At 32.0% G+C, this 57,671-nt stretch carries 54 protein-coding genes (1 of these 54 running past the window's edge); 16 read left to right on the top strand and 38 right to left on the bottom strand.

The genetic code is table 11. From position 1 onward, the window contains the following. Positions 1-559, bottom strand: the 5' portion of a protein-coding gene (locus BM072_RS12680) for a siderophore-interacting protein (RefSeq protein WP_092909067.1). The gene continues 284 nt to the left of window position 1, outside the view; 559 of the gene's 843 nt are visible here — the first part of the coding sequence; the start codon lies at positions 557-559; the stop codon falls past the left edge of the window. A gap of 167 nt (positions 560-726) precedes the next feature. Here BM072_RS12680 and BM072_RS12675 point away from each other — a divergent pair, with 167 nt between their 5' ends. Beyond that, a complete protein-coding gene (locus BM072_RS12675; RefSeq protein WP_092909065.1) occupies positions 727-1,482 on the top strand; it encodes a tyrosine-protein phosphatase in 756 nt (251 codons plus the stop codon). A 33-nt stretch (positions 1,483-1,515) separates the two neighbouring features. Here the strand turns inward: BM072_RS12675 and BM072_RS12670 are convergent, their stop codons facing one another. The 3 genes from BM072_RS12670 to BM072_RS12660 all read right to left on the bottom strand — a co-directional run bounded on the left by BM072_RS12670 (position 1,516) and on the right by BM072_RS12660 (position 6,809). Then, on the bottom strand, positions 1,516-3,450 hold the full coding sequence (locus BM072_RS12670) for a heavy metal translocating P-type ATPase (protein ID WP_092909063.1): 1,935 nt from the start codon (positions 3,448-3,450) through the stop codon (positions 1,516-1,518). Between the two features lie 63 nt (positions 3,451-3,513). Continuing rightward, positions 3,514-3,930: a Fur family transcriptional regulator gene (locus tag BM072_RS12665; protein WP_092909061.1), complete on the bottom strand. Its 417-nt coding sequence runs from the start codon at positions 3,928-3,930 to the stop codon at positions 3,514-3,516. An 83-nt stretch (positions 3,931-4,013) separates the two neighbouring features. Further along, positions 4,014-6,809 carry a GH92 family glycosyl hydrolase gene (locus tag BM072_RS12660; RefSeq protein WP_092909058.1) on the bottom strand — a complete coding sequence of 932 codons (2,796 nt, stop codon included), beginning with the start codon at positions 6,807-6,809 and terminating at the stop codon, positions 4,014-4,016. A gap of 90 nt (positions 6,810-6,899) precedes the next feature. Between BM072_RS12660 and BM072_RS12655 the strand changes: the two genes are divergently transcribed. From BM072_RS12655 to BM072_RS12645, 3 genes are read left to right on the top strand one after another with little or no spacing between them, the layout of a single operon-like run. After that, entirely contained in the window at positions 6,900-7,895 is a 996-nt protein-coding gene (locus BM072_RS12655; protein ID WP_092909055.1) for an isoaspartyl peptidase/L-asparaginase family protein, read from the top strand. Next, positions 7,892-8,566 carry a copper homeostasis protein CutC gene (locus BM072_RS12650; RefSeq protein ID WP_092909051.1) on the top strand — a complete coding sequence of 225 codons (675 nt, stop codon included), beginning with the start codon at positions 7,892-7,894 and terminating at the stop codon, positions 8,564-8,566. Before BM072_RS12655 ends, BM072_RS12650 begins: the two co-directional genes overlap by 4 nt. Before the next feature lie 21 nt (positions 8,567-8,587). After that, positions 8,588-9,712, top strand: coding sequence for a DNA polymerase III subunit (locus tag BM072_RS12645; RefSeq protein WP_092909048.1), 1,125 nt, complete (start codon positions 8,588-8,590; stop codon positions 9,710-9,712). 51 nt (positions 9,713-9,763) lie between these two features. On the opposite strand, the gene BM072_RS12640 is transcribed toward BM072_RS12645, so the two are convergent. After that, positions 9,764-10,000 carry a hypothetical protein gene (locus BM072_RS12640; protein ID WP_092909045.1) on the bottom strand — a complete coding sequence of 79 codons (237 nt, stop codon included), beginning with the start codon at positions 9,998-10,000 and terminating at the stop codon, positions 9,764-9,766. A gap of 331 nt (positions 10,001-10,331) precedes the next feature. On the opposite strand from BM072_RS12640, the gene serS reads away from it, so the two are divergent. Further along, a complete protein-coding gene (serS, locus tag BM072_RS12635; RefSeq protein WP_092909043.1) occupies positions 10,332-11,600 on the top strand; it encodes a serine--tRNA ligase in 1,269 nt (422 codons plus the stop codon). A 70-nt stretch (positions 11,601-11,670) separates the two neighbouring features. Here the strand turns inward: serS and rfbD are convergent, their stop codons facing one another. The 8 genes from rfbD to BM072_RS12595 form a co-directional block, all read right to left on the bottom strand. Next, positions 11,671-12,525: a dTDP-4-dehydrorhamnose reductase gene (rfbD, locus tag BM072_RS12630; protein WP_092909042.1), complete on the bottom strand. Its 855-nt coding sequence runs from the start codon at positions 12,523-12,525 to the stop codon at positions 11,671-11,673. Positions 12,526-12,581: 56 nt separating this feature from the next. Continuing rightward, complete coding sequence (locus tag BM072_RS12625) at positions 12,582-13,097, bottom strand: OmpH/Skp family outer membrane protein (RefSeq protein ID WP_092909040.1); 516 nt, start codon at positions 13,095-13,097, stop codon at positions 12,582-12,584. A 35-nt stretch (positions 13,098-13,132) separates the two neighbouring features. Beyond that, the gene (locus BM072_RS12620) at positions 13,133-13,711 is read right to left on the bottom strand and encodes an OmpH/Skp family outer membrane protein (protein WP_092909039.1); all 579 of its coding nucleotides are present in this window, start codon (positions 13,709-13,711) and stop codon (positions 13,133-13,135) included. 58 nt (positions 13,712-13,769) lie between these two features. Continuing rightward, positions 13,770-16,292 carry an outer membrane protein assembly factor BamA gene (bamA, locus tag BM072_RS12615; protein WP_245752176.1) on the bottom strand — a complete coding sequence of 841 codons (2,523 nt, stop codon included), beginning with the start codon at positions 16,290-16,292 and terminating at the stop codon, positions 13,770-13,772. Positions 16,293-16,312: 20 nt separating this feature from the next. Continuing rightward, complete coding sequence (locus BM072_RS12610; protein ID WP_092909168.1) at positions 16,313-17,056, bottom strand: isoprenyl transferase; 744 nt, start codon at positions 17,054-17,056, stop codon at positions 16,313-16,315. 11 nt (positions 17,057-17,067) lie between these two features. Next, positions 17,068-17,841: a type IX secretion system protein PorG gene (porG, locus tag BM072_RS12605; RefSeq protein ID WP_125113454.1), complete on the bottom strand. Its 774-nt coding sequence runs from the start codon at positions 17,839-17,841 to the stop codon at positions 17,068-17,070. A 117-nt stretch (positions 17,842-17,958) separates the two neighbouring features. Further along, positions 17,959-18,843, bottom strand: coding sequence for an NAD kinase (locus BM072_RS12600; RefSeq protein ID WP_177190317.1), 885 nt, complete (start codon positions 18,841-18,843; stop codon positions 17,959-17,961). Further along, positions 18,843-19,499: a CBS domain-containing protein gene (locus tag BM072_RS12595; protein ID WP_092909036.1), complete on the bottom strand. Its 657-nt coding sequence runs from the start codon at positions 19,497-19,499 to the stop codon at positions 18,843-18,845. The genes BM072_RS12600 and BM072_RS12595 overlap by 1 nt, the downstream gene beginning before the upstream one ends. Positions 19,500-19,763: 264 nt before the next feature. On the opposite strand from BM072_RS12595, the gene BM072_RS12590 reads away from it, so the two are divergent. From BM072_RS12590 to BM072_RS12580, 3 genes are read left to right on the top strand one after another with little or no spacing between them, the layout of a single operon-like run. After that, positions 19,764-20,681: a mevalonate kinase family protein gene (locus tag BM072_RS12590; RefSeq protein ID WP_092909035.1), complete on the top strand. Its 918-nt coding sequence runs from the start codon at positions 19,764-19,766 to the stop codon at positions 20,679-20,681. 25 nt (positions 20,682-20,706) lie between these two features. After that, positions 20,707-21,630 (top strand): UbiA family prenyltransferase, encoded by a 924-nt coding sequence (locus tag BM072_RS12585; RefSeq protein ID WP_092909034.1) that lies wholly within the window; start codon positions 20,707-20,709, stop codon positions 21,628-21,630. A 10-nt stretch (positions 21,631-21,640) separates the two neighbouring features. Continuing rightward, positions 21,641-22,720 carry a pseudouridine synthase gene (locus tag BM072_RS12580; protein ID WP_092909033.1) on the top strand — a complete coding sequence of 360 codons (1,080 nt, stop codon included), beginning with the start codon at positions 21,641-21,643 and terminating at the stop codon, positions 22,718-22,720. 67 nt (positions 22,721-22,787) lie between these two features. Here the strand turns inward: BM072_RS12580 and BM072_RS12575 are convergent, their stop codons facing one another. From BM072_RS12575 to rluF, 3 genes are all read right to left on the bottom strand, one after another. Beyond that, positions 22,788-25,232 carry an alpha/beta hydrolase family protein gene (locus tag BM072_RS12575; RefSeq protein WP_092909032.1) on the bottom strand — a complete coding sequence of 815 codons (2,445 nt, stop codon included), beginning with the start codon at positions 25,230-25,232 and terminating at the stop codon, positions 22,788-22,790. A 136-nt stretch (positions 25,233-25,368) separates the two neighbouring features. After that, positions 25,369-25,959 (bottom strand): ester cyclase, encoded by a 591-nt coding sequence (locus BM072_RS12570; protein WP_092909031.1) that lies wholly within the window; start codon positions 25,957-25,959, stop codon positions 25,369-25,371. Between the two features lie 169 nt (positions 25,960-26,128). Next, positions 26,129-27,040, bottom strand: a complete 912-nt coding sequence (gene rluF, locus BM072_RS12565; RefSeq protein WP_092909030.1) for a 23S rRNA pseudouridine(2604) synthase RluF — start codon at positions 27,038-27,040, stop codon at positions 26,129-26,131. 111 nt (positions 27,041-27,151) lie between these two features. On the opposite strand from rluF, the gene BM072_RS12560 reads away from it, so the two are divergent. Next, positions 27,152-27,499 (top strand): arsenate reductase family protein, encoded by a 348-nt coding sequence (locus tag BM072_RS12560; RefSeq protein WP_092909029.1) that lies wholly within the window; start codon positions 27,152-27,154, stop codon positions 27,497-27,499. A 9-nt stretch (positions 27,500-27,508) separates the two neighbouring features. Beyond that, a complete protein-coding gene (locus tag BM072_RS12555; protein ID WP_092909028.1) occupies positions 27,509-29,647 on the top strand; it encodes a S9 family peptidase in 2,139 nt (712 codons plus the stop codon). A 55-nt stretch (positions 29,648-29,702) separates the two neighbouring features. Here BM072_RS12555 and BM072_RS12550 read toward each other — a convergent pair whose 3' ends face one another. The 8 genes from BM072_RS12550 to BM072_RS12515 form a co-directional block, all read right to left on the bottom strand. Then, positions 29,703-31,901, bottom strand: coding sequence for a M1 family metallopeptidase (locus tag BM072_RS12550; protein ID WP_092909027.1), 2,199 nt, complete (start codon positions 31,899-31,901; stop codon positions 29,703-29,705). 141 nt (positions 31,902-32,042) lie between these two features. Then, entirely contained in the window at positions 32,043-32,654 is a 612-nt protein-coding gene (locus BM072_RS12545) for a DUF4254 domain-containing protein (protein ID WP_092909026.1), read from the bottom strand. 83 nt (positions 32,655-32,737) lie between these two features. Beyond that, positions 32,738-32,920, bottom strand: a complete 183-nt coding sequence (gene tatA / locus BM072_RS12540) for a twin-arginine translocase TatA/TatE family subunit (RefSeq protein WP_092909025.1) — start codon at positions 32,918-32,920, stop codon at positions 32,738-32,740. A gap of 37 nt (positions 32,921-32,957) precedes the next feature. After that, positions 32,958-34,625, bottom strand: a complete 1,668-nt coding sequence (locus BM072_RS12535; RefSeq protein ID WP_092909024.1) for a murein hydrolase activator EnvC family protein — start codon at positions 34,623-34,625, stop codon at positions 32,958-32,960. Further along, positions 34,625-35,425, bottom strand: coding sequence for a lipoprotein insertase outer membrane protein LolB1 (gene lolB1 / locus BM072_RS12530; RefSeq protein ID WP_092909023.1), 801 nt, complete (start codon positions 35,423-35,425; stop codon positions 34,625-34,627). The genes BM072_RS12535 and lolB1 overlap by 1 nt, the downstream gene beginning before the upstream one ends. A 4-nt stretch (positions 35,426-35,429) precedes the next feature. Then, on the bottom strand, positions 35,430-36,452 hold the full coding sequence (locus tag BM072_RS12525; protein ID WP_092909022.1) for a sugar phosphate nucleotidyltransferase: 1,023 nt from the start codon (positions 36,450-36,452) through the stop codon (positions 35,430-35,432). A gap of 74 nt (positions 36,453-36,526) precedes the next feature. Then, positions 36,527-36,958, bottom strand: coding sequence for a dUTP diphosphatase (gene dut / locus BM072_RS12520; RefSeq protein WP_092909021.1), 432 nt, complete (start codon positions 36,956-36,958; stop codon positions 36,527-36,529). A gap of 3 nt (positions 36,959-36,961) precedes the next feature. Beyond that, entirely contained in the window at positions 36,962-38,380 is a 1,419-nt protein-coding gene (locus BM072_RS12515) for a lipopolysaccharide biosynthesis protein (protein ID WP_092909020.1), read from the bottom strand. Between the two features lie 94 nt (positions 38,381-38,474). Here BM072_RS12515 and BM072_RS12510 point away from each other — a divergent pair, with 94 nt between their 5' ends. Continuing rightward, complete coding sequence (locus BM072_RS12510; RefSeq protein ID WP_092909019.1) at positions 38,475-39,476, top strand: NAD(P)H-dependent glycerol-3-phosphate dehydrogenase; 1,002 nt, start codon at positions 38,475-38,477, stop codon at positions 39,474-39,476. Position 39,477: 1 nt separating this feature from the next. Further along, positions 39,478-39,894 carry a hypothetical protein gene (locus BM072_RS12505; RefSeq protein WP_092909018.1) on the top strand — a complete coding sequence of 139 codons (417 nt, stop codon included), beginning with the start codon at positions 39,478-39,480 and terminating at the stop codon, positions 39,892-39,894. 75 nt (positions 39,895-39,969) lie between these two features. Here BM072_RS12505 and BM072_RS12500 read toward each other — a convergent pair whose 3' ends face one another. The 5 genes from BM072_RS12500 to BM072_RS12480 all read right to left on the bottom strand — a co-directional run bounded on the left by BM072_RS12500 (position 39,970) and on the right by BM072_RS12480 (position 44,901). Continuing rightward, positions 39,970-40,872 carry a hypothetical protein gene (locus BM072_RS12500; RefSeq protein ID WP_092909017.1) on the bottom strand — a complete coding sequence of 301 codons (903 nt, stop codon included), beginning with the start codon at positions 40,870-40,872 and terminating at the stop codon, positions 39,970-39,972. A 34-nt stretch (positions 40,873-40,906) separates the two neighbouring features. Continuing rightward, positions 40,907-41,380, bottom strand: coding sequence for a ribonuclease HI (gene rnhA / locus BM072_RS12495; protein ID WP_092909016.1), 474 nt, complete (start codon positions 41,378-41,380; stop codon positions 40,907-40,909). Between the two features lie 2 nt (positions 41,381-41,382). Beyond that, on the bottom strand, positions 41,383-43,233 hold the full coding sequence (locus tag BM072_RS12490) for a M1 family metallopeptidase (protein ID WP_092909015.1): 1,851 nt from the start codon (positions 43,231-43,233) through the stop codon (positions 41,383-41,385). Next, positions 43,221-43,976 carry a lysophospholipid acyltransferase family protein gene (locus tag BM072_RS12485; RefSeq protein ID WP_245752172.1) on the bottom strand — a complete coding sequence of 252 codons (756 nt, stop codon included), beginning with the start codon at positions 43,974-43,976 and terminating at the stop codon, positions 43,221-43,223. The genes BM072_RS12490 and BM072_RS12485 overlap by 13 nt, the downstream gene beginning before the upstream one ends. A gap of 64 nt (positions 43,977-44,040) precedes the next feature. After that, entirely contained in the window at positions 44,041-44,901 is an 861-nt protein-coding gene (locus BM072_RS12480) for a carboxypeptidase-like regulatory domain-containing protein (protein ID WP_092909014.1), read from the bottom strand. A gap of 162 nt (positions 44,902-45,063) precedes the next feature. Here BM072_RS12480 and pgi point away from each other — a divergent pair, with 162 nt between their 5' ends. Further along, on the top strand, positions 45,064-46,716 hold the full coding sequence (gene pgi, locus BM072_RS12475) for a glucose-6-phosphate isomerase (RefSeq protein WP_092909013.1): 1,653 nt from the start codon (positions 45,064-45,066) through the stop codon (positions 46,714-46,716). Between the two features lie 33 nt (positions 46,717-46,749). Here pgi and BM072_RS12470 read toward each other — a convergent pair whose 3' ends face one another. The 6 genes from BM072_RS12470 to BM072_RS12445 form a co-directional block, all read right to left on the bottom strand. Next, positions 46,750-47,991 (bottom strand): MFS transporter, encoded by a 1,242-nt coding sequence (locus tag BM072_RS12470; RefSeq protein ID WP_092909012.1) that lies wholly within the window; start codon positions 47,989-47,991, stop codon positions 46,750-46,752. After that, complete coding sequence (locus BM072_RS12465) at positions 47,991-49,724, bottom strand: thiamine pyrophosphate-dependent enzyme (protein WP_092909011.1); 1,734 nt, start codon at positions 49,722-49,724, stop codon at positions 47,991-47,993. Before BM072_RS12465 ends, BM072_RS12470 begins: the two co-directional genes overlap by 1 nt. Before the next feature lie 464 nt (positions 49,725-50,188). After that, positions 50,189-50,707, bottom strand: a complete 519-nt coding sequence (locus tag BM072_RS12460) for a plastocyanin/azurin family copper-binding protein (RefSeq protein WP_092909010.1) — start codon at positions 50,705-50,707, stop codon at positions 50,189-50,191. Between the two features lie 90 nt (positions 50,708-50,797). Next, positions 50,798-51,445 carry a 7-carboxy-7-deazaguanine synthase QueE gene (locus BM072_RS12455; protein ID WP_092909009.1) on the bottom strand — a complete coding sequence of 216 codons (648 nt, stop codon included), beginning with the start codon at positions 51,443-51,445 and terminating at the stop codon, positions 50,798-50,800. 4 nt (positions 51,446-51,449) lie between these two features. Further along, a complete protein-coding gene (locus tag BM072_RS12450; RefSeq protein WP_092909008.1) occupies positions 51,450-52,325 on the bottom strand; it encodes a bifunctional 5,10-methylenetetrahydrofolate dehydrogenase/5,10-methenyltetrahydrofolate cyclohydrolase in 876 nt (291 codons plus the stop codon). Between the two features lie 55 nt (positions 52,326-52,380). Beyond that, positions 52,381-52,860: a hypothetical protein gene (locus BM072_RS12445; protein WP_092909007.1), complete on the bottom strand. Its 480-nt coding sequence runs from the start codon at positions 52,858-52,860 to the stop codon at positions 52,381-52,383. Between the two features lie 475 nt (positions 52,861-53,335). Between BM072_RS12445 and BM072_RS12440 the strand changes: the two genes are divergently transcribed. Beyond that, positions 53,336-53,893 carry a 5-formyltetrahydrofolate cyclo-ligase gene (locus BM072_RS12440; protein ID WP_092909006.1) on the top strand — a complete coding sequence of 186 codons (558 nt, stop codon included), beginning with the start codon at positions 53,336-53,338 and terminating at the stop codon, positions 53,891-53,893. On the opposite strand, the gene BM072_RS12435 is transcribed toward BM072_RS12440, so the two are convergent. Both BM072_RS12435 and BM072_RS12430 read right to left on the bottom strand, forming a co-directional pair. Continuing rightward, the gene (locus tag BM072_RS12435; protein ID WP_125113450.1) at positions 53,833-54,462 is read right to left on the bottom strand and encodes a hypothetical protein; all 630 of its coding nucleotides are present in this window, start codon (positions 54,460-54,462) and stop codon (positions 53,833-53,835) included. The genes BM072_RS12440 and BM072_RS12435 overlap by 61 nt on opposite strands. Next, complete coding sequence (locus BM072_RS12430) at positions 54,446-55,528, bottom strand: hypothetical protein (protein ID WP_092909004.1); 1,083 nt, start codon at positions 55,526-55,528, stop codon at positions 54,446-54,448. The genes BM072_RS12435 and BM072_RS12430 overlap by 17 nt, the downstream gene beginning before the upstream one ends. Positions 55,529-55,832: 304 nt before the next feature. On the opposite strand from BM072_RS12430, the gene BM072_RS12425 reads away from it, so the two are divergent. Together BM072_RS12425 and BM072_RS12420 are read left to right on the top strand one after the other, a co-directional pair. Beyond that, positions 55,833-56,084, top strand: coding sequence for a hypothetical protein (locus BM072_RS12425; RefSeq protein ID WP_092909003.1), 252 nt, complete (start codon positions 55,833-55,835; stop codon positions 56,082-56,084). Between the two features lie 20 nt (positions 56,085-56,104). Continuing rightward, positions 56,105-56,326, top strand: coding sequence for a hypothetical protein (locus BM072_RS12420; protein WP_092909002.1), 222 nt, complete (start codon positions 56,105-56,107; stop codon positions 56,324-56,326). 74 nt (positions 56,327-56,400) lie between these two features. Here the strand turns inward: BM072_RS12420 and BM072_RS12415 are convergent, their stop codons facing one another. Continuing rightward, positions 56,401-57,450 carry an NAD(P)-dependent alcohol dehydrogenase gene (locus tag BM072_RS12415; protein WP_092909001.1) on the bottom strand — a complete coding sequence of 350 codons (1,050 nt, stop codon included), beginning with the start codon at positions 57,448-57,450 and terminating at the stop codon, positions 56,401-56,403. Between the last annotated feature and the right edge of the window lie 221 nt (positions 57,451-57,671).

The following is a 57,671-nucleotide window of genomic DNA, read 5'->3' as shown; positions in this document are numbered from 1 at the left end:
CTAAATCAGCTTTTGTTTCGATGGTATGGATATCGTTTTCTGTCGGAACTTCTACACAAACTATTCCTTTTGTATTGGCAGATAAAGATTCAATAATTGTAGAAATTACGGGTAAACCTGTTAAATCTGCTGCTAAAAGAATAAAATCTGCTTTAGGTGCCAATTCTTTTTTCTTCGATTTCATCGAAACTCCAATCATATCACCAACTTTTGCTTCATTTGCCCAACGAGAACCTGGTCCTTTTAACCCATGATTTGCAATATCTATAACAACTTGATTGTTTTCTGTATCAATATCTCGCAACGTATAAGTGCGCGAAACTGGTTTGAATTTATCTGATGGCGAAATCCATTTTTTATTCTCTGCATCATACTCAGCATAGTGAATATCACGAATTCCAAGTGGTGGAAACAACAATTTACATGTTCCTCCTAATGTTGTATCCTCAAAAAAAGAAACATCATTATTTTCTAGATAAACGCGAATAAGATGTGGTGTAACAAATTCTTTCTTTCTTAAGATGAATTTTTCTTTCGCAATTTTAACTTTATCTCCCATCAGATTATTTAGATTTATTCTAATTCTATGCGAAGATAAATTAAATTTAGATTGAATTAAAATAATGTTGTGTTAAAGTAAAAACTTATACTTTTTTTAACACCACTATACCGAATATAACTTGTAACTTTTAGGTGTTGAAATTGTCAACCTAAAAACGAAGAACAATGGAAAATACTTTAAACGCAATCGCTCTAAATGAAAGAACTCTTTCTCTTGAAGGCGGATTTAATTTTAGAGATTTAGGCGGAATAATTAACAAAGACGAACAAGTTTTAAGAAAAGGATTGTTAATCAGATCTGATGATTTAGCAAATTTAACAGATAATGATTTAGAAGTATTGAATGATTTTCCGATAAGAACAATCATTGATTTACGAACAATTTACGAACGATCAAAAAACCCAGATCACATTCCGAATAGTTGTAATCACGAGGTTCATTTGGATATTTCTTCTGGTCATTTTGAAAATTTAGTGAAACAATTTAGAGAAGGAATCTCTAATCCAAAAGAGTTTATGTGCACTATTTACCAAGATTTTGTTTTGGATAAAACGTGTCAATCACAGTACAAGAAATTCTTTGATATTGTACAACACAAAAATAGAACACCAATTTTGTTTCATTGTACAGCCGGAAAAGACAGAACTGGTTTTGCTACGGCAATGATTTTAGCTGCTTTAAAAGTTGATTTTGATACGATTATGGAGGATTATATGGATTCTAATATTTGTTTGGAACAAAAGTATGCACATATGCTTAAAATTAATCCTGATTATAAATACTTAATCGAGGTTTATCCTGTGTATTTAGAAACTGCTTTTCAGACAATTAAGAAAGAATTTGGAACTATAGAATATTATTTAACAAATATATTAGGCGTTGATCTCCAGTTAATGGAAGATCTGTATTTAAAAAAATAAGCGACATATAGTCGCTTATTTTTTTTATTTAAATTATTTAAATTTCATTCGCTGAATACGAACTGCATTCAGAATTGCGAGCATTGCTACACCAACATCTGCAAAAACAGCTTCCCACATGTTGGCAATACCATCGGCACCAAGAAATAAAACAATTGCTTTTACGGACATTGCTAAAACAATATTCTGAATTACAATTTTTCTTGTTTCGCGACCAATACTAATCGCCGTTGCAATTTTTGATGGTTGATCGGTCTGAATGACAATATCAGCTGTTTCTATCGCAGCATCACTTCCCAAACCGCCCATTGCTATACCAACATCACTCAATGCCAAAACGGGCGCATCATTTATACCATCACCAACAAAAGCAATTACTTGATTAGAATTTTGTTTCAAAGCCTCAACTTTTTCTACTTTTCCTTCTGGTAATAATTCTCCAAAAGCTTCATCTACTCCAACTTCTTTCGCAACATTTTGTGTAATTGTATTTTTATCACCACTTAACATAATTGTTTTCGAAACTCCTAATGCTTTCATACGCGCAATAGCCTGCTTTGCATCAGCTTTTACTTTATCGGCAATCGTAATATAACCCGCATATTTACCATCAATTGCAACAACAACTATACTTTCTACAATATCATTTATTTCTTGTGGATATTGAATAGAAAAATGATGCAATAACTTGCCATTTCCTGCTAATACAACTTTATTATCTACTTTACCTTTCAATCCTTTTCCTGAAATTTCTTCAACTTCTATCGCTTTTAATTCGGAAGGATGATTCGCAACAATTGCTTTTGCGATTGGATGTGTTGATTGTTTTTCTAACGCAGAAACATAGTCTAAAAAATGTTTTTGATCAAGATTTGTTTCAATCTTTTGAACTTCAAAAACACCTTCGGTCATTGTTCCCGTTTTATCCATCACAACTGTATTCACTTTCGAAATTAAATCTAAAAAGTTAGAACCTTTTACTAAAATTCCGTTTCGAGAAGCTGCTCCAATTCCTCCAAAATAACCTAACGGAACTGAAATTACCAAAGCACAAGGACAAGAAACAACCAAGAAAACCAAACCGCGATATAACCAATCTCTAAAAACATAAGTGTCTACAAAAAAGTATGGAATGACTACAAGTGCCAATGCCAAAAAGAAAACAATTGGTGTATAAATTTTTGCGAATTTTCGGATAAAAAGTTCTGTTGGTGCTTTTCTAGATGCCGCATCTTGAACCATTTGAAGAATTTTTGCGATAGAACTATCTTCAAATTTCTTTGTTGTTTTTATCTCTACAACATTTTCTAGATTTAACATTCCTGCCAAAACAGTTTCGCCAAGTTTGTAGGTAGATGGTTTACTTTCGCCCGTTAAAGCTGCGGTATTAAAACTTCCTTTATCAGAAATTAATTCGCCATCTAACGGAATTTTCTCACCAACTTTTACTTGTATTGTTTCGCCAATTGTAACATCATGCGGTTTTATAGTTTCGAAATTACCATTTCGCAAAACATGCGCAATATCTGGTCGAACGTCTAACAACTCTTTTATATTTCCTTTTGCTTTGGTTACCGCAGCATCCTGAAACATTTCGCCAATCGTATAAAATAACATTACGGCAACACCTTCGGGATATTCGCCAATTACAAAAGCACCTAAAGTTGCAATTCCCATCAATGAAAATTCATTGAAAAAATCGAGTTTTTTTGCTAAATCAAACGCTTCTCTCCAAACAGAAAAAGCAACCAAAACATAAGCAACACCGTACCAAGCCAATCGAATATATTGATGATCGATGAACCAAGATGGTTTGAAAATATATTGAATGATTAATCCTAAAAAGAAAATTGCTAAACTAATTCCTAAAATTAATTTACTATTATCGTGATTGTGTTCGTGGTCATGATCGTGTGAAGAATGATCGTGATTTTCTTCTACAGAACAACAATTATTACAATTCGCCATAACTATCTTTATTTATTGCACAAAGTTAGTTTGCAAATTCTGCAACCAAGTTGCAAAGTTAGTTTAGGCTTTACATTGATCGCAAATTCCTTTTAAAACAAAAGAAGATTGCTCGACTTCAAAATTTTTGGGAAGATTGATTTCTGGAAGATGAATATTTTTTAGACAATAGGTCTGATTGCAACTTGTACAATGAAAATGAGCATGCGTAAACTCTGGTGTACACTTGCAATTTGACTCGCACAAAGCATATTTTATAGAACCTGTACCATCCTCGATAGAATGAATTAATTTATTTTCTTCGAACGTTTTTAGGGTTCTATAAATCGTTACGCGATCGGCTTGATCCATTTCAATTTCTAAATCAGCTAAACTTAATGCAACCGCAGATTTTTTTAATCGATCTAACACCAATAATCGCATTGCTGTTGGATTAATTGCTCTGTTTTTAAGCGTTTTTGTTAAATCTTCTGTTTGCATTTTATATTGATTTCGTTTTATAAAGTTACTAAAAAAGAGGTTAATCAACAATGATTAACCTCTTTTACATGATATTTTACTATTTATTTTACTGTAATTTCATCTAAAAAAATGTATGATATTCCATCAAAAGGCTCGGCTAAATGACCTTTTGGAAAAGTACCATAATTGTAAATTTTTACTTTAATATACCTTGTTTTTATTGGAGAAAGTTTGATTTTCCAATCATCCGTATAAATTTTATCATTAAATGGATCAGGAGTTTTTTCTAATAAACCTGCTAATTTAAAATCTGAATTTGTTGTCGATAAATAAACCTCCATTTTGATTGGCATCATAATCCACGAGCGCGAATCTTGTAAAAAATTAACATCAATAGAAGAAATAGATTTTATTTTATTTAAGTCAATAATCGCTTCAAAATCTTGTCCTTGATAACCTTGCCAATCACCTTTTCGCCAATTTCCATCACCATGAATTCCATCTAACAAACCATCTGGTCCATTTGCATGATATTGCGGATCGTAAGTTGACTGCAATTTGATTGAATAATTATTCGGTTTCTTGAAAAACGACGCCGAAATTGTTTTACTTTTCTTTGTTTCATTATTTATAAAAGCTTTTACCGTAGTCGATTCTTTTATTGTAAATGGCTTTTTATAAACTTGTGTTTTCTTATCATTTAATGTATAAAAAATCTTATCTGTTGCATTATCAGATTTTAACTCAATTACTAATTTATCTTTAAATGTACGTTCTAGTGCAGAAATAATCGGAGCTGTTACAATGTTTTCAGTTTCGGTTAAAGGTTGTATTTCTTTCCCTTTTAAAAATTCAAATCCTAAATATTGATTGTCTTTATAATTCGATTTATTGATAATTCGCTTCGTCCCGTCTTCTAAATTGATTGTTATTTGGTCAAAATATGGTTCTGTAATTGTCCAAATTCCCGAACCTGGCGTCACGCTATAAATTCCCATCGAAGCCAAAACATACCACGCACTCATTTGTCCACAATCTTCATTACCAATTAATCCATCAGGCGAATTCGTGTAAAATTCATCCAATATTTTATGAACTAAATTCTTTGTTTTTTCTGGCTGATTAACGTAATTATACAAAAATGCAGCATGATGACTTGGCTCATTTCCGTGTGCATATTGCCCAATCAAACCTGTAACATCTACTTGCTTTCGCCCAGTCATATCCGAAGTTGTACTAAAAAGTTCATCTAATTTCGAAGCAAATTTATCTTTACCACCATACATAGCAATCATTCCATTTATATCTTGCGGAACAAAAAAAGTGTATTGCCAACCGTTTGCTTCTGTATAATTATTGTTCACCTCTTTTGGATCAAAAGGCGTTGCCCAACCTCCATTTTTCTTTGGACGAATAAAATTAGATTGCTTATCAAACAAATTTTTCCAATACTGTGAACGTTCAATAAAATACGTATAATCTTCTTTCTTATTTAAAATCAGTGCCATTTGCGCAATACACCAATCATCGTAAGCATATTCTAACGTTTTAGAAACTGATTCGTGTTCATCATCAATCGCAATAAAACCATTTGCTTTGTAAGCTTTTAAACCCAAATGATCTAACATAGCCGAATGTTTTGAAGCCTCGAAAGCTTTTTCATAATCAAAACCTTTCAATCCTTTTACCATTGCATCTGCAATCACAGAAACTGAGTGATATCCAATCATACAATCGGTTTCGTTACTCGCAAGTTCCCAAACTGGCAAACGACCGCCTTGCTCATATTGCGCAATAAATGTGTTTATAAAATCAACCGTTCGTCTTTTCTCAATTAGCGTATACAAAGGATGCGCGCCACGAAAAGTGTCCCAAAGGGAGAAAACCGAGTAATAATCAAAATTATTGGCTAAATGAATTTTACCATCTCGACCTAAATAATTTCCGTTTAAATCTTGTGCAATATTTGGTTGAATCATGGTATGATAAAGCGCTGTATAAAAAATGGTTAATTTATCTTTATCTGTAGATTTCACTTCAATTTTAGACAATTCTTTGTTCCAAAATTTTTCTGCATTTTCTTTCGTTTTCTTAAAATCAAACGTCGTTAATTCTTTTGCGTTTACATCCGTTCCATCAAAACCAGTTGTAGACAACGTTACTTTTATCATGATCTTTTCGCCCTTTTTTACTTTCTTTCCAAAAGCAAGCGCAATCTGGTTTCCATCAAATTTTTTGGATTGAAGTGAACCCGTTTTTGTAGACGTTATTTTTAAAGGTGTATTAAACTGAATCTTTGCATAAATCTTTTGATTTGTTGCCCAAGCTTCTGATTTTCTGTAGACATAAATCGTTTTATCGTCTACAACTTTTACTTCGCCTTCAAGTAATTTATCCCGGTGATTAAGGTCTAAAATAATCGAAGCATCTCCTGCTTTATTAAATGTATATTCGTGCAATCCAACACGAGTTGTCGTTGTTAATTGTACATTAATATTATATTTATCCAATAAAACTTGGTAATATCCGGCAGTAGCTTTTTCATTTTTATGCGAAAACTTTGAACCATACTCTTTTTGATAAAAACTCTTATTATTTAAAGTCGGCATCAACATAATATCGCCATAATCAGAAACACCTGTCCCATTTAAATGTGTGTGCGAAAAACCGTAAATAAAATCGTCCGAATAATGATAACCACTACAACCATCCCAACTGCCGTCGATACGCGTATCAGGAGAAAGTTGAACCATACCAAATGGTAAAGTTGCGCCCGGAAATGTATGTCCATGTCCGCCAGTACCTATAAATGGGTTAACATATTGCGCAAAATTTTTGGTTTGAGCAGTCGCAAGACTTGCTAAAATCACCCATAAAGATAATAAAATTGGCTTCATAAAATTTTTAGAGTTTTGATTTTCAGTGTTAATGATATACAATAATATGAATTATATTTGTTAATAACACGTATTGAAATCGACAAACACATGAGTAACAGAAGAAATTTTATTAAAAAATTAGGTGCTGCAAGTTTACTTTTAGGAACTGGAAAAATTAACCTTAATGCACAACAAACGTCAAAAAATACATCAAAAATAACCAACAAACCAATTGTTTTATCTACTTGGCGATTTGGTCTTGAAGCAAACACCGAAGCTTGGAAAGTTCTTAGTACAAAAGGTTCTGCTTTGGATGCTGTGGAACAAGGCGTAAAAATTGTTGAAGCTGATCCCAACGAACGCAGTGTTGGTTATGGCGGACGCCCAGATCGCGATGGAAAAGTTACACTTGATGCGTGCATTATGGATCATGCTGCAAATATCGGTTCGGTTGCGGGATTAGAATATATTATGCATCCAATTTCTGTTGCGCGTAAAGTGATGGAAGATACGCCACATGTGATGTTAGTTGGCGATGGTGCATTACAATTTGCAGTAGAGAAAGGATTTAAGAAAGAAAATCTTTTGACAAATTTATCCGAAAAAGAATGGAAAGAATGGTTAAAAGACACCAATTATCAGCTACCAATTAACATCGAAAATCACGATACAATTGGTATGATTGCTTTAGATGCGCACGGTAATCTCTCAGGCGCGTGTACAACTTCGGGAATGGCGTATAAAATGCATGGTCGCGTTGGCGATTCGCCTATTATTGGTGCAGGTTTGTTTGTTGATAACGAAATTGGTGCAGCAACGGCAACTGGTCATGGTGAAGAAGTTATTCGTATCGCGGGAAGTCATTTGGTTGTTGAATTAATGCGTCAAGGTTATTCGCCAGAAAATGCATGTAAAGAAGCCGTTAATCGAATTATTAATTTAACTAAACTTCGTCAAAAAGACCTTACAAATATTCAGGTTGGGTTTATTGCAATCAATAAAAATGGCGAATATGGTTCGTATTGTATTCATCCAGGGTTTAACTTTGCGGTACATGATCAAACTGGGAATCGTTTGATTGATGGTAAATCTGTTGTAAAATGAAAAAATTAGAAATAGCTTGTTTTAATCTCGAATCTGCATTAATCGCTGCAAAATCAAATGCAGATCGTATCGAATTATGTGCAGATGCTTCTGCTGGCGGAATAACGCCTCCATTTGAGGAAATCGAAATGCTAAGAAAAAATACGGACAAAGAAATAATGGTGATGATTCGCCCTCGTGGTGGAGATTTCTGTTATTCTGATGAAGAATTTAATCAAATGAAAACTGAAATTGAAACCATTAAAAATTTTGGAATTGATGGTTTCGTTTTTGGAATTTTAACGGATGATAATGAAATAGATTTTGATCGAAATAAAGAATTAGTCGAATTAGCAAAACCGTTTCCGTGTACATTTCATCGTGCATTTGACCGAACTGTTGACGAATATGATTCGTTAGAATTAGTCATCAAATTAGGTTTTAAAACTATCTTAACTTCTGGTTTAGATAGTGATGTAAATTACGGAAAATTGACCTTGAAAAGTTTAGTTAAAAAAGCTGCTGATCAAATTACAATTATGCCTGGAGGCGGTTTACGCTCTACAAATATTGAGGAAATTAATGCAACCACAAACGCTAATTATTTTCATTCATCTGCGATGATTGACGATTCTGGAATTGCTAATTTAGAAGAAATCAATCGTTTAAAAACTTTGATTAATATTCAATAATAAAAATATTACCTTTGATTTATGCTTTGGGAAAATGTAATTGGTCAAAAAGAAGTCAAATCTAAACTTCAACAATCTATAAAAGACGGTCGAATTAGTCATGCTCAACTATTTGCTGGCCCAGAAGGTTCGGGCGTTTTAGCTTTGGCAATTGCTTATGCGCGAGAAGTTTTATGCGGATTAAATAACGATCAATGTAATTTGAAAGTTGATAAATTACAACATCCCGATTTACATTTTGCTTTTCCATATTCTGCAACAGATAGTGTTAAAAAACCGCTTGCAAAATATTTATTAAATGACTGGAGAAGTTTTATTCATGAAAATTCTTATGGAAATTTGACTGATTGGATGGCTCATCTTGGTATTGAAAAAAAACAAGGTGTAATTCCTGTTGACGAAGCAGACGAAATTGTAAAAACATTAGCTTTAAATAGTTACGAAGGCGGTTATAAAATTATGATTATTTGGCAACCAGAAACAATGACAACTGCGGCAGCCAATAAATTATTAAAAATATTAGAAGAACCACCCCAAAAAACATTGTTTATTTTGGTAACAGAGCGCGAAGATTTGCTTTTGCAAACCATTACTTCTCGTTGTCAATTGGTTAAAATTCCGAGATTATCTCAATCTGATGTAAAAGATTATTTAATCGAAAATAAGAATCAAAGTCCAGAAAAAGCGCAACATATTGCCTTTTTATCGCAAGGAAATTTACGTGAAGCTTTACATCAATTGAATGATGAGGAACATTTGTTTGACAAATATTTTGTGACTTGGGTAAGAAAAGCTTTTATGGCAGCTAAAACGCCAACGGTTTTAAAGGATTTGATTGATTGGTCAAATCAAATTGCAAGTTGGTCACGAAGTGAACAAAAGGATTTTTTAAATTATTGTTCGGAAATTTTCAGACAAGCTTTATTAAAAACGTATCAATCAGAAGATTTAGTTTTTCTACAAATTAATGCAGAAGGTTTTAAATGGCAAGGTTTTGCGCCTTTTATACATGGTGCAAATATCGAAGATATTTTAAATGAAATTAACGAAGCTTCTTATCATATAGAACGAAATGGAAATTCTAAAATTATTCTTTTAGACCTTTCCATCAAACTAACACGATATTTACATCGCAAGACAGTATAAAAAAAGCCACTCAATTGAGTGGCTTTTATATTTTATTGAAATAATTTTCAATTATTTTGCTGGAGCTTCAGTTGTAGCTGGAGCTACTGTAGCTGCTGCTGAATCAACTTTAGCTGCTGCTGAATCAACTTTAACTGCTGCTGAATCAACTAATGCTGCTGCTGAATCGATTTGAGCTGTTGCTGAATCAGTTGCGTTTTCTACTGCTTCTTCTGCTTTTTTCTCTCCACAAGATACTGCTCCTAATGATAAAGCTGCTACTGCAACTACTGCGAAAAATTTTTTCATTGTTTTATTGTTTTAATTATTAATAATTTCGATTAATTTTCTTTGTCAAAGATATTTGTGTTTGCAAGTTTTATCGTGTAAAATGAATGTAATATGATTGTAATACTATTTTCTTTTTAAACGTAACGTAAAATGCTTAAAAACAATTTGTTATGTATTTTTTTACAATTCTATATTTATTTTTGTAAAATATAATAGTAGTTTATTTTATCTATTATAGTCAAATTATTAATCTTGAATCGATAAAATGTTGGCTTTTTTTGTAGTTAATCATTTAAACATTCAACAAAAAAATTAATTATTAATACATTTGTATAAAATTAATTAAGATATGCTAGTAGTTTCTTACATTCAAGAAAACAAAGATCGTGTAATTGAAGGACTTAAAAAACGTAACTTCAAAAATTTAGGTCTTGTTGATGAAGTTTTAACTGTTGATGAACTTCGTCGTAAAACTCAGTTTGAATTAGATAATATATTAGCTGAATCCAACAAATTAGCAAAAGAAATTGGTAATTTGTTTAAAGATGGAAGATCGGAAGAGGCTAATGAATTAAAAAATAAAACTGTTGATTTAAAAACACAATCAAAAGAGTTACAAGATTTATTATCTGCTTACGAAAACTCCGTTAAAGAGATTTTATATCAAATTCCGAATGTTCCGAATGAAAGTGTAAAAGCTGGTAGAGATGCAGAAGACAATGAAATTGTTTTTGAACATGGTGAAGCAATTGCAAAACCAAACAATTTACCACATTGGGAATTAGCAAAGAAATTTGATATTATTGATTTTGAATTAGGTGTTAAAATTGCTGGTGCTGGTTTTCCTGTTTATAAAGGAAAAGGTGCTCGTTTACAACGTGCCTTAATCCAATTTTTCTTAGATACAAATTCAGATGCTGGTTATACAGAAATTGTTCCGCCATTCGTTGTAAATGAAGCTTCTGGATACGGAACTGGACAATTACCAGACAAAGAAGGGCAAATGTATTATATACAGGAAGATGATTTGTATTTAATTCCAACATCAGAAATACCTGTAACAAATATTTACCGCGATGTGTTGGTAAAAGCAGAAGAATTACCAATTACATTAACTGCATATTCGCCATGTTTCCGTCGTGAAGCTGGTTCTTATGGAAAAGATGTAAGAGGTTTAAATCGTTTGCACCAATTTGAAAAAGTAGAAATTGTTCGCATAGAAAAACCAGAAAATTCTTACGCAGCATTAGACACAATGGTTGAGCACATAAAAGGTTTATTGGAAGCGTTAGAATTACCTTACCGTATTTTAAGACTTTGTGGTGGTGATACAGGATTTGCATCTGCTATTACTTATGATTTTGAAGTTTTTTCACAAGCACAAGAAAAATGGTTAGAAGTTTCTTCTGTTTCAAATTTTGAAACATTTCAAACAAATCGTTTAAAATTACGTTACAAAGACGAAAATGGTACGCAGTTAGCGCATAGTTTAAATGGTTCTGCTTTGGCTTTACCACGTATTTTAGCGTCTATTTTAGAGAATCATCAACAAGCAGACGGAACAGTTGTTATTCCTAAAGCTTTACGTTCTTATACACGTTTTGATATTTTAGATTAAGATCAAAATTGATATAAAAAGAAAGCTCGAGATAATTCTCGAGCTTTTTATTTTGGTTAAACTTTAGATTTTATACTAAATGTTTCAATTCTTGTTTTAAACTATCTTCCCAATTCGGAACATCAACTTGATACGTTTCTTTGATTTTTGTTTTGTCTAATAAACTATATGCAGGACGTTTTGCTTTTGTAGGAAAAGCTGAAGTTGGTACAGGATTAATCTCAATTGTTGCACCAGAAAATTCTTTAATTTTTGTTGCAAAATCAAACCAAGAACATTCGCCTTCGTTAGAATAATTGAAAATACCATATACTAAATCATCTTTCGAAATAATATCTAAAATTGCTTTCGCTAAATCTAATGCATTAGTTGGCGAACCAATTTGATCCGAAACTACAGACAACGAATCTTTCTCATTAAACAATCTAAGCATCGTTTTAACGAAGTTATTTGCAAATCGAGAATAAACCCAAGCTGTGCGTAAAATAATTGTTTTTGGATTGTTATTTAAAGCAAATTCCTCTCCTTGCAATTTTGTTACACCATAAACACCAATCGGATTTGTTTGGTCTGTTTCTAAACGAGGTTTAGCTTCGGTTCCATCAAAAACATAATCTGTTGAAACATGTATAAATGGAATGTTTTTTTCAGCCGTAATTTTAGCTAAATATTCAACAGCTTTTGCATTTACTAAAAATGCATTTTCTTGGTCATCTTCTGCTTTATCAACTGCTGTATAAGCCGCACAATTTACAACGAAATCAAAATTCTTATCTTCAAAATAGGTCTTGATTAATTCCTCATTTGTAATATCCAATTGATCTTGTGTTGCAAAAAAGCATTCAATTTCTTTGTAATTTTTGGATTGTTCTAAGACAGATTGTCCTAATTGTCCATTTGCTCCTGTAATTAAAATTCTTTTCATAGATATAAAAAAAAGCCACTAAAATAGTGGCTTAAAGATATTAATAAAATTTATTATTATAATCCTAATTCTTTTTTAACGTCGTTAAATAAATCGTAACCTCCATTTTTGTAAACTAATACACCTGCAGGTAAAACATATTTAATTCCTTTTTTAGCAGCAACAGAATTGATTGCTTCCATTACTCTTTTTTCGATAGGTTCCATTAAAGCTTTTTCTTTCGCAGCCATTTCTTCTTGCGCAGCTTTAGCGTAACTTTCGTATTTTTTTTGTAATTCTTGCTCTTTTTCTTGGTATTTATTAGCAGCAATTAATTTTTGCGCTTCTTCTTGAGATTTACCAGCTAAGTCTTTTTGAGCAGTTTCCATAAATGTTTTGTACTCTCCTTGTAATGAAGCAATTTTATCTTGGTGTTTTTTTCCAAGTACTTCTAAATCAGCTTCAGCTTTTTTGTAAGCTGGCATTGCATCAATTACGGCTTGTGTATCAATATGAGCTAATTCTTGTGCGAAAGTTAAAACGCTACCAAAAACCATCATTGTAAATACAGCTATCAATCTAATTTGTTTCATTTTCTAGTTTGTTTATTAAAATTATTTCCTTTGTTTTATTTCTTCTTTTTAGACGCTGACGTCCCTTTTGTGTTGGTATTTGTATTATTTCGTTCTTGTTTTAATTCTGGTTTTAATGTTTGTAAAACTTCACGACTAATATCAAATTTTGGATCTGTATAAATCATTATCAAATCGCTTCCTTTATCAAATACAAAACTATAACCGCGTTTATCTGCAACCTCTTTTGTTGCATTGTAAATTTGATCTTGTAAAGGTTTCACCATTGATCTTCGTAAATTTACTAAATCTCCAGTTGGTCCATAACGTTTGTCTTGTAAAGACTTTACAGCTTGTATTTCTTCAGCAAGCTTTTTTTCTTGTTCTTTAACTTGTTCGGCTGTCAATAAAATCTTTTCAGCTTCAAATTCGGCTTGTAATTTAGCTAAATTTTCTTGTTTTTGCTCAATTTCTTTTTGCCAAGACTCTGTTTGAGATTTTAATCTGTTTTGCGATGATGTATATTCTGGTAAATTTTCTAAAATATACTGTGAATCGACGTAACAAAATTTTTGGGCAAATGTAAAACTTGCTAATCCAAGGAACAATGCAATAAAACTAATCCATTTTTTCATATTCTCGTTGTGTTAATTCTAAAATTATGCCAAAACGTTTTGGTTAATTATTAAACGATTAGAATTGTTGTCCGATGATAAAGTGTGTTTGAAAACCAGAGCGTTCTGTTTGTCCAAATCCTTTATCAAGTCCATATCCAAAGTCAAATCCTAATAATCCGAATGCTGGCATAAAAATACGTACACCTGCACCAACCGAACGTTTTAACTCAAACGGTTTAAATTCGCTTGTATTGTTCCAAACATTACCACCTTCTGCAAAAGTTAATGCATAAATTTTAGCTGTTTGGCTCATTGTAATTGGGTAACGTAACTCTAACGTATATTTATTGTAGATTGTTCCACCTCCTTCTGGTGTAATATCTCCTGTTTGTCCACCAGAATTTGTTGCATCTTCGTAACCTCTTAAAGAGATGATTTCGCGTCCATCAAAACGGTTTTGGTTCAATCCTGTTCCTCCTAAATAAAAACGTTCGAAAGGAATCGTTCCTACTTTACGGTTATATGTTCCTAAAACTCCAAATTCTCCTCCAGCTTTTAAAACTAACTTTCCTGTTAATTCTTTATAGAAATATGCTTTTGCTTTGAATTTGTAATACTCTAACCATTTAAACTTCTCTACATCAGTGATATTTGAATAGTCTTTGTTATTTACAGACGAATATGGAAAAGTCGTTGTAAAAGCTAAGCTAATTTCTGATCCTGATTGTGGAAAAATTGGATCTGGTCCTGCTGAATTACGTGTTAAACCAATTGTATAGTTTAAGTTATTTGACGAACCATTTTCATATTCTAAATTACCAACTGATAAGTTATAGTTATCAAAATTATAACGTTGATAAGCGATAGAATGTGATAATCTGAAATAATCATCTGGCCAAGTTAATAACTTTGTTAAACCAACTGATCCTCCAATGATATCTAATTTAGATTTTTGTCCGTAATTATCTCTATAATCATATTGAGAATAGTAAACAGATGTTGATAAAGCTGTTGGGCGTTTACCACCTATCCATGGCTCTGTAAAAGAGAAACTGTAGTTTTTGTATCCATTACCTGCTTGCGCACGTAAAGATAAAGACTGTCCATCTCCCATTGGTACAGGTTTCCATGCTTTTCTATTAAATATATTTTTGATTGAAAAGTTACCAAACGTTAATCCTAATGTTCCGATAAAAGTTCCTGCTCCATATCCTCCTTGTAATTCTACTTGAGAAGATGATTTTGGTGCAACTTTCCATTCTACATCAACTGTATTATTTTCTGGATTTGGTTGAATATCTGGTACAATTTGCGTTGGCTCTAAATATCCTAAACCAGCTAATTCCATCATTGTACGTTTGATGTCAGATTTAGAGAATAAATCTCCAGGTTTTGTTCTTAACTCACGGTACAAAATATGATCATGGGCTTCTGTATTTCCGTTAATCATTACTTTGTTTAAAGTAGCTTGTACGCCTTCGTAAATTTTTATATCTAAATCAATTGTATCATTTTTTACACTTTTTTCTACAGGAACTGCTTTTGCAAACAAATAACCTCTGTCCATATATAAAGTCGAAATATCATCGTCTTTTTCTGAACCAGAAATCTTTTTATTGATACCTACAGCATCATAACGATCTCCTGTTTTGTACGAAAATATACGTTGTAATTGATCCGAAGTAAAGATAGAGTTACCAGAAAAAGTTACATTACCTAAATAATATGGTTTACCTTCTTCTATTTTAACTTTTACGATAACGTTTTTATCATCAACTTTCTGAACTTCTTCTGAAGCAATTTTTGCATCTCTAAAACCTACAGATTTGTATTCTTCTACAACTGTTTTTAAATCTTCTTGATACTTTTCAGGAATCATTTTAGACGATTTGAAAACGTTTATAGATTTACGTTTTGTATTTTTAAATCCTTTTTTACGTAAACGTGCCGAAGTTAAATTCGTATTACCTTCAAAAATAATGTCTTTGATTTTAACACGTTCTCCTTTCGAAACATTTAATGTAATATTTTCTTCGTCTTCTTTACCAACAACTGGCTGACGATCTACAACTATTGTTGAGTTCGGAAAACCTTTTCCTGTGTAATAATCCTTGATTTTATTACGTGTCGTGTTAATTAAACTTTGGGTAACTTTTACACCTGGGTTTAATTTATTTTGCTTGATTAAATCTTCGCGTTGCGATTTTTTAACCCCATTAATTTTGATTTCTCCTAAACTTGGAACAGATATTAAAGCAAGCTCTAAAGTAACTTGATCGCCTTCTATTTTAGCTACGTATAAATCAATATCCGAAAATAAATTTGATCTCCATAGCTTTTTTACAGCATTATTTACTTTTGTACCAGGCAATTCTATGTCTTCGCCAATCGCAAAACCTGCATAACGGATAATTTGGTTTTTAGAGAATTTGGTATCTCCTGATACAAGAACATCTTTTAATTTAAATGTTTTTGCATTTGCATAATCTATAACAAAATTATCTTGTTGAGTTGAATCAATGTTTTTAGTAGAGTCGACTACTTGCGCGTGTGCCATATAAGCACCTAGCATGCACATTGTCCAAAAAATTTTCTTCATAATCCTCTGTTTCAGTTCGATTAGTTCGTTAATTGCTCGCTTATTTTACCAAATCTGCGTTCGCGGTTTTGATAATTTAAAATGGCTTTATAAAATTCTTCTTCTTTAAAATCAGGCCAAAGAACTTCTGTAAAATATAATTCTGCATAGGCTATTTGCCATAATAAGAAATTACTGATACGTGTTTCTCCGCTTGTTCTAATCATTAAATCTACCATTGGTAGATCGTGAGTATATAGGTTTTTGTGAACTAATTCTTCGTTAAAATCTTGATCGGTTATTTCGCCTTCTTTATACTGATGCGCAATTGTTTTTATTGCACTTAGTAATTCTTCTTTAGAACCATAACTTAATGCCAATGTTAATACGCAACTGGTATTAGCCTTGGTTAATTCCATTGCTTCGGTTAAGTCTTTGTTGGCTTTTCGTGGTAATTTGGTCATATCGCCAATTACATTTAATCGAATACCATTTTTATGAAGTTCTTTTATTTCATCTTTGATGGCAGAACTTAATAAAGTCATTAAAACTGTAACTTCAAGTTTTGGACGATTCCAATTTTCGGTAGAAAAAGCATAAAGTGTAAGATATTGTATTCCTAATTTTCGGCAAGTTTCTATAGAAGAACGTACGGCTCCTAAAGCGCTTTTGTGACCAAAAGTTCTTTCTTTTCCATTCTTCTTTGCCCATCTTCCGTTTCCATCCATAATGATGGCTACGTGATTAGGTAAATTATTCTTATCTATTTGGTTTTCTAAACTAATCTCCATTTTTCTTAATCGCAATAACATGCAGGACGTCCGAAACTATATGTTAAGGTAATTCCTGATAAAACATACCAATCTTTGTTTGATGTGTTTCCAAAATGTCTTTTATCAAATTCATCTACAGGTAAAACTCCGTCAGCAATTGCATTTTTGAAATTGTCCGTAAACTTTCCTGTATTATAATCTAAATAATCTGAGCTTGTGTAACGTACACCTGTCTCAAATGATAAAATCCAACTATAATTAAATCTAAATTTATACCCAACACCAAAAGGAATGGTTAAATTTGAATTGTATTTTGTTTTTTCTATAATAGTGTTATCTGTTGCACTATAATCGTATTCTTTTCCTTTCGCTGAAAAAGCTCCAACTCCAAAAAATAAATAAGGAGATTGTGCAGTTTCTTGATCATCATTGATATTAAAGAAATTATACTCGAACATTAAAGAACCTTCTACAATATTATTTCTGAAATTTTTATTTCTATCTAATTTATATTGCTCTTTTGAACGATGATCGCTAGCACCAACTTTAGAATAAGATATATTTGCTCTAAAACCCATGTACGGATTGATATTAAAACGGTATAAACCTCCTATAGAAATTGGTAAAAAAATCTTTCCACCTGGTTCTGTTTTTGTTGGAAAAGGATTGATATAACTGCCTTTACCTATATCTCCAATCACATTTGCTCCACCAGCAAAAATTCCGAGTTCGTGTCTTTGCGCAAAAATCATTTGCGAAGTGCACAGTATAAAAACGAACAAAAATAATCTTCTCATGTGTTCTATTATTTTTTCGGCTTTTGCTTTAGATATCTATTAAATTCGAACAAATATAAACAAAAGTCAATTCAACGTAACTGATTTAACAAAAATTAAGAAGTTTTATTGTAAATTTTAATTTCTTTTATCAGATCCCCAAAGCATTTTTTCTCTCAAAGTTGTAAAGTAAGTCGCGTCTACAGCTTCAACAATTAAGATTTTAAAGTCTGCTTTTTCTATTGTCAATTCAACATCAGTTGTTAAAGGAAAGTTACGAGAATCTAAGGATAAGAAATATTCGTTGGCACGACTTCGTATTTTTAAGTCAATTTTTGCATCTTCTGATACAACTAATGGACGTACATTTAGATTATGTGGCGCAACTGGTGTAATTATAAAATTTTGATTGGATGGATGTACAATTGGTCCTCCACAGCTTAATGAATATCCTGTAGATCCTGTTGGTGTTGAAATAATTAATCCATCAGACCAAAAAGAATTTAAAAATTCGTTATCCAAATACGTGTCAACAGTTATCATACTTGTTGTTTCGCGGCGAACAACTGTTACTTCGTTAATGGCAAAATTATTTTCAATTTCTACGCCATCGCTTCTTTTTACAGTTAATAAAGTGCGTGGAATGATATTATAATCGCCACTAAAAAAACTATCTAACTGTTCTAATAATACACTTTTATTGATTGTTGCTAAAAAACCTAAACGTCCAGTATTTACACCGATTATCGGAATCATGGTGTCTTTTACAATTGTTGTTGCAGAAAGTATTGTTCCGTCTCCACCAAAACTAAATAAAAATTTTACTGATTTATCTAAATCTTCGTACGAAGTATAGGTTTCAACTTTTTCTAAATTAAGATCTGTCGATTCTTTTAAAATTTCTAAGAATTTTTTTTCGACACAATAAACAATTTCATTGTCGTGTAAATAATTAAGAAAAGGAGATATAATATCAACTAAAGAAGTACTTGTTTTTTGTCCGAAAAGAGCAACTTTTATCATTAGGTATTCATATATTTTAATAACTGCGCATAACGACTTTGCAGTAATTCTTGTTTTTCGTCGTTATAAAATTTTTGAATCACTTGATAACCATAGCGTTCTAATGTTTCGCCAATCGTCAATAAATTTGACGAACTAAATTTTAACAAAACATACACACTATCATCCTTATAACCAACAATTAACATACCCAATATTTTACCATTATTGGCCTCGATAATATTAGAAATTGCCGTCATCGATAAATCTTTTTCAGCTATCGAAACTAACATCGAAACACCTTCTGCAGATACAAAAGGAAAGTTTGCAAATGTATTTATAATATCATTTTCTGTTATCGAGCCTATGTAATTAGAATGTTCGTTGATAATCGGAAGTATATTCGCCTGATTCGTGTACATCATCTGAATCGCTTCTAAAAGCGTGCTTGAATCTGACAGAAAAAAATTCTCTAAATAAGATGTATAATCAACAACCTTATTTTCAAAAGACAATTCTATCAAATCTTCTTCAGAAATATTCCCAATAAAATCCAACCCTTTAAACATAGGCAAATGCGTCAGTTTATTCTCTTGCACAACTTCTAAAAGCTGATTAGGAGAATAACTAAATTTCCCAGGTTTTATCTCGTTCGAAATATATTCAGTAATATACATGCCGCAAATTTATATATTTTAATGTACTCTTTCCTACTTTTTAATCTTGATTTAAGATTTATTTTAACAATTAAACGATTTTAACTCGCTTCATTTCAAAAGAATTACGCAAATAATATTCCAAAATAGCGGTTTAGCAGAAAAATAAGTGTATCTTAAATTTCAACAATTGTGATTTACAATTTCTTAAACTATTTCTCTTCAACAATTTTTATAAAGAATGGCTTAAAATTTGTAACTTTGCAGTACCAATTTTTTCATTGAATGAAGAACCCATTATTTTATGCCAAAATATTATTGTTTGGCGAATATGGAATCATCGAAAATTCGAAAGGACTTACGATTCCCTATAATTTTTATCAAGGTGCATTAAAATTTGAACCTTCTGAAATTGCAGAACAATCAAATGCTCACCTTAAAAATTATGCGAAATTTTTAGAAGATAATTTTGCAGACACGTTTGACACAAAATCTTTTTCGGAAGATGTTGCAAACGGAATGTATTTTGACTCAAACATTCCGCAAGGATATGGTGTAGGTAGTTCTGGCGCTTTAGTTGCTGCTATTTACGACAAATACGCATTCGATAAAATTGATATCAATCAAAATCTTAACAAAGAAAAAATTAGCGAATTAAAAGCTCTTTTCGGGAATTTAGAATCTCATTTTCACGGAAAAAGTTCGGGTATCGATCCGTTGATTTGCTACATGAATATTCCACTTCTTATACAATCTAAAGACGATATTTCTACAATTGGTTTACCAGCTGCGGATAATAACGGAAAAGGAGCTGTTTTCTTAATTAATTCTGGTACGCCAGGAGAAACTGCGCCAATGATTCATATTTTCTTTGAAAAAATGAAGAAAGAAGGTTTCCGTAAAACATTGAAAGAAGAATTTATCAAATACAACAATGCGTGTATTGAAAATTTTGTGAAAGGAGAATACAATCCTTTATTTTCTAATCTTCAGAAATTATCTGCTTGGGGTTACGAACATTTTCGTCCTATGATTCCTCAAAAATTAGTTAATGCTTGGAAAACAGGTATTGATACAGATACTTATTATCTTAAACTTTGTGGTTCTGGCGGCGGTGGCTATGTTTTAGGTTTTACACAAGACTATGACAAAGCAAAAAGTTACTTAAAAGACTTCCAAACCGAAGTGATTTACAAATTCTAATAGAAATTTACTAAAATATTAATCGATGAATACACAGAAAATAATTCTAAAAATTATTGCGTTATTTTCTGTTATTCGTGGATATAATCTAATTGTGCTGATTTTGGCGCAATATCTTGCTGCACTTTTTATTTTTGCACCAAATGTTGGGCATCGTCAATTATTAACCAATCCCAGATTAGACGGTATCATTCTTTGTTCTATACTTTGTGTGGCGGCTGGTTATATCATCAATAATTTTTATGATTTAGAAAAAGACGAACTAAAACGACCTTTGCAAGTTTATCTACAAAAACAAGTTTCGCAAGGTTTTAAACTCACCGTTTATATTATTCTAAATGCTGCTGCATTGATTATTGCTGCACTAATTTCGTGGAAAGTTTTTATTTTCTTTTTAGTATACCAATTTCTAGTTTGGTATTATAGCCACAAAATCAACCGATTTGCGTTGATTAAGAATTTTTATCTTGTCATTATTCGCGTAATGCCATTTTTTGCATTATTGGTCTATTTTGACAATTTTTCTTTTCAATTGGCTTTACACGCTACTTTTTTGACAATTTTATTCTTAATTACAGATATCGTTAAAGATCTAAGTTCTCAAAAAGCAGATTTAATTTACAATTACGATTCTATTCCAATCAAATACGGAATAGATTTTACAAAAGTATTAGTCACAAGTTTATTATTAATAGACATTATCATTGGTTTTATCATCATTTCTAAAGATGATGTTGGCGCAATGAAATATTTTTTTGTTGTAGCAAATATTAGCTTTATCATTATTTTATTATTGATTTGGCGCTTAAAAACTACACAAGAATATAAGATTTTACATTATTTTTTTAAGGGAATGATTGTTGCGGGCGTATTTAGTATCGTATTAATCGAAATAAATCCCTTAACTTTGCAAACTATTGCGCAAAATTTTAATAGGCGCATAAATTAATCAAATTCAAATGAATAACAGACGAAATCAATCCAACAACAAAAATTCCCAAGGCGGGAATGCTCGTGGTAAAGGAGGAAGTAATTCATCTTCTTCATCATCAAGACCAAGCGGAGGGAAAGGAAAACCGTCTTTTGGAGGAAGTAAACCAAGTTTTGGTGCTAAGCCCGAAGGTGGAAGACCTTCTTTTGGTGGAAGCAAGCCAAGCTTTGGTACTAGATCTGAAGGTGGGAAACCAGCTTTTGGAGGTAGCAAACCAAGTTTTGGTAGCGCTAGACCTTCTGAAGACGGAAAGAAAAGTTTTGGACCAAAAAAACCGTTTAACAAATTTGGTGAACAACCATTTGTTAAAAGACTGAAAAAAGCACCAGTTGATGACGGGACTATTCGTTTAAATAAATATGTAGCGAATGCAGGGATTGCATCCAGAAGAGAGGCCGACGAGTTGATCAAAACTGGAATTGTTACAGTGAATGGTCAAGTTATTTCGGAAATGGGTTACAAAGTACAACCTGATGATGAAGTGCGTTTCGATGGGAAAAAAATCTCTTCGCAAAAAAATGTTTATTTCTTATTGAATAAACCAAAAGGATTTATTACAACTTCTAAAGACGAAAAAGATCGTCAAACTGTAATGGATTTAGTAAAAACAGCAACAACTGCACGTATTTTTCCAGTTGGTCGCTTAGATAGACAAACAACAGGTGTTTTATTGTTTACGAATGACGGATATTTAACTAAAAAGTTAACGCATCCAAGTCATGATGTTAAAAAAATCTACCACGTTACCTTAGATAAAAAATTAACAGCTAATGATATGGCTGATATTAAGAAAGGTATCCGTTTAATTCCGGAAGGAATTGCTATCGTAGATGATATTTCTTACATAGAAGGTAGACCGAAAAATGAAATCGGAATCGAAATCCACATTGGCTGGAATCGTGTTGTCCGTCGTCTTTTCGAAAAATTAGATTATAAAGTTGAAACTTTAGACCGTGTATCTTTTGCAGGTTTAACTAAAAAAGCTTTAGGTCGTGGAGAATACAGAGCTTTAACTGAGCTTGAAGTAAACTTCTTAAAAATGATGTAATAACCTCATCATAAAAACAAAAACCTCGCAATTGCGAGGTTTTTTTATATCTAAATAAATTGAAATTCTACTTTTTCTCTGTATCCTTTCCTTTATTTTTTACATATTTTTCTAACCATTGATCTTGCTCCCACAAAACGTGTAAAACAGATTCTTCGGCCGCATAACCATGTGATTCTTGTGGTAAAAGAACCAAACGAGTTGTTGCTCCTAAACCTTTCAAGGCATTAAAATAACGCTCAGATTGCATCGGAAAAGTTCCTGTATTGTTATCCGCTTCTCCGTGAATTAACAACAAAGGTGTTTTCATTTTATCTGCATTCTGAAAAGGTGCCATTGTGTTGTAAACATCTGGCGCTTCCCAATAACTACGTTGTTCTGATTGAAAACCAAATGGCGTTAATGTACGGTTATAAGCTCCCGAACGCGCGATACCAGCCGCAAATAAGTTAGAATGTGTTAACAAGTTAGCCGTCATAAACGCTCCATAAGAGTGTCCACCAACTGCAACTCTTGCCCTATCAATGTAACCCAATTTATCTACCGCATCAATTGCTGCTTTTGCATTTGCAACCAATTGTGGCACATACGTATCATTTGGCTCTTGTTTACCTTCTCCAATAATTGGGAAAGCAGCATCGTCTAAAATTGCATAACCTTTTAATGCCCAAAAAATTGGTCCACCATAAGAAGGCGTTACAAATTGGTTTTCTGAAGTTGTAACTTGTCCTGCTGTAGACGCATCTTTAAACTCGCGCGGATAAGCCCACATTAGCATTGGTAATTTTTCTTTCTTCTTTTTATCGTAGTTTGGTGGCAAATATAATGTTCCAGATAATTCTACACCATCTTCACGCTTATATTTAATCAACTCTTTTGTTACACCGTTTAGTGCTTCGAAAGGGTTTTTATTAAATGTAATTTGTTTTGCCTTTCCTCCTTTCTGAAAAATATTACGAACAAATAAATTCGGATATTCAGTTTTTGATTGAATACGTTCTAAAACAATTCCTTTTTTAGGATCGATTACATTGGTAATTTGCTCTAATTTATCAGATTTTTGAGCTCTCCATAAACGAGAAGTTTTCAATGTTTTTAAATCTAATTCATCAATAAAAGGTAAAATTCCTTCTGGAGAAGCACCATCACCTTGAAGCATGATTTTATCTTTATTGATAGCTAAAACATTCCATCCAAACTCATTTACATCACGTACAAAATCTCCTGGATTGTTGTAAGCATCTTGCTCATTACGGTTAAAGAAACGTTTTGCTTCTTGTTGAGGATTTGATGGATTGAATAAATACGAACTCGTATTACGTGTATTGTACCAAGAATCTGCAACAATTGCTACATTATCATTTCCCCAAACAACACCATCAAAACGGTCTTTTACTTTTACCAATTCTTGCTTTTGTCCCGTAAACGGAGCATCTAATTGATAAAGAGCATCACGAAATTCTGCTGGTTTATTCGCATCACCACCGTCTAAAGCCTCAACCCAATATAAAGTCGAAGGTTTATCGGCTCTCCAATACAAACCACGTTTTCCTGTTACTGTAGAAGAAAATCCTTTTGGCACAACTTCTTGTAATTCTTTTTTGTTCACATTCTGAACCAATTGTCCCGAAACATCATAAACATCTGCCGAAGCTGGGAAACTACCGTAAGTTACAATATAAGAAAATGGAGCTTTGATTTGATTTACCAAAACAAATTTTCCGTCAGGAGAATTCGAAATACTTGTATACATCGCAGCATTTAACCATTTAGATTTTGCGCCCGATGTTGCGTCAACTTTGTATAATTCTGAACGTACTAATTGTTCAAAATTAAACTCGTCATTTTTATTTTTTAATAAATCTTGATATGTTCTATTTTGAGCTTCTTTACCATCACTTACAGAAACAGTTGGTCCAACTGGTAGAGCTTTTGCTGTATTGATTAATGGTTTTCTATCCGAAGGAAGCACTTTTACAACCAATGTTTTGTTATCTGACATCCACGCAAATGGACGACCAAGATTTGCATTTAATTGATCTTCATAAACCTTTGTTGCTTGCAAAGATTTTACATCAACTATCCAAAGCTCAACACCTTTATCTGTAGTGTTTGTAAGTGCAAATTTAGAATCGTTGTTGTTCCAAGATTGGTTTGAGAATTTACCTGATTGTGGTAATCCTGCAATTGTTTTTTCTTGTCCCGTTTTTAAATCTAAAAAAGTTACTTTATCGCTAAAATTCTCTCTCGAATTGATATTTGTAACTGGATTAATACGCAATCCTGCTAATCTCAATTCTGTTTCAGATAATTCTGCAATTGATTTGTAACGAGATTTGTATGATAAAAAAGCATTTTCTCCTTTTCCATCAACCGATGTTGTTGGTGGTAATGGAGCAGTTGCTAATTGTAGAATTTCTTTGGTAGGTTGTTGATACGTTAAACTTTCTTGTGCTTTTATCGAACTGAATGATAAAGACAAGAAAAGTAATGATAATACAATTTTCTTCATGTGATTTTAACTATTTTACTTTATAAAGATATTGTATTTTAGTTAAAATCAAAATATAGCTATAATACATAAAAGCCCTTAAAAAATTCTAAATTTAGAATTTTTTAAGGGCTTTTAGATACATATTTTATGAATTCTATAATCCTATTTGTTTCATATAACTCTGATTATCCCAAAACAAATATTCCTCGCTCATTGTTCCATCTTCTTTCCAAATACCAATAGTAGCCATTGGTAATTTAAACTTTTTACCTGTTGGTTGTATAAAACCACCTTTACCATCAGGCATTGGTTTAGTAAAAGTTCCTTCCATTATACCTGTAACAGCAGTCATATTACCTTGTCCTATTTTTATTGGATGCTCTTTAATTCTGGTATCAGGTGCGTAAACAAACATTGCTTCCATATCATCAATGTGTTTCTTAAGCCCTTTTGTGGTATGTCCGTCGGGAAAATGAACAATTACATCTTCTGCATGACTTTCATGAAAACGAGCCCAATCTCTTCTGCTAAAAACATTGAAATCTAATGTGTCGAATTTTACAAGATTTTTGGTTATCAATTCATTTGTTTTTGTCAATTCTTTTACTTGATTTCGTAATGAATCTAGTTCTGATTGACTTCCAGAAGAATTAGTAGTTCTTTCGCAACTGTTAAAAACAATTATAATTGAAGTAATAAAAGTTAGAATTGAACTAGTTTTTAAAGTAGTTTTAAAGTTTTTCATTTGATTAATTTTTATTTAATATTAGTAATAAATTGAATTTTATTAAAATGAAAAATTAAAGCAATTATCTAAAATTATTTTATTGGCAAATAAAAAGACTTAATCAAATACAAACATTTAAAACGCACTAATACATAATCGTTTATCTAAAAAAAACAAATGATTTAACCTATCTTCCTTTTCCTCCTTTTGCTTTGTTTGGATTACTTTTCCCAACACGTGCTTTTGATGCATTTGCAGGTTTTTTAACTGATTTTTTCTTAATCGGTTTTCCTTTTGAATCTTTAAAATCTGGTGAAATTTGAATGGCTTTTTTAACCGAAGGTTTCTTTGATTTCGCGGCTTGTTTCTTCTCTTCGTTTTGCTCCGAATCTTTTGTCAAACGGTTCAATTCAGTTAATTCTTCAAGTGTTAAATCTCGGTGTTGACCAACTCCAACATTCAACGTCAAATTCATAATACGAACACGTTCTAGCTTTTTAACCGAATAACCAAAATACTCGCACATACGACGAATTTGTCTGTTAAGACCTTGTATCAACGTAAGTTTAAAAACGTTTGTACTTATTTTTTCTATCTTACATTTTTTTGTCACAACATTCAGAATCGGCACTCCATTTGCCATTCTTGTACAAAATTCATCGGTAATTGGTTTATCAACCGTAACAATATATTCTTTCTCATGATTATTACCAGCGCGCAAAATTTTATTGACGATATCGCCATCACTTGTCAGTAAAATTAACCCTTGAGAATCTTTATCTAATCGACCAATTGGAAAGATACGTTCGCCGAAAGAAAGAAAATCTATAATATTATCCGGATCCGCAGAATCAGTTGTACACGTTACGCCAACCGGTTTATTAAGCATAATATAAGCTGCATTTTCTTTTGCTATAGGCTCAATCAATATTCCGTTTACGGTAACAACATCGTTAGGTTGCACTTGTCTTCCGACCTTTGCTACTCTACCGTTTATCATTACAACACGCTTTTCTATATATTGATCTGCTTCTCTTCTTGAACAAAAGCCACTTTCACTAATGTATTTATTTAATCGTAAAAAATTAGTTTCTTCCATGTTACAAAGATAGTTTTTTATCAAATTGAAATTTATTTATCAGAAATACTTTATCATTCGACAAAACGCCGAAACTTATTTATATTTACAAAACCTTACAAATTAATGATAATGAAAGAAGTATTTTTTTTGAAAACGTGCGATACTTGTAAACGAATCTTAAATGAATTTGATTTTACAGGTTTCGATTTACATGAAATAAAATCGACTGCAATTACAGAAGAGCAATTATACGAAATGAAAAATTTAGCGGGTAGTTACGAAGCTTTGTTTTCGAGACGCGCGCAGAATTATAAAAAATTAGGTTTAAAAGATGTTCAACTTTCAGAAGAAGACATCAAAAATTATATTTTATCTGATTATACTTTTCTGAAAAGACCAGTTATAATTGATGGTGATAAAATATTTGTTGGTAGCGAAAAGAAAAACTTAGAAGCCCTTGGGCAACATTTGAAATAGATCTCACACATGAAAAAAACAATTTTATTCAGCACACTTTTACTGAGCGCATCTCTATTGGCTCAGAAAAAGAACATCACAATGGATGAAGCTGTGCTTGGATTATCAACCAATTTACGCATTGATAATTTGAGTCAAGTACAATGGATTCCGAATCAAAATGCATTTACACAAAATGTAAAAACGTCTTATGGAGAAGCTTTAATTAAAAAAGAAGTGCCTTCTCTTAAAACAGATACAATTTTTAGAAGTTCTCAATTTGAGAACAAAAAAATTCCGACACTTAATTGGATCAACGATAAGCAAGCGTATTACGCGACAAAAACGGGTTACAAAACAATAACAACTACAGGCCAACAAGCCAATTGGTTTACGTTACCAGAAAAAGCAGAAAATGCCGAATTTGATGCTGTCAATAATCAAGTTGGATATGTGATTGACAATAACTTATTTTTTGTTGATAAAACGGGTAAAACAAATCAAATTACAACTGATGGAAAATATGAAATTGTAAATGGAAAATCAGTTCATCAAAATGAATTTGGTATTCACAAAGGAATTTTTATTTCACCAAAAGGTAATTTAGTTGCTTTTTATAGAATGGATCAAACTGTGGTTACAGATTATCCGATTATCGATTGGTCGGTTCAGCCAGCAGTTAGTAAAAATATCAAGTATCCTTTTGCAGGAACAAAAAATCATACAGTTACGTTGGGTGTTTATAATCCGACAACTCAAAAAACTATTTTCTTAGAAACTGAACCTCAAAAAGATCAGTATTTAACGGCTGTTACGTGGTCGCCAGACGAAAAATTTATTTACATTGGTATTTTATCTCGTAATCAAAAGCATTTAAAATTAAATCAATACGATGCAGTTTCGGGAAAATTAATCAAAACATTATTTGAAGAAAATGATGCAAAATATGTAGAACCTCAACACGAATTATACTTTGTTCCAGGAAAATCGAACGAGTTTATTTGGTGGTCACAACGAGATGGTTTTATGCATTTGTACCGTTTTAATACTGAAGGAAAATTAATCAATCAAATTACAAAAGGAGATTGGATTGTAACTGATATTGTTGGAGAAAACGCGAAGAAAAAAGAGTTGTTGGTAATGACAACGAAAGATTCTGCGAAAGAACGCCAATTATATGCGGTAAATTGGGAAAACGGAAAATTGCGTAAAATTACTTCTGATGCAGGAACGCATACTGTTTCGGTTTCTACAAACGGAGAATTTGCGATTGACAATTGGAGCAACGAAACGACACCTCGCAAAATAGATGTGGTTGAAACGACAGGAAAATTCAAACAAAATTTATTAATAGCTTCAAATCCTTTAACAAATTACAATACAGCCAAAGTTGAAAATGTAACCTTAAAAGCTGATGATGGAACAGATTTGTATGGTAAAATTATCTATCCAACAAATTTTGATCAAACCAAAAAATATCCGGTTATCGTGTATTTATACAATGGTCCGCATGCGCAATTAATCACAAATCGTTTTCCAGCTTCGGGAAATCTTTGGTACGATCATTTGGCAGAAAAAGGTTATGTTGTATTTACAATGGACGGACGCGGATCTGCAAATAGAGGTTTAAAATTTGAGCAAGCCATTCATGCAAATGTTGCAACAACTGAAATGAATGACCAAATGAAAGGTGTTGATTATTTAAAATCGTTGCCTTTTGTAGACGCAGAACGAATGGGAATACATGGTTGGAGTTATGGTGGTTTTATGACAACATCGTTTATGTTACGTAAACCAGATGTTTTTAAAGTTGGTGTAGCTGGTGGTCCAGTTTTAGATTGGTCGCAGTACGAAATTATGTACACAGAACGTTACATGGAATCGCCGCAAGATAATCCTGAAGGATTTAAGCAAACAAACTTAATAAACCGTGTTAAAGATTTGAAAGGTAAATTATTAATGATTCACGGAACACAAGATCCAGTTGTTGTTTGGCAACATTCGGTTGATTTTCTTCGTGAAGCAGTTAAAAATAAAGTGCAAATGGATTACTTTGTTTATCCAGGATATGAGCACAATGTTATCGGAAAAGATCGCGTTCATTTAATGCAAAAAATAACAGATTATTTTGATTTATACTTAAAACCAGAAAGTACAACTCAAAAATAAATTGAATAAAAAACCTCGCAATTGCGAGGTTTTTTTATCTTATCTAAACTCGTATTTACTTTTTCGTAAACACATATTTTTTTCCAGCTTCTTCTATACTAAATGATTTTTTATCCGCAGAAAAAATCGCATCCAAAGCGCCTTGTTCGTTTGAAAATTTATTATTTCCTTGATAATCTAACGGAATTGTTTGTCCATTAAACAATAAGTTCAATTTATTGTTCTCAACTTTCAAAACAAATTCAGTATTCATTTCTTTGTTTGCAAAAGTTCCTTCATATTCATTCAACTTCACAGCTTCTGTAAGTTTTGCATTTGCAAAATCAAACGTATTATTCTTTAAATCTGTATCGGGTAAATTTCCTTTTGGATCTAATTTTATTGTCGAAATTTCTTTTGTAGTTGGCACTTTAAAAATCCATTCTGTGTTACGTTTCCAAACCTCGATTGGTAATTTTGCCTCTTGCGAAGTTCCATCTTTAAAGTTGATTTGAATAGTTGTTGGCATTGGTAATTGCCCTAAATTCTCAACGTTTAAAACTACACCTTTCTTATAATCGCCATCTGCATATTTCGCACTAACTATACCTTGGTCTATTGTCCATTTATTCATAAACCAACCTCTCCAAAACCATGATAATTCTTCGCCAGAAACATTTTCCATTGTTCTGAAAAAATCTTCTGGAGTTGGATGTTTAAACGCCCAACGTTTTACATATTCGCGCAATGCTTTGTCAAACTTCTCTTCACCCAAAATAGTTTCGCGTAAAATCGTCATTCCAGCACCTGGTTTGTAATACAATAATGCACCAATATTACGTTCGCGCATATTGTCTGGCTGCGTTGTAACAGGTTCTAATCCATCTTTAAAAAAGAAACCTGCCATACGTTGCAATGATTGTGGTTTATAATATTCCCCATTGTTAAAATTCTTTGTCGAAATATTATTGATAAACGTATTAAAACCTTCGTCCATCCAACCATTTACACGCTCATTAGAACCAACAATCATCGGAAACCAAATATGTCCAAATTCGTGGTCTGTAACTCCCCAAAGACTTTCACCTTTCGAATTCATATGGCAAAAAACAATTCCAGGATACTCCATTCCGCCCTCATTTCCTGCAACATTTACAGCTGCTGGATAAGGATATTCAAACCATTGTTTTGAATAATGTTCGATTGATGCTTTTGTGTATTCGGTAGAGCGTGACCAAGCGGCTTGCCCATCGCTTTCTACTGGATAAGCAGAAATTGCAACCGATTTTTTACCACTTGCTAAATTAATTTTTGCAGCATCTAAAATAAACGCTGGCGATGACGCCCAAGCAAAATCGCGTGTGTTTTCTATTTTAAATTTCCATGTTTTCGTTCCTTTTGCAGATTTTTCTGCTTTGTTAACTTCGTCTGCAGAACGAATAATAACTGTTTTATCGCTATTTTTTGCTTGATCCCATTTCTTGATTTGATCTTTTGAATAAACATCAACAGGATTTAATAATTCGCCCGAAGCAACCACATAATGATTTGCCGGAACTGTGATATTCGCTGTGATATCACCATATTCTAAGAAAAATTCTCCCGCTCCTAAATACGGCAAAGTATTCCATCCCATAATATCATCGTAAACAGCCATACGCGGAAACCATTGCGCCATCGTATAAATTTTACCGTTTTTAGTTGGCTCAACTCCCATTCTGTCTGCACCATATTGCGGCGAAACAAAAGAATATTCTACTTTAATTTTTACTTTTCCACCTTTTGATTTTAAGTGATTAACCAAATCAATTTGCATGCGCGTATCCGAAATTGTGTAATGCGCATCCTTGCCATCAATCTGAACTGATTTAATTTTATAACCGCCATCAAACTGATTTCCAGATTCACCATAACGGCTTCCTGCCAATGGAACCAAAGCGCTACCACGCGAATCTTTTTTGAATAAGTTTTGATCCAATTGCAACCACAAAAATTCTAACTCATCAAAACTGTTGTTTGTGTATGTAATTTCAGAAGTTCCTATTAACTCGTTTGTTTGATCGTTTAAGCTAATATCTAAGTTATAATCAGCTCTATTTTGCCAATAATTATGACCTGGTTTTCCGCTCGCAGAACGCGTTTCGGTACCATTATTTTGATAAAAAAAAGGTTTAAAAGCTTCTTGATAATCATACTTTGGCTTTTCTTGTGCCAAAACACTTATCGAAAATAAGCTTAATCCTAAAAGAATTGGTTTAAAATAATTTGTTCTCATGTGTGATATTTTACAATAAGATAAAACTACCTTTTATTCTTTTAAAATACAAGATGATTTGATTTAATTCCACTAAATATCAAGTTTTTGGGCATAAAAAAATCCATTCAATGAATGGATTTTTAGATTTATTGTAAAATCTTATTTTTTGTTTGCATAAAGAACTGGATTCAAATCCTCGTCGTTATACATTTTCATTTGTTTATAAACTTTCATATATTTATCTCCATTCTCAAAATCTTCTAACAATTCTTCAATCGCTATTGATAAATCTTGATGTTGTTGATTTAAAACATCCAACTTTACTTGACAAGCTGCTTTGTGTTCTGCTGTTGCATCTGTACGCTCTGCTTCTTGTTTCATGTGGTACACTTTTAACGATAAAATCGAAAAACGGTCCATTGCCCAAGCAGGAGATTCTGTATTGTACTTCGCATCTGCTTTTACTTCAACATTTTCATATTGTTGTAAAAACCAGCTGTCCACATACTCTACCATATCAGTACGTTCTTGATTAGATTTATCAATCCAACGTTTTAAACTTAATGCTTCAACAGGATCAATTTGTGGATCGCGAATAATATCTTCTAAATGCCATTGAACTGTATCAATCCAGTTTTTTTTGTACAATAAATGAGCGATTAAATCGTCTTCGCTGTACGGATTTTCGATTTGACGATTAACATCATCAAATTGGTGATAATCATTAATACTTTGATTAAAAATTGACCAAGCTTTATCTGTAAATTTCATTTTCAGAATTAGTATTTAAAATAAAAGCATTGTAATTAAAAGTTGTTCAACTACAATGCTCAATTATTGAATTAAAATATAATTTAATTTTCTTTCTTTTCAGAAGTAGTATCTCCTTCTGTAGGTTTAGTATCTTCTTTTGTTGCTTTCTTAAACTCGTTAAGTCCAGAACCTAATCCGCGCATTAATTCAGGAATTTTTTTACCCCCGAACAATAGCAAAACCACAATTACGATTACTATCCACTCTTTTCCTCCTAATCCCATACTGAATTGATTTTAATGCAAATATATAATTATTTTATTACATTCCTGCAACCCAAATTGCAGGATTTTGTTTCGTTGTACCACTCCAAACTTGGAAATTCATCACTGTTTCTCCATCTCCACTTGTGTAGATAATTCCTAAAGATTGACCGCGTTTTACAACATCACCTTTTGAAACACTTACACTTGATAAATTTGTATAAACAGAGAAATATGAACCATGTTTTACCAACACAGATTTTCCGTTACCAGAAATACTCATTACCGCTTGTACAGTACCTTCGTAAACTGCACGTGCATGTGCACCTTTGTAAGTTGAAATATCCACACCACTATTTTGAGTTGTAATATTAGATAAAACTGGATGCGAATTTGCTCCAAATCTACTTACTACAGTTCCTTTATCTACTGGCCAAGGCAAACGACCTTTGTTTGATACAAATTCTCCTGATATTCCTTCAGAATCAGCGCGTTCTGGTAAAGTTTCTGATGGTTTTACAGCATCTACTTTTACAACACGTTCTTTTTCTGGTACTTTTACCACAACTTTTTGTTCAGCTTCTATCTTCGCTTTACGCTCGGCTTCTGCTTTTGCTGCTGCAATTTTACGAGTATCTTCTTCTTTTTGTGCTTTTAATCGAGCATCCTCTTCCGCTTTACGTTGCGCAATAATACGTTGACGCTCAATTTCTGCTTCGCGCTCTAATTGCTCAAATTTAGAAATCTCCGTTTTTGCAGTTGTTACAAAACTTCCAGTTGGATGATGTGTTAAATAAGATTGATACGCTTGTTTTGTATGCGCCGAACGAGCAATGTTCCAAGCTTTTGCATCATTCTCAATTCTAAGAATTGCTGTACGAGCAGATTTAGAGTAATCTCCTTTCGGATTGTCTCTTAAATACTCGTTATAAGCTGCAATTGTATTTCCTTTCTTCGCGTCGTTCCAATCTTTTAAATCTTTCTCCGCTCTTATTTTGGCTTGACGAATTTCTTCTTCAATAATTGCTTTAATCTGTGCATCAATTTGACGTTGCTGACTTTCTTTCGCATTAATTTCTGCTGCAATTACGCCTTCATTTTTACGAAATTCTTCAACCGCTTTTTCTTTTGTCAAACGTTCTTTCTCAAGATTTTGACTAAATAAAACTTGCTGAGAAAGTACTTTCTCTTTATCGTCTTTTGCTTTTTCTTTCTTCGATTTTTTCTGTTGAATATCAGTTTGTTTACCAATAATTTCATCAGCTTGACCAGTTTTGTATGCCGAATATTTTTCTAAATATTTGACACGACGATATGCTTCTCCTAAACTATTAGAAGAAAGCACAAAAAGCAATTTATTTTCTACTGATTTGTTTTTATATGCACGAACTAAAACATTTTTGTATTCCTTTTTTAGTTCGACCAACTCGCGCGAAAGTTTATTAATCTCTAATTGAGTTAAATAAATTTCGTCGTCAAGAAAGTGTTTCTCTTTAGATAAATTGCCTACTAATTTTGTCTGAACTTGAATTTTTTTGGTCAAATTCTGTACATAGTCAACATTTAACTTAGAGTTTTGCTTATTAACTTCAAGTTGTTTATTCAGATTTATAATCTCTTTTTTTAACTGTGAATTCTGCTTTTGTAAGTTCGCTTTATTGTACGGAACTTGCCCAAAAACAGCCAATGACAGTGTAAAAAGTATGGTTGATAAAATAAACTTCATTATTTTATTTCTTTTTTCTTATACCCATCTGGAATAGAGAATGGTGTATTCGTTTCTTGAAACGTAAAACTATTATATTCCAAATCTATTTGTCTCGTTTTTTTATCTTTTATAATAATTTTAACATTTTTCGGAAATTCTTCTTCTCCCGCCTTTACCCAATTACTATACGCTAAATCAACTTCCATTTTACGTTTAGGATCTTTTAAATGTGCTTCTTTTAAACGAAAACCATTATCAAAAACATATGTTTGAATGTATTCTCCTTCTTTTGGAGTTGTTGCAATTGCTTGATTTTTATTGTAAACAATTGTATACTCATTATTAGCAAAAGTGGCTGTATAATCTGTCGAATTAAAATCTACAAATACTTTTCCTAACAATAAATTTTGTAATTTTTGATAATCAATAAAATCAACTTTTAGCAATTTATTCGCGATAGAGAAATCGCCTTCGTAATATGTTCCGCCAAGTTTTTCGAATGCAGAAAAACCATCTGGTGTAATTAATGCGCGAGCACCTGTAAATCCGAATTTTGTTGCATTAACCCATATCTTTTGCCCGTTTTTAACTGCAATTGTTGCATTAGCATCGCCTGCGATTTCTTCTAAATCGGCAGTAACTTTTGCTTTGATTGTTAAATCTTTAAAGCTTGATTTTTTTGCTAATGTTTGTTGAATAATTTTGCTTGAAGCCGAAACGGTTTCTATTTTATTTTTATCAACTTTTGCTACTTTTTGTGTGTTACAAGCCGTTGTTAAAACGCCTAAACAAAAGATATACGTTAATTTTTTTATCATAATTTTATGCTTCGTGAGATTTGAAATCCAACTCAGAGTAATCGCCTAAACTGATACTACGCGATACACCATAATATTTTGCATGGTTACCAATCATTGTATCTGTAAGGTTTGCATTACGGATTGTTGAATTTTCTTGAATCAAAGTGTTGTCTATATTAGAGTTTTCAACAATTGTACCGTTTCCTAAAGAAACAAATGGTCCAATTTTAGAATTTTTAATCACAACATTTTCTCCAATAAAACATGGTTCAATAATTAATGAATTTTCTACTTGTGCAGATGCAGGAACTTTATCAAAATCTTGCTTATCTAAATTTAAAACACGTGTATTTGTATCTACTGTTACCGCTTTGTTACCGCAATCCATCCATTCGTCAACTTTACCTAATGTAAATTTGTCACCTTTTGCACGCATGTTTTCTAACGCATCAGTCAATTGATATTCTCCTCCTTTTTGGATATCATTGTCTAACAAATACTCAATTTCTTTATACAATTTTTGTCCATCACTAAAAAAGTAAATTCCAATAATTGCTAAATCCGAAACAAAATCTTTTGGCTTTTCTACAAAATCAGTAATAACATTTTTATCATCTAATTTTACTACACCAAATGCCGAAGGATTCTCTACTTGTTTTACCCAAACAACACCGTCAGACTCCATATCTAATTTAAAATCTGCACGAAATAATGTATCTGCATACGCCACAACAGTTGGTCCGTCTAAAGCTTCTTTCGCCATCCAAATAGAATGTGCCGTTCCTAATGGCTCTAATTGATGACAAATTGTTCCTTTTGCGCCTAATTTTTCTGCAATAGCAATTAAATCTGCTTCAACTTCTGCTCCAAAATCTCCAATAACAAAAGCAATTTCTTCAATAGGTTCTGAACAAACTTTTGCAATATCTTCTACCAAACGGTGAACGATTGGTTTACCTGCGATTGGAATTAATGGTTTTGGCGTTGTTAATGTATGCGGGCGTAAACGTGAACCACGTCCTGCCATTGGGATAATAATTTTCATTTTACTCTAATGTCTTTTTGTTAAGATTGTATTATTTTGATGAGATTCTGAGTCAAATTCAGAATTACATTTATTTATTTTCCTGTACTTCCGAAACCACCAGCTCCGCGTTCAGTTTCATTTAATTCTCCTGTAACTTCCCATGTAATTGTTTCGTGTTTTGCGATAACCAATTGTGCTATGCGCTCACCATCTTCTATTGTACATGTTTCGTTAGAAACGTTGGCTAAAATAACACCAATTTCGCCACGGTAATCCGCGTCTATTGTTCCTGGAGAATTAAGACAAGTTAAACCAAATTTTAACGCCATTCCGCTACGTGGACGAACTTGCGCTTCGTAACCTGCAGGCAATTCTATACTTAAACCTGTTGGTATTAAACGGCGTTCTAATGGTTTTAATACAATTGGTGCATCAATATTTGCAGTTAAATCCATACCAGCAGATAAAGCTGTTTTATATTCTGGTAAAGGATGTTTTGATATATTAATTACTTTAACTTTCATAGTTTATTTTCTTAATTTTTTTAATGTATTACGTTCTGCAAACGCAATAAATGAAATATACACGATTAATAATAAATTACCAATTATTAGATTAGAATCGAGTATAAAATAATTTGTCCAAGCCAAAGCAATTGCAATAATCATGTAAAGCATAATTTTATTGACTTTATATGGAATTGGATAAACTTTCTGTCCCCAAATGTACGAAATCACCATCATTACACCATACGCAATTAAAGTTGTCCATGCAGATACCATAAAACCGTATTTTGGCAATAAAATTAAATTCAGAATTATTGTAATTGCGCCTCCTATTAAAGAGATTACAGTTCCGATATTGGTACGATCAGTCACTTTATACCACGTAGATAAGTTGTAATAAATTCCGAAAAATAAGTTGGCAATCAAAATAATTGGAACAATATCTAAAGCTGACCAATAGCTAGAATCTGTAATGAATATTTTTTTAATCCAATCTAAATTTGCTAAAATCGCAAGAATTACGATGTTACAAATGATACTAAAAAAGAACAAAATATTAGCATACGTTTGCTTGGCATCACCTTTTTTGGCAACTTTAAAAAAGAATGGTTCTATTCCCATTCGGTAAGCAGTTACAAAAAGCGTCATCAAAGTTGCTAATTTGTAACAAGCTGCATAAGAGCCTGCCGAAGCTGGATCGATTAAATTTCGTTGAACTAGTTTATCAAAATTCTCATTCAAAATATAACCTAAACCTGCAATCATAATTGGATAACCGTACAAAAACATGGTTTTGAACAATGGTTTATCAAACTTAAATTGTACATGACGAATTACTCCAAATAGTAAGAAAACGCCTAAAATACTTGCAATTAAATTGGATATAAATGGATAAGAAATTGTGTTATCAAAACCTAAATCGGTCATAAAACTTTCTGAAACATAGTACAATAAAACAATCGTTAAAACTGCTTGAAAAACGTTTTGAAAAACACGAATTACCGAATATAAAATTGGTCGATTTTTGAAACGGAGAACTGCAAATGGAATTACACAAATGGTGTCAAAAAAAGCAATCCAACCAAACCATAACAAATATTCGGGATGATCTTTATAATCTGCAATTTCCGCCAAAGGTTGTAGAAAAACATACAGCAATACCATGAAAAGCGTGGAAGACATCACCATAAACCAAAAAGAAGTATTCAGGACTTTTTGATATTTACCTTCTTCTGTCGCAAATCTAAAAAAAGCTGTTTCAAATCCGAAAGTTAAAATAACATTCAAAAAAGAAACCGCAGCATACAGTTGTCCAAAGATAGAAAAATCTGTATTCGAGGTTTTACCGATAATAAATGGGTTTAACGCAAACATTATCAATCGCGGTAAAATAGAGCCAATACCATATATAATGGTCTCACTAAATAGTTTTTTGTACAAGGCCGTTAAAATTTTTACAAAATTGAGCTTCTTTTACTAAAATACAAAATACCTAAGCAACAAATTAATAACTTTGTAAGTCAATAAATATATTATGATAGAGTTATCTAATCGTAAAGTTGGTTTAATCGGGAACGGAAGCTGGGCAACTGCGATTGCAAAAATGTTGAGCAAAAACCTCGAAACCTTTAACTGGTGGGTAAAAGACGAATACGTAAAAGGATATTTAGAGCGAAATAAACACAATCCGAATTATTTGACTGATGTCGAATTTAATTCAGACCGTTTAAAAATTTCGACAGATATAAACGAAGTTGTGATGAACTCTGACATCATATTTATAGTTGTGCCTTCTATTTATGTCGAAAATTGTCTTAGTAAATTAACTGTTCCTTTAACAGATAAATTTATCGTAACATCTATCAAAGGAATTATTCCCGAACATTACAAATTAGTTGGACAATATTTATTTGACAATTTTGATGTTAAAGAAGAACAACTAGGTATTGTGAGTGGACCTTGTCATGCCGAAGAGGTTGCATTAGAGCGTTTGTCGTATCTAACAATTGCTGCGCAAGAAGAAAGTAAAGCACAAATTGTTGCTGATTGTTTGGCGTGTAATTTTATAAAAACAAAATTATCTAACGATATTTATGGTACTGAGTTTGGTGCGGTTCTAAAAAACATTTACGCAATTGCCGCTGGTATTGCGCATGGTTTGGGATATGGCGACAACTTTCAGGCCGTCTTGATGAGTAATGCAATTCGAGAAATGAATCATATTCTGAAAACTGCAAGTCCAGTAAAACGTAAAATAAACGATTCTGCTTATTTGGGCGATTTATTGGTTACAGGTTATTCTTTTTTCTCTCGAAACCGAATGTTCGGTAATATGATTGGAAAAGGTTATACCGTAAAATCTGCAATTTTGGAGATGAATATGGTTGCCGAAGGTTATTATGCCACAAAAGGTGTTGCAATAATGAACGAGGATTACCAAATAAAAGCACCAATTATAAACGCAGTTTATAAAATTTTATACGAAGGGAAAAGCGCGGCTAAAACCATCGAAAAATTATCTAAAAAACTAGATTAAGATGATCAAACAAGATTTTATTTCAAAATACATTCAAGAATTAAACAAAACTTTGGCGCGAATTATTTCGTTAGAAGTTGGTAATTCTGACGATGGTTTTTTAATTATTTTTAATCAAATGTTACAGTCTTATTATAAAGTTGATGATAATAATTTATCAATTTTACTAGAAGAAAACGAAGAACGCGATCAGTTTTTATTGGCCGATGAACTGAAAAAGAAAAACATTTTGACATTTATGAAAGCCATTCGTGTTTATCTTAACCAAGGAAATCATGATAAAGCAAAAGCTTCTTATTCGGTTTTAAAAAGAATTGAAAGTATAAATTCTGGCATTTTTCAGTTTCCTACAGCAGAAGATAATTTAATTGCTTCGGAACGAAAAGTTGTTGAAGAAAAAATGAAAAATATAGGATAAAATATTCCTGAATTATAGTTTAAAAGCATAAAAAACTCCTGAAAAATTTTCAGGAGTTTTTTGTTTTATAACGGTTTATTTTTTCATTCTCTTATCAGCTTCATCTAGCCAAGGCTTATAATCACAGTGTTTTTTGATTGTTTCATAAATCGCAACACTATTCGGATCATTCGGATTTAATTCATAAATCAACATATTTAAAAATCCTTTTTTTATCGACGGACTTTTTATTTTTTGTAACAAAGCATCAGCCGAAAAACCTTGGTACAAAAGTTCTTGTAAATGCGTCAAAACAATGTTTCGATAACTTTGATATGTTTTATAATCATCTTCGTTATCCAAATCAATTTCATCTAATTCTGTTAAAAAATTGACCGGTAATTGCTCTGCAGCGGGATTGTAATACGCATACGAATCTTTGTACGTATACAATAAATTGATAAAATCGTAATTCAGATTTTTTTCTTCTTTCTTAACAAAAGAGGCTTTTATATCAGATTTTTCTAAATTTTGATAAACAAGTTGATGAAATGCTTTTATTTTATTTCTAAAATCTTGCGGCGCTAATTTAAAAATTGCTTGATTTTCAGTTAAAAATTGATCCGTTTTAAAAGTTTTATCAACCAAATAATTATTTTTATTCTCCCCTTTTCCAGAAAATTTAAAATGACTTTCAATTTGATTTAAATCTGTATCTAAAATCAAACTATCACCCGGAATTAAATACATGATAAATTCTTCTCGATCAATCGAAAGCTTTTTATAACCTTCGTCTACAAGCTGAATGGTATCCGAAAAGTTACCATCAAAATCTAACGCAAAACCTTTTTCTCGGTTATTTAACAAAAGGTAAACACTATCCGTTTGGGCATTCGCAATTCGTCCACTAAAGTAGATTACTTCACCTTTTTTTTGATTGGGCGAACAACTAAAAATTACAACTAAAAATAGTGGTAGAATGCATTTCCAAGTATTCATTATCATTTTCTTTCTGCCTCACAAAATTAGAAAATTATTCTTCGTTTTGATTCATTTCGAAGTAAGAATCTATCTTAAAATTTGCAGGATTATTTGCCGCTCCAACAGCCAATTGATCGGCGCGTTCGTTCCAAACATTTCCTGCGTGACCTTTTACCCACTGAAATTTTACGTTATGAATTTTATGAACTTCTAAAAAACGACGCCATAAATCTTCATTCTTTTTTCCTTTAAAACCTTTTTTTACCCAACCAAAAACCCAACGTTTTTCAACCGCATCTACTACATATTTAGAATCGGTGAAGATGGTAATTTCGGTCTTTGTAAATTTTAGGGTTTCTAATGCAACACAAACAGCCATCAATTCCATTCGGTTATTGGTCGTTAAACGAAAACCTTGAGAAATTTCTTTTTTGACCATTTTTTCAGTTTCCAAAAGGATTAATCCGTAACCACCTGGACCAGGATTTCCTAAAGAAGAACCGTCTGTATATGCGACTATAGCCATTATTAAGGTTTGTAATTTATCATGGTGTCAATTGTTTGTCTTGCAACAAAATGATAATTTGGACGTGCCGATTTGTAAATATCTTTTGCTAAATCTAATTGATTCGTTTCTTTTAAAGCCAAATAAAGTGGTTCTAAAAATTTACGACGACCAACATTTACCATAAAATCTTTTGCGTTTGCATTTACTTTATCATACTGCATTAAAAATGCTTTTTCGAACCAAGCACATTCAATTTCAGGATTTTTAGAATTTGTAAAATCATAAATTGAATCCAAATAAGCTAAGTCTTCTTTTGTATTTTTTGACGGATCTATTTGACGAATAAAATGAACCCATTCGTTTGTAGATTTCGTAGAAATTGCCACTTTTTTAGGCGCAACTTTATTTCTTCCGTTTGTAATATCTTGTTTTAATTGTGCTTCTGCTAAATCAAATAATTTAGAAGTTGGTTTCTTAAAATCTTTTGGCCAACCTGTTGTATAAATCCATTCTTTCACAAAACTATCGTCTCCATTTGTTAGATTTTCTTTTAAATAATCAACAAATTTTTCTGTTGTGATGGTTTGAAATGCATGAGAAGAAAAATATTTATTCAAGAAAGCATCAAATTTTTCGCGACCATATTTATCTTCTAACATTTTTAAGAACAAATATCCTTTATCATAAGGTACATCCGAAAAAGCATCATCAGGATTTGCACCTTTCATATCAACTTTTAACGATGTATATTTTTCGGGAATATTACGCATCGACGTTTCTAAATCTTGAAATCCGATTACCGAAATCATATCAGCATAATCTTTTCCTTCTAATTCTTCCATAATTCGGCGCTCAAAGTAAACTGTAAAACCTTCGTTTACCCAGAAATCATCCCAAGTAGAGTTTGTTACCAAATTTCCTGACCAAGAATGCGCCAACTCATGCGCAATTAAATTTGTCATCGATCGATCGCCAACAATTGCAGTAGGCGTAGCAAATGTTAAACGTGGATTTTCCATTCCTCCGAAAGGAAAAGAAGGTGGTAAAACCAAAACATCAAATTGTTCCCACGGATATTTTCCGTACAATTTTTCTGCAGCTGTCACCATTTTACCCATATCAGCAAATTCCCAAGCGGCAGCTTTTAACAAACCTGGCTCGGCATAAACTCCCGTTCTGTTATCAATTGGTTGATATTGCACATCGCCAACTGCCAAAGCAATTAAATAAGGCGCAATAGCTTGTGGCATTTTGAATGTATAAATTCCGTCCGCAGATTTCTCTTTTGGATTGATTGCACTCATTAAAACCATCAAATCTTTTGGCGTTTTTACTTTTGCATCATACGTAACACGAATGCTTGGTGTGTCTTGAATCGGAATCCAAGAGCGCGTTAAAATTGCTTGACCTTGCGTTAATAAAAAAGGTTGTTTTTTATCGTGTGTTTGTTGTGGATCTAGCCATTGCAAAGCATTTGCGTCGGGCGAAGTTTTATAAAAAACTTTTACAATTGTATCTTTTGGTGAAACATCAATTACCAAAGCTTGTCCTTTGATTGAGTCTTTTTCGCCCAAATGAAACGTCGTTTTTTGACCATTTGCCAATAAAACAGAATCAATTGTTAACTTTTCGGTATCTAAAATAAGTTCTTTTGCCTTGTTATTTGTAAACGTATAAGCGGCAGAACCTTTTATTTGATGCGTTTTGAAATCTGTTTCGATATCTAAACTCAAATGTTTGATTTTCGCTTTATCTAAATCCGCAAAAGTTTGACTGTCTTTTGCGTCAACTTCTTTTGTCGATGTAATTTGTTTATTGCAACTAACCGTCATCAAAACAGTTCCTAATGCGATATAAACTAATTTTTGCATTGTTCTAAATCTTTTAAAATTGTATTAAAAGCGGCTTCTTTTAAAGCGACTTTATCTTGTTTGACATCTAAATCTTTCGTATCGAAAGTTTTTAATAATCTAATTTTTATTTTTCCTGGATAACCTCTAAACCAATTAAACGGAAACATTTTGTTTAAACCATGAATCGAAAAAACTGCAAGTGGCGTTTTTGTTTCGATTGCAATGTTAAATGCACCGTCTTTAAAAGGATCTAAATAGATTTTAAATTCTTTTTCATTGCTAACGCCTCCTTCGGGAAAAATGAAAATACTTAGATTTTGATTTAATTTTTTAATTGCTTCTGGATAAACTTGCGCTTTACTACGCGCACTTGTTCGGTCAACAGGAATACAAATTCGTTTATAAATCTTTCCAAAGATAGGAATTTTAACCAACTCCGCCTTGCCTACAAATGCAATCGGATGATGTTTTAAAACAGTCAAAACCAACATAATATCCATAACAGAAGTATGATTAGCTATAAAAATGTAGTTTTCTTTGGGATCTAATGGAACTAATTTTTCATAATCAATTCTAAAACCTGTTCCGTACAACACAAATTTTCCCCAATATCTGATAAAAGGATAAATGTAAGGAAACGTTTTATCGAAATTAGCCAATGGTAAAACGATAAAAACACCTATTGTTAAGACATAAATAGTGGCTAATAAAATCATCCAAATGCGCCAAATAAGGACAAAAAAACCTTTGATGTATTTCATTGAGTTGGTTTGATAAAGTCAAAGATAAACCACTTTATGCTTTATAAAAATATAGTTAGAGAAATTAATCCATATTTTCATCCAAATCCTCCACTTTATCTTTATTATATGAAATATCTAAATTCGAGATAAATACACCTGGCGAATTTTCCCAATTACCTTGACTTTGATAACGAAATAATAAATCTTTTGAAGTTGATTTTTTTGCCGATACGCCAAAAACAAAAGCTTCATTTTCTAGCTTTTTATAACCTATTAATTGAATTGTAATTGCGATTTTATCTGTATTCTTAATTCTTAACTTATAATCAGAAAGGTCTATTTTTTGCCAAGTCGTAGACGATGTTGTATAAATTATATTTTCGTCTAATAAAGATTGATCTGGTAAACCATTTTTTACCGAGTAAATATTTAATTTTAATGTAATTTCTTCAAATTTAGAACTTGGAATAATATAAAAATTGTAAGCATTAATTTTTGTATTTGGGTAAATTTTTAAAATATGTCCTTGCTCAATTGTTGGAAGATTTTCATCAAACATTTTAGAAAAAGTTAACATCGGACGATTTTTTTGACCAATTGTTTTGTCTTTCATTTTCTCAGTTTTCACCACAACCTCATTCAAATCAACTGATTTTTCAGTTAAAATAATTGCACTATTTTTCTTTAAATCTGCTATTGAAATTATTTTTTCATCATAACCAGAAGCTTCAAAAACAATCTCATTTGATGTAATATTATCAGGAATAATAATTTTATATTGTCCATTTTCGTCTGAAATAGCGCCCGTTTCAGAGTTTTTTATTCCTAACGAACAATACGGAATTGCAAGATTATTTTCGTCTTTAACACTTCCTTCAATTATGATTTGTGCATTTATAAAGCTACCAATCATCACTATAATAATTTGTAAATACTTGCTCATGATTTTTATTTTAGAGTAAGACGACGGTTTCCGAAAAAAGTTACACCATAATTTTATACTCACTTTTATAAATTTTTACTTCTCGCAAACGTTATCGTTAAAATTGATGATTTAAAAGCAAGTAGAAATGTTTAAATTTGTTAAGGAAAGAATACTATAATTATGGCTTTAAATACAATCAATCCAACAACTACAAAAGCTTGGAATGAATTAGAAAAACATTTTCAGACAATAGAAAAACAATCAATCAAAGATTTATTTACTCAAAATAAAGACAGATTTGAAGAATTTTCTATTCAATATCCTTCACTTTTAGTCGATTATTCAAAAAATAGAATCAATGCAGAAACGATTCAATTATTGGTTGATTTAGCAAAAGAAATGGGTGTTGATGAAGCAATTAAGCAAATGTTTGAAGGCGATGTAATCAACGTTACAGAAAATCGTGCGGTTTTACATACTGCGTTGCGTAACCAAAGTAACGAACCAGTTTTGGTTGACGGCGTGGATGTGATGCCACAGATAAATGAGGTTTTAGATCAAATGAAAGCCTTCTCAGAAAAAGTAATTTCTGGCGAATGGAAAGGTTATACGGGCAAAGCGATTACAGATGTTGTTAACATCGGGATTGGTGGTTCTGACCTTGGTCCTGTAATGGTTACGGAAGCGTTAAAACATTATAAAACTCGCTTAAATGTTCACTTTGTATCTAATATTGATGGAACACATTTAGCCGAAACATTTAAAAATATTAATCCTGAAACAACTTTATTTATCGTTGCTTCTAAAACTTTTACGACGCAAGAAACAATGACCAATGCATTTTCTGCAAAAGAATGGTTTATTAATTCTGGCGCAAAAAATACTGATGTTGCAAAACATTTTGTAGCCTTGTCTACAAATGCAAATGGCGTTGCCGATTTTGGAATTGATACTGCAAATATGTTTCAGTTTTGGGATTGGGTTGGCGGTCGATATTCGTTATGGAGCGCAATTGGATTGAGTATTTCTTTGGCTGTAGGTTTTGATAATTTCGAGGAATTATTAGAAGGCGCACACGAAATGGATTTACATTTTAAGAGCGAAACTTTAGATCAAAATATACCGGTTATATTAGCTTTATTAGGAATTTGGTACAACAATTTTTTTGGAGCTGATTCGGTTGCTTTATTGCCTTACGAGCAATATTTATCTCGTTTTGCTGCCTATTTTCAGCAAGGAGATATGGAAAGTAATGGTAAATATGTTGGTCGCGATGGTAAAAAAGTAGATTACGAAACGGGACCAATTATTTGGGGAGAACCTGGTACAAATGGTCAACATGCGTTTTATCAATTGATTCATCAAGGAACAAAATTAATTCCAGCAGATTTTATCGCAGGCGCTAATTCTTTGAATGTTTTAGGTGATCATCATGCAAAATTATTGTCTAATTTCTTTGCACAAACTGAAGCTTTAGCTTTTGGAAAAGATAAAGAAACGGTTGTTTCTGAATTAGAAAAAGCTGGAAAAACGAAAGAAGAAATTGATTTTTTAACTGCTTTTAAAATATTTGAAGGAAATCGTCCAACAAATTCTATTTTGTATGAAGTTTTAACACCAAAAGTTTTAGGAAATTTAATTGCGATGTACGAACATAAGATTTTTGTCCAAGGTGTAATTTGGAATATTTTTTCTTTTGACCAATGGGGAGTTGAACTTGGAAAACAATTGGCAAATGTAATTTTACCAGAGTTAGAAAATGATGAGCAAGTAACGTCTCATGATGCTTCTACAAACGGATTAATCAATGCGTATAAATATTGGAGAAAGTAAAAAAGCAGTTCTTTTGAACTGCTTTTTTTATGTTTATGCTTTCGCTTTTTGACCTGTTTCTTTTAAAAATAAAGTTAAAATAATTGCAAGAACAATTCCAATAATCCAAAACCAAATTGCGTGATGAAAATGACCTAATTTATCCGTCACATTTATAATTTCATTACCATACATTTTTGCGAAAATTGGTCCTACCAAAGAGGTAACTCCAAATGTCAAAAAGTTTTGAACACCAGTCGCAGAGCCTTTTACATAATCAGGATTAGCTTCTTTAATTACTGAATAAGGAATCATAGCAACACCAGAAAATACACCAAAAATGAACAATGTTATTTTTGTACCAATCATATCAGGAAGATAAATAAGTTGTAAAAACATCATAATCATTCCGATACAACCAAGTAAAATAATTGGTTTTCTTTTTCCTATTTTGTCGGTTAACATTCCCATCAACGGACAACCAATTACCCAACCTAATGACGCCATTGCAGCTGTCATCGCGGCATCGTGTGGTGTGTAGCCTAAATCTAGCTTAAAAAAAGCAACAGCCCATGTCATCGCAAAAATAGTTGTTGGTATAAATAACAAACCAGAAATTATACCTGATAACCACGAATCTTTGTTGCTGAAAATAATTTTAAAAGGTTCTATAAACGATGTGTTTTTACTTTTTTCTATTTCTTCTTTTGATGATTTTGGCGTGACAACTAACATCGCAATTGCAGGAATGATACATAAAATACCTGCTCCAATCCAAAATGTTTTAAAACTAAAACCATCTTCTAACATTGGTGCAACAACAAATTGTCCCGCCGATCCGCCTAACATTCCGATGCATTGTGTAAAACCAATTGCGGTTGCTAAATATTTTGAATCGAATCCTTTTGTCGCTAAATATACACAGCCCGGAAAAGCAAATGCACTTCCTGCTCCTTGTAATAATCGTCCTGTTTCTCCTACAAATTGAGATGAAACAATGAATAAAATACAGCCAATTCCGAGTATGAAACAACCCGTAAACATGGCATATTTCGCTCCAAACTTATCCAGACAAATTCCTGCAACTAAAGCGCAAATAGAATAAGTGTAATAATATGTACCGACCAAAGACACAACGCCTTCTTTAGAAATTGAAAAGTTTTGTGCTAAATCGGCAATCATTAAAGACGGAGCAGAACGAGTTGCATAATCAATGAAATAGAAAACTAAACCTAATATCCAAGCGATAATAAACAGTTTTTTGCTTGATGCTGCAATTGATGAATTTTTTTGCATTATAAGTCTTTTAAATGTTTATAATTAGATTTTATCGTATCCATAACTTCATCCATTTTACCACCAAGCATCAATTTAGCCATAGATTTTGTCATGCCTAACATTTGATCAATATCAACTTTTGGAGGCATTGCCAACGCATTTGGATTTGTAAATACACTTAATAAATATGGTCCATTATGAGAAAATGCTCTTCCAATTGCATCTGGTAAATCATCGGGATTATGAATATTTTCACTCTCAATTCCCATTGCTTTTCCTATCATTGCAAAATCAGGATTCTCCATATTTGTTTCATTATCTGGTAAACCAGCAACTTCCATTTCTAATTTCACCATTCCCAATGTTCTATTGTTAAAAACAATGATTTTGACAGGTAATTTATATTGTTTAATGGTTGCTAAATCGCCTAACAACATCGATAAACCACCATCGCCACACATCGCAACAACTTGTCTATCTGGATATGTATTTTGCGCACCAATTGCTTGCGGCATTGCATTTGCCATTGATCCATGATTAAAAGAACCCAACATTTTACGATCTCCAGTTCCCGTAATATAACGTGCGCCCCAAACGCAACACATTCCCGTATCTACGGTAAAAATTGCATCTTTAGTAGCCAATTCGTCCAAAAGATAAGCGGCATATTCGGGCTGAATTGCATTTTCCTTTCCTTTTTCGTGAACGTAGGTCATTTTATTTTCTAAGACTTTTTTATACAATTCTAATTGACTGTCTAAAAAGTCACGATCTTCTTTTTGATTCATTAATGGAAGTAACTCATGAATAGTTTCTTTCGCATTTCCGACCAAACCTAAATCTATTTTTGCTCGTCGACCAAGTTTAGAGCCTTCAGCATCTAATTGAATAATTTTTTTATCAGTTGGAATAAAATCTTTGTAAGGAAAATCTGTACCGATTAAAAAAATCAAGTCAGATTTATGCATTGCATGATAAGCAGAAGGCTGACCTAAAAGTCCTGTCATTCCAACTTCATTAGGATTATTTGGTTGAATACTCATTTTACCTTTGAATGAATAACCAACCGGCGCATTAAGATGTTTAGATAATTCTACAACTTCTGCATTTGCTTCTGACGCTCCTATTCCACAAAATAAAGTGATTTTTTTAGCTTCATTAATTAATTGAGCAGCTTGTTGTAATTCATTTTTATTGGGAATGATAATGGGTTTATTAAAGAAGAAATTGTTTGTATAGTTATCTTCAACAGCGTCCATTTCTGCGATATCGCCTGGTAAACCAATAACGGCAACATCTTTTTTGAAAATTGCATTTTGAATTGCTGTATGCACCATTCTCGGAACTTGTTCGGGACGAGTAATCATTTGATTGTAACAACTGCAATCGTCAAATAATTTGATTGTATTGGTTTCTTGAAAATAATCTGTACCAAATTCTATCGTCGGTATTGTAGAAGCAATCACTAAAAGCGGAGTTCTTGATTTATGCGCTTCATAAACCCCGTTGATCAAATGTACGTGTCCAGGTCCAGAACTTCCCGCGCAGCATCCAATTCCTGCCAATTCTGACTCTGCAGTTGCAGCATATGCACCTACTTCTTCGTGGCGAACATGTACCCAATCAATTTTATCACTTTGTTTTACGGCAATATTAAAAAAATTCAAACTATCTCCAGTCACAGCATACACACGCTTTATGTTTGCTTTTTCTAGTAATTCGACAATTTGATGTGCAACATTTTTTCCCATAATAGTTGTTTTAGATTGTTGAATAACAATTTAAAAATAAATCAGGAAAAAGAATCCGAATGTTACGTTAAAATATTAGAATTTAATTTTTTGACATAAAAAAAGCCTGCTACAAAACAGGCTTAAAATTAACACATGAGGACAAAATTTACTCTACTAAATCTTATACTCTTTATATATTTCAATTTTTGTGCCAAAGCAATTTATTTTTAGAGATATTTCATGAAAATCTATTAATTCTGTAGATTTTAATCAATATTGTGTTTTTTATCATCAATTTTACTTGACGATTTGTCATAAAATCTTACAATTAGTGACTCATTAAATAATGTAATGAATTGTTTTTCTGTAGATAAATAATTTAATCACGTCAATTTGACAGACAATTATCTTGTCTTTATTTTCATTAAAAAAGGCACTGTTTCGTACGAAACAGTGCCTTTTTTAATGAAATATTGTTTGTTTTAAATTGCTGTAATTGTACCATTCATCGTTGCAAAATGCCCTGGAAAAGAACACAAGAAATTATACGTACCCGCTTGTAAAGTGAACTTAATTTGTTCGTTCTCTTTTCCGCCTAAAAGTTTTGTATTTGCTATAATTTCGCTTTTTAACTCTGTCGGAATATAATCAGTTGCTTTGGCAGATGCTGCTTTATTTGCAAAAGCAGAAGCGTCTGAACCTGGTTTTAATATGATAAAATTATGTCCCATTGCTTCTTTTGACATTTCTCCTGTATTCATCAGAATTAAAGTTACCTCTTCTCCTGCTTTTACGGTAAATTCAGTTTTATCGTAACGCATATCATCACCTGCTTTCAAAACAATATGATTTGTTGTTTTAGCTTGAGGTGTAGCTGTTTCAGTATCTTCTGAAGGTGCAGTGCTATAATCAATTTCGGTTTGAGTAGATTCTTCTTTTTTAGAATCTCCACAACTCATTATCATCAAAGCAGTGAAACTCATTAAAAATAATTTCTTCATAATTCAGTTTTTTTGTCTTATAAAAATAGTGAATTTCAAGTATTTAAAAAAGTTTAAATACTTGTCAACGAAATGATTTTAAACAGCGGTTTAAGGAATGTCTAAATATTTGTGTGTTTGCAAAGAATAACGCCATTTTGGGTTTTCTTTTACATAATCTATAATTAATGGAAGGTTTTTATCACGTTTGCTCCATTCTGTTTGTAAAAACAATGTACAATCTTTACCAACACGAGCGGCTTGCTCTTCTGCAAACTCAAAATCGTGGTTGTTAAAAATAATACATTTTAGCTCGTGAGCTGCTGTACAAACATCATCTAATGGTAACATCATTTTTTTAGGTGATAAACATACCCAATCTATTTCGCCACTTAATGGATATGCACCTGAAGTTTCGATATGAATACGCGCACCTTTTTCGTGTAGTTTTTTTGTCAAATAAGTTAAATCCCACATCAAAGGTTCTCCACCTGTAATAATAATGGTTTTGGCTTGTGAAGTTGCCAAATCTACCAACTCATCAACATTAGTTAAGGGATGCTTTTCAGCATCCCAACTATCTTTTACATCGCACCAATGGCAACCAACATCGCAACCACCTAATCGAATAAAATAGGACGCCAAGCCCGTGTACATTCCTTCCCCTTGAATGGTATAGAAATGTTCCATAACTGGCAATAATTTTCCTTGTTCAATTAATCGTTGTTCTTCTGCAGTTGTTGATGCAATATTTATCATAATTTTATTTTTTTCTGTTGTAAGCCAATAATGTGTTTTTTAATAACATAGCACGCGTCATTGGTCCAACTCCTCCAGGAACTGGTGTAATCCAAGCTGCTTTTTCTTTTACGTTATCAAAATCTACATCACCTGCCAATTTAAAACCTCTTGGCGAAGTTGCGTCATCTACACGTGTAATACCAACGTCTACAATAACAGCGCCTTCTTTGATCATTTCGGCTTTTAAGAAACCAGGAACACCTAATGCTGTGATTACGATGTCTGCTGATTTTGTATAATGCTCTAAATTTTCTGTTTTTGAATGAGTTAATGTAACTGTACTGTTTCCAGGATTTCCATTTTTACTCATTAAGATACTCATTGGTCGTCCAACGATACGAGAACGTCCGATAACAACTGTGTGTTTACCAGCTGTTGGAATGTTGTAACGCTCTAACATTTCCATAATTCCATAAGGTGTAGCAGGTAAAAATGTATCCATTTCTAACGCCATCTTACCGAAATTTGTAGGATGAAAACCATCTACATCTTTGTTTGGATCAATTGCATTGATAACTACTTCTTGATCGATGTGTTTTGGTAAAGGTAATTGCACGATAAAACCGTCTAAAGTATCGTCATTATTCCATTTTACAATTTCTGCAATTAGTTCATCTTGCGAAATTGTAGTTGGTAAACGTAACTCTGATGATTCGAAACCTACGAAATGACAATCTTTTATTTTATTGTCTACATAAGTTTGCGAAGCGCCATTTTCTCCTACCAAAATAGCACCTAAATGTGGTACACGAACGCCTTGGTCCTTGTAATTCTGTACCAGCTCCTTGATCTCTTGCTTGATCTCTTTTGCCAGTTTAATTCCGTCTAAAATTTGCATTGTTTTGTTGTGTTTGCGCAAAGATACGGACAAATTAGAAAATAGAAGTTAGATTTTAAATCCGCTTTTGAGCTTCTTTCAAATTCATAAAAACATCTTTAGTTTTCATTTTAGTTGATGATAAGTGAAAGATAAACATCCCAGTTTCTACATTAAAGTAATAATCTAAATTGTTGTTTTTGATTTGAAACCATTCTAACAAACCATTTGCTAGATTGACTCCAATCCAATTTAGTTGAACATTTTTGAGATCAAAAGTAAAATTATCAGCTTGATTTTTTGTTGTTATAAAATGAACTTGATTATCTAAAACATATAAAACACCACTTCCTTGAAAAGCTTTCATTTTGATGAATTTATCTTGGCTTTGACCAAAATTATACCGTAAAATAACTTTCATCGAAGCATTTTTAGGCACATTGTCTAACAAAGCATTTTGCTTTTTTTTACGTGATCTACTTGCAATAAATGCAATTGAAAAAATCAGAAATATTGGAAGTATAAAAAGAATTAAAAAAATAGTTAGGTCACTCATAATTAAAGTTTTTAGGTTTCCATTAAATTATGAATTTATTCTTTAAATTGAAAAAAAATGAAGTTAAAAAAAGCCTACAAAATCTAAAATAATTGGTTAGCTTTTATCATATTGTATATTTATTTTTTAATAAAGCAATAATACTTAATAAATAAAATCATATTATAAAAAGCAACCTTTTTAATATTTTTGCATCTTAGTATAAAAGCAGATTACAATTAAAAAAATCAATTTATATAATTAGTGTTAAAATGTCAAAAGCAAAAAGAATTCATAAAACTTACAAAAAATCATTATTCGAAATGAAACGTATAAAACTTGTTGATTTACTACTTTTTGTTGCAACAGTATGTTTTATATTTTCATTAATTTATTTAACGTAAGCTCTATCAAAATTCAAGAAAAGTCATCAAGTAATTGATGACTTTTTTTATTGTAAAATTTGAGATAACTTAGATTTTTAAATTAAGAAAAGATGACAAAAGCTGAAGCAAGAAAATATTACCGAAATCTTAGAAAACAATTTTCCAAAGAAGAAGTAAATCAATTAAGCGCAGCTATTTTTGAACACATCAAAACTATTGATTTTTCTAATGCTCAAACTTTTCATGTTTTTTTACCGATTGAAAAAAACAATGAAGTAAATACATATCCAATTATTAATTGGCTGTTTAATCAAAATAAGACCGTTGTTTTACCTTTAGTTATTGGCGATGATATGATAAATTGTCAAGTTGAAAAAGATTTCGGAACAAGTTTAAATTCACTTCAAATTCCAGAACCAATTCAGTATACAGAGATAGATGCAAAAGCAATTGATGTTGTTTTTGTGCCAATGTTTGTAGCTGATAAAAAAGGAAATCGTGTAGGATATGGCGGCGGATATTACGATAAATTCTTAGCGCGATGTAAACCCGAAACAAAAAAAATAGGCCTAACTTATTTTAGACCTATTGAAAATATTGATGATATTTATTTCGGGGATTTTCCACTAGATTTTTGCATTACACCAGAAGAAATTGTGTCTTTCTGAATACTATCTTTTTTCTGGTTTAATGTTGTAAAATAAAACTTAAATTCACGTTTAAACTTTATTGGTGCTTGTTTTAATACAAATATTCCAACGCGATTACTTGTTTCAATCAACTTTTTATCTGCATTAAAATAGTTAATAGAATATGCTATTTTCTTGATAGAATCTGGTGTTATAGAATCATTTGGTAGAATTGCAAATTTTGTAACTGAAGTATATGTCACTTTTTTAGCTGCTAAATCTCTCAACAACGGATAAATTTCGGTTGTATCTTTTTTCGGAAAATAAGACAACAATTGATCACGCAACAAACTATCCACAACCGTATCGCTTGTATTAGATGCTAATGCAGAAAGCTCGTAAAACTCTCTCAATTTTTGCTTTGTAATAAAGTTTATCGCTTCCAAAGAATCCATTTTACTACTTACAGTCGAAGCCTCATTTTTGTACCCTTTTATCGCTTCTGGGTTATAATCTCCTTTATATTTATCGTCTTTACACGAAAATATAATCCAAACACTAATTAGCATCAACATGCTAAACTGAGCAATTTTACTTATCATTCTCATCTTGTTGGATTTTAAATTTTAATTTGACAATTTTTCCATTTTTGCTTTCAGATTCAATCAAAGAAAAATTCTTTAACGAAGTTGTTGGCATTGTAACCAAATTGATATACTGTTGTTTTGACAAAATTTCTACACCAAAAAAATCATTATCATACACTTGATAAATCAACGCTTTATCAGCAATCATTTGGTCTAATTTCTGAATACGTTGCTTTAAATCTTTTGCTGAATTAGAATAATAATACAGCATAATTTTATAATCATCTGGCTCTAACAACAACTTTTCTGGTTGATTGTATTGATGTAAATTAACCTTAAACGTATCTTGTTTATAATAAGGCGAACTCACAAACATTTTGATGGTATCTTTTTTCGATTCAAATTTTATACAACCTGTTTTGGTTGATAAATAAAGCGGCGTAAAACCATCTCGAATAATTGTAACCTCAACAGAATTTGTTACAGCCGCCTGACGATCAGAATCGACAAAACAAAATTCGTATTCTTTTTGGTCGAAAAAAGAATAATAAACGCCTGCACCAATTCCGCACAAAACGAAAATTGCAGCAGAAATCATCGAAATCAATTTTAGTTTTGGTTTCGATTTTATAGAATCTTCGGTTATTATTTCTTTATTTTTTTCTACATCAGTTGGTGTCTCAACTTCTAGTTGTGTTTCTACAACTTCAGAATTTGTATTTTCTGGTAGAAATTTTTCGGTTTGCTCTGGCTCGTCCGTTAATTCAGTCTTTTTATCTGTTCCAAACTGTTCATTTTTTTGAATTTGAACAAAATGCGCCCAATTTTTATAGCCACAATATTGCGCCAAAAGATTTAGCATATCTATGCGAGGAAGCTTCTTAAAGTCTGATTTAAAATAGGTGTAAAACCATTTTTCGCTAACGGTAGATCTGGTTTTATTAAATAAATCATCTTGAAAAGAGGTAATTTCTTGACCCTTCCAGTCTGAAATATTTTCAGATTGAGCAGAATTTTCTTCTAAAAATCGTTTTGCGATCGATTTTTTCAGAATTTCGAAAATTTCTATATCTGTAAACTTGCTCAAAAATTAAAATTTATATGATTGGTTATCAATGTTTTGTAAAATAAAAACGATTTTACAATTTGTAATTAAATACAACTACAAATAAAATAATTTTTTTGGTATAATGTATTGTATTCCGCTATTTAACTGCATTTTATTATTTATTGAAAATAATAATTTTTGTAAAACGCTATTTTTCTGAATTACAATGATGTTACAACGCTTCTACATCAAAATATTTTTTTAGTGCTTTAACTTTGACCTAACAAAATGATTGAAAAATCAACTTGAAAAAAATCAATTAAAAACATAAAAAATTAAAGTTATGAAAAAATTAGCATTAAACGCAATCGTATTAGCAGTATTTGGATCAGCATTCGCAATGTCTGCTTGTGGTGAGAAAAAAGAAGAAGTAAAAGTTGATACTGAAGTTACAACTGATACTATTACTAATGTAGAGCAAAATGTAACTGTAGATTCTATTAACAAAGATTCTGCTGTAATTACTGATTCTACAGTTGTAACAAAACAACCTGTAAAAGTTGAAACAACTACGACTACAACAGAGAAAAAATAATTTAAAAGATCATTTTTAAAATGAAAAAGTTAGCATTAATCGCATTTGCAGCGATTTCTTTTACAGCGATTTCTTGTAAACAAGAAGCAAAAACTGAAGTAACAGAAGTTAAAACAGATTCTGTGAGTACAGAAACTACCGAAGTTCCTGCAACAGCAGCAGATTCTGTAGAAGGTGTAACTGTAGATTCTGCAAAAACTATAAAAACAACTGAAGTTAAGACTGAAGCTGTTACAAAATAATCATATTTAGTGTAAAAAAAATCCGCTCGTTGAGCGGATTTTTTTTTATTCTTATTCTTAAAATTCTGAATTGATTAAGCTTCTTTTAATGATTTGATATCAATTACAAAACGGTATTTAACGTCTGATTTCATCATACGTTCGTAAGCTGTATTGATGTTTTGAATGTCAATCATTTCTACATTAGATACGATATTGTGTTCTCCACAAAAATCTAACATTTCTTGTGTTTCTTTTATTCCTCCGATTAATGATCCTGCAAGATTTCTTCTTTTCATAACCAATAAACCACCATGTACAGCGTCTAAAGGCTCGATAGCGCCAACCATACACATTGTTTTATCTAATTTTAGAAGTGCTAAATATGGATTAACATCGTGTTTTACAGGAATAGTATTTAGTAAGAAATCAAATGAATTTACATGTGCTTTTAATTGATCTGCGTCTTTTGAGATTAAAACCTCATCTGCTCCTAATTTTTTTGCATCTTCTCCTTTAGATTCCGAAGTTGTAATCATCACAACATGTGCGCCCATTGCTTTTGCAAACTTAACACCCATGTGTCCTAAACCACCAAGACCAATTACACCAACTTTATCGCCTGCTTTTACATTCCAATGGCGCAAAGGCGACCACGTTGTAATACCTGCACATAATAATGGCGCAGAGGCTTTAACATCAATGTTTTCTGGAATATGAAGTACGAAACCTTCTTCTACCACAATATTTTCTGAATAACCACCGTAAGTTACTCCGCCGTGTTTTGAGTTTTTAGAATTATACGTTCCCGTAAATCCATTTTCGCAATATTGCTCTAAACCTTCGTCACAAGAATGACAATCTTGGCAAGACTCAACCATACAACCTACTCCAACCAAATCACCAACTTTGAATTTAGTTACTTCTGAACCAACTTCTTTAATACGTCCAATAATTTCGTGACCAGGAACTACAGGATAATTTGGTTTTCCCCAATCTCCTTTTGCTGTATGAATGTCACTGTGACAAACACCACAATATTCGATATCAATAAAAATATCTTTTGCGTGTAAATGACGACGTTCTATTGTATGTGGTACTAATGCATCTGTTTCATTAAATGCTGCGTATGTTTTTGTACTCATTTTTCCTTTATTTTTTATAAAATTAAAAAATCCACCTGAATAATTAGGTGGATTTTTAGTTATTTAAAACTTAAATTATTTTGGTTTGACATATTAATAAGACAATAGAAATTATATACTTTTTATCAATCCTGTCCTAAATAAAAAATCAACATAGAAAATTGGACCATTTCATTGAGTTTCCGCCTTGAAATGGTTGTTTTTCAAAATAGAACCCCTTG

The sequence above is a fragment of the Algoriella xinjiangensis genome, from assembly GCF_900115015.1.
In the GTDB taxonomy this organism is placed as follows: domain Bacteria; phylum Bacteroidota; class Bacteroidia; order Flavobacteriales; family Weeksellaceae; genus Empedobacter; species Empedobacter xinjiangensis.
This window is presented reverse-complemented; position numbering and strand designations above follow the sequence as displayed.

What these genes read in the sequence shown, in the direction of transcription:
- rfbD (WP_092909042.1), bottom strand. Translation starts at nt 12,525, where the DNA reads ATGAAAAGAATTTTAATTACAGGAGCAAATGGACAATTAGGACAATCT.
- BM072_RS12545 (WP_092909026.1), bottom strand. Translation starts at nt 32,654, where the DNA reads ATGAAATTTACAGATAAAGCTTGGTCAATTTTTAATCAAAGTATTAAT.
- BM072_RS12665 (WP_092909061.1), bottom strand. Translation starts at nt 3,930, where the DNA reads ATGCAAACAGAAGATTTAACAAAAACGCTTAAAAACAGAGCAATTAAT.
- BM072_RS12465 (WP_092909011.1), bottom strand. Translation starts at nt 49,724, where the DNA reads ATGGGAAAAAATGTTGCACATCAAATTGTCGAATTACTAGAAAAAGCA.
- BM072_RS12550 (WP_092909027.1), bottom strand. Translation starts at nt 31,901, where the DNA reads ATGAGAACAAATTATTTTAAACCAATTCTTTTAGGATTAAGCTTATTT.
- rnhA (WP_092909016.1), bottom strand. Translation starts at nt 41,380, where the DNA reads ATGGCTATAGTCGCATATACAGACGGTTCTTCTTTAGGAAATCCTGGT.
- BM072_RS12470 (WP_092909012.1), bottom strand. Translation starts at nt 47,991, where the DNA reads ATGCAAAAAAATTCATCAATTGCAGCATCAAGCAAAAAACTGTTTATT.
- BM072_RS12600 (WP_177190317.1), bottom strand. Translation starts at nt 18,843, where the DNA reads ATGATAAAAGTTGCTCTTTTCGGACAAAAAACAAGTACTTCTTTAGTT.
- BM072_RS12595 (WP_092909036.1), bottom strand. Translation starts at nt 19,499, where the DNA reads ATGTATATTACTGAATATATTTCGAACGAGATAAAACCTGGGAAATTT.
- BM072_RS12590 (WP_092909035.1), top strand. Translation starts at nt 19,764, where the DNA reads ATGAAGAACCCATTATTTTATGCCAAAATATTATTGTTTGGCGAATAT.
- BM072_RS12555 (WP_092909028.1), top strand. Translation starts at nt 27,509, where the DNA reads ATGAAAAAAACAATTTTATTCAGCACACTTTTACTGAGCGCATCTCTA.
- serS (WP_092909043.1), top strand. Translation starts at nt 10,332, where the DNA reads ATGCTAGTAGTTTCTTACATTCAAGAAAACAAAGATCGTGTAATTGAA.
- lolB1 (WP_092909023.1), bottom strand. Translation starts at nt 35,425, where the DNA reads ATGATAAAAAAATTAACGTATATCTTTTGTTTAGGCGTTTTAACAACG.
- BM072_RS12500 (WP_092909017.1), bottom strand. Translation starts at nt 40,872, where the DNA reads ATGAATACTTGGAAATGCATTCTACCACTATTTTTAGTTGTAATTTTT.
- BM072_RS12660 (WP_092909058.1), bottom strand. Translation starts at nt 6,809, where the DNA reads ATGAAGCCAATTTTATTATCTTTATGGGTGATTTTAGCAAGTCTTGCG.
- BM072_RS12655 (WP_092909055.1), top strand. Translation starts at nt 6,900, where the DNA reads ATGAGTAACAGAAGAAATTTTATTAAAAAATTAGGTGCTGCAAGTTTA.
- BM072_RS12670 (WP_092909063.1), bottom strand. Translation starts at nt 3,450, where the DNA reads ATGGCGAATTGTAATAATTGTTGTTCTGTAGAAGAAAATCACGATCAT.
- BM072_RS12570 (WP_092909031.1), bottom strand. Translation starts at nt 25,959, where the DNA reads ATGAAAAACTTTAAAACTACTTTAAAAACTAGTTCAATTCTAACTTTT.
- BM072_RS12435 (WP_125113450.1), bottom strand. Translation starts at nt 54,462, where the DNA reads ATGAGAATGATAAGTAAAATTGCTCAGTTTAGCATGTTGATGCTAATT.
- BM072_RS12445 (WP_092909007.1), bottom strand. Translation starts at nt 52,860, where the DNA reads ATGAGTGACCTAACTATTTTTTTAATTCTTTTTATACTTCCAATATTT.
- BM072_RS12675 (WP_092909065.1), top strand. Translation starts at nt 727, where the DNA reads ATGGAAAATACTTTAAACGCAATCGCTCTAAATGAAAGAACTCTTTCT.
- BM072_RS12560 (WP_092909029.1), top strand. Translation starts at nt 27,152, where the DNA reads ATGAAAGAAGTATTTTTTTTGAAAACGTGCGATACTTGTAAACGAATC.
- BM072_RS12420 (WP_092909002.1), top strand. Translation starts at nt 56,105, where the DNA reads ATGAAAAAGTTAGCATTAATCGCATTTGCAGCGATTTCTTTTACAGCG.
- BM072_RS12510 (WP_092909019.1), top strand. Translation starts at nt 38,475, where the DNA reads ATGATAGAGTTATCTAATCGTAAAGTTGGTTTAATCGGGAACGGAAGC.
- BM072_RS12625 (WP_092909040.1), bottom strand. Translation starts at nt 13,097, where the DNA reads ATGAAACAAATTAGATTGATAGCTGTATTTACAATGATGGTTTTTGGT.
- BM072_RS12485 (WP_245752172.1), bottom strand. Translation starts at nt 43,976, where the DNA reads ATGAAATACATCAAAGGTTTTTTTGTCCTTATTTGGCGCATTTGGATG.
- BM072_RS12650 (WP_092909051.1), top strand. Translation starts at nt 7,892, where the DNA reads ATGAAAAAATTAGAAATAGCTTGTTTTAATCTCGAATCTGCATTAATC.
- pgi (WP_092909013.1), top strand. Translation starts at nt 45,064, where the DNA reads ATGGCTTTAAATACAATCAATCCAACAACTACAAAAGCTTGGAATGAA.
- BM072_RS12525 (WP_092909022.1), bottom strand. Translation starts at nt 36,452, where the DNA reads ATGAAAATTATTATCCCAATGGCAGGACGTGGTTCACGTTTACGCCCG.
- BM072_RS12490 (WP_092909015.1), bottom strand. Translation starts at nt 43,233, where the DNA reads ATGCAAAAATTAGTTTATATCGCATTAGGAACTGTTTTGATGACGGTT.
- BM072_RS12580 (WP_092909033.1), top strand. Translation starts at nt 21,641, where the DNA reads ATGAATAACAGACGAAATCAATCCAACAACAAAAATTCCCAAGGCGGG.
- BM072_RS12440 (WP_092909006.1), top strand. Translation starts at nt 53,336, where the DNA reads ATGACAAAAGCTGAAGCAAGAAAATATTACCGAAATCTTAGAAAACAA.
- bamA (WP_245752176.1), bottom strand. Translation starts at nt 16,292, where the DNA reads ATGAAGAAAATTTTTTGGACAATGTGCATGCTAGGTGCTTATATGGCA.
- BM072_RS12455 (WP_092909009.1), bottom strand. Translation starts at nt 51,445, where the DNA reads ATGATAAATATTGCATCAACAACTGCAGAAGAACAACGATTAATTGAA.
- BM072_RS12645 (WP_092909048.1), top strand. Translation starts at nt 8,588, where the DNA reads ATGCTTTGGGAAAATGTAATTGGTCAAAAAGAAGTCAAATCTAAACTT.
- BM072_RS12425 (WP_092909003.1), top strand. Translation starts at nt 55,833, where the DNA reads ATGAAAAAATTAGCATTAAACGCAATCGTATTAGCAGTATTTGGATCA.
- BM072_RS12450 (WP_092909008.1), bottom strand. Translation starts at nt 52,325, where the DNA reads ATGCAAATTTTAGACGGAATTAAACTGGCAAAAGAGATCAAGCAAGAG.
- dut (WP_092909021.1), bottom strand. Translation starts at nt 36,958, where the DNA reads ATGAAAGTTAAAGTAATTAATATATCAAAACATCCTTTACCAGAATAT.
- rluF (WP_092909030.1), bottom strand. Translation starts at nt 27,040, where the DNA reads ATGGAAGAAACTAATTTTTTACGATTAAATAAATACATTAGTGAAAGT.
- BM072_RS12480 (WP_092909014.1), bottom strand. Translation starts at nt 44,901, where the DNA reads ATGAGCAAGTATTTACAAATTATTATAGTGATGATTGGTAGCTTTATA.
- BM072_RS12585 (WP_092909034.1), top strand. Translation starts at nt 20,707, where the DNA reads ATGAATACACAGAAAATAATTCTAAAAATTATTGCGTTATTTTCTGTT.
- BM072_RS12415 (WP_092909001.1), bottom strand. Translation starts at nt 57,450, where the DNA reads ATGAGTACAAAAACATACGCAGCATTTAATGAAACAGATGCATTAGTA.
- BM072_RS12620 (WP_092909039.1), bottom strand. Translation starts at nt 13,711, where the DNA reads ATGAAAAAATGGATTAGTTTTATTGCATTGTTCCTTGGATTAGCAAGT.
- BM072_RS12535 (WP_092909024.1), bottom strand. Translation starts at nt 34,625, where the DNA reads ATGAAGTTTATTTTATCAACCATACTTTTTACACTGTCATTGGCTGTT.
- BM072_RS12460 (WP_092909010.1), bottom strand. Translation starts at nt 50,707, where the DNA reads ATGAAGAAATTATTTTTAATGAGTTTCACTGCTTTGATGATAATGAGT.
- tatA (WP_092909025.1), bottom strand. Translation starts at nt 32,920, where the DNA reads ATGGGATTAGGAGGAAAAGAGTGGATAGTAATCGTAATTGTGGTTTTG.
- BM072_RS12575 (WP_092909032.1), bottom strand. Translation starts at nt 25,232, where the DNA reads ATGAAGAAAATTGTATTATCATTACTTTTCTTGTCTTTATCATTCAGT.
- BM072_RS12640 (WP_092909045.1), bottom strand. Translation starts at nt 10,000, where the DNA reads ATGAAAAAATTTTTCGCAGTAGTTGCAGTAGCAGCTTTATCATTAGGA.
- BM072_RS12505 (WP_092909018.1), top strand. Translation starts at nt 39,478, where the DNA reads ATGATCAAACAAGATTTTATTTCAAAATACATTCAAGAATTAAACAAA.
- porG (WP_125113454.1), bottom strand. Translation starts at nt 17,841, where the DNA reads ATGAGAAGATTATTTTTGTTCGTTTTTATACTGTGCACTTCGCAAATG.